At 57.9% G+C, this 57,671-nt stretch carries 46 protein-coding genes, 1 other RNA gene and 1 pseudogene; 35 read left to right on the top strand and 13 right to left on the bottom strand.

The features are described 5' to 3' along the window. Positions 1–121: 121 nt before the first annotated feature. Positions 122–703, bottom strand: coding sequence for a hypothetical protein (locus B9A24_RS05655; RefSeq protein ID WP_143434780.1), 582 nt, complete (start codon positions 701–703; stop codon positions 122–124). 404 nt (positions 704–1,107) lie between these two features. On the opposite strand from B9A24_RS05655, the gene B9A24_RS05650 reads away from it, so the two are divergent. After that, the gene (locus B9A24_RS05650; protein ID WP_084444204.1) at positions 1,108–1,287 is read left to right on the top strand and encodes a hypothetical protein; all 180 of its coding nucleotides are present in this window, start codon (positions 1,108–1,110) and stop codon (positions 1,285–1,287) included. Between the two features lie 76 nt (positions 1,288–1,363). On the opposite strand, the gene ssrA is transcribed toward B9A24_RS05650, so the two are convergent. After that, positions 1,364–1,734: a transfer-messenger RNA gene (gene ssrA, locus B9A24_RS05645) on the bottom strand. Positions 1,735–1,891: 157 nt separating this feature from the next. Here ssrA and B9A24_RS05640 point away from each other — a divergent pair. The 9 genes and pseudogenes from B9A24_RS05640 (at position 1,892) to B9A24_RS22240 (ending at position 14,829) form a co-directional block, all read left to right on the top strand. Beyond that, complete coding sequence (locus B9A24_RS05640) at positions 1,892–3,049, top strand: DNA polymerase III subunit gamma/tau (RefSeq protein WP_084444203.1); 1,158 nt, start codon at positions 1,892–1,894, stop codon at positions 3,047–3,049. Positions 3,050–3,087: 38 nt separating this feature from the next. Next, positions 3,088–3,987 (top strand): hypothetical protein, encoded by a 900-nt coding sequence (locus B9A24_RS05635; RefSeq protein ID WP_143434779.1) that lies wholly within the window; start codon positions 3,088–3,090, stop codon positions 3,985–3,987. A 208-nt stretch (positions 3,988–4,195) separates the two neighbouring features. Beyond that, complete coding sequence (locus B9A24_RS05630) at positions 4,196–5,836, top strand: hypothetical protein (protein WP_143434778.1); 1,641 nt, start codon at positions 4,196–4,198, stop codon at positions 5,834–5,836. Between the two features lie 16 nt (positions 5,837–5,852). Then, a complete protein-coding gene (locus tag B9A24_RS05625) occupies positions 5,853–7,493 on the top strand; it encodes a hypothetical protein (protein WP_084444200.1) in 1,641 nt (546 codons plus the stop codon). Between the two features lie 130 nt (positions 7,494–7,623). Continuing rightward, a complete protein-coding gene (locus B9A24_RS05620) occupies positions 7,624–9,270 on the top strand; it encodes a hypothetical protein (protein ID WP_143434777.1) in 1,647 nt (548 codons plus the stop codon). 275 nt (positions 9,271–9,545) lie between these two features. Further along, complete coding sequence (locus B9A24_RS05615) at positions 9,546–12,521, top strand: M16 family metallopeptidase (protein ID WP_234997013.1); 2,976 nt, start codon at positions 9,546–9,548, stop codon at positions 12,519–12,521. 74 nt (positions 12,522–12,595) lie between these two features. After that, positions 12,596–13,861 carry an NADP-dependent isocitrate dehydrogenase gene (gene icd / locus B9A24_RS05610; RefSeq protein WP_084444198.1) on the top strand — a complete coding sequence of 422 codons (1,266 nt, stop codon included), beginning with the start codon at positions 12,596–12,598 and terminating at the stop codon, positions 13,859–13,861. 185 nt (positions 13,862–14,046) lie between these two features. Further along, positions 14,047–14,229, top strand: a pseudogene (locus tag B9A24_RS23185) (GIY-YIG nuclease family protein); the annotation flags it as partial. Between the two features lie 141 nt (positions 14,230–14,370). Continuing rightward, positions 14,371–14,829, top strand: a complete 459-nt coding sequence (locus B9A24_RS22240) for a DUF4357 domain-containing protein (protein ID WP_200813871.1) — start codon at positions 14,371–14,373, stop codon at positions 14,827–14,829. Between the two features lie 63 nt (positions 14,830–14,892). Here B9A24_RS22240 and B9A24_RS05600 read toward each other — a convergent pair whose 3' ends face one another. Then, entirely contained in the window at positions 14,893–15,543 is a 651-nt protein-coding gene (locus tag B9A24_RS05600) for a porin family protein (protein WP_084444197.1), read from the bottom strand. Positions 15,544–15,683: 140 nt separating this feature from the next. Continuing rightward, positions 15,684–16,520, bottom strand: coding sequence for a phosphatase PAP2 family protein (locus B9A24_RS05595; RefSeq protein ID WP_084444196.1), 837 nt, complete (start codon positions 16,518–16,520; stop codon positions 15,684–15,686). Positions 16,521–16,755: 235 nt separating this feature from the next. Between B9A24_RS05595 and B9A24_RS05590 the strand changes: the two genes are divergently transcribed. Together B9A24_RS05590 and B9A24_RS05585 are read left to right on the top strand one after the other, a co-directional pair. Then, complete coding sequence (locus B9A24_RS05590; RefSeq protein ID WP_084444195.1) at positions 16,756–18,039, top strand: PQQ-dependent sugar dehydrogenase; 1,284 nt, start codon at positions 16,756–16,758, stop codon at positions 18,037–18,039. An 8-nt stretch (positions 18,040–18,047) separates the two neighbouring features. Then, positions 18,048–18,509: a c-type cytochrome gene (locus B9A24_RS05585; RefSeq protein ID WP_084444194.1), complete on the top strand. Its 462-nt coding sequence runs from the start codon at positions 18,048–18,050 to the stop codon at positions 18,507–18,509. Positions 18,510–18,795: 286 nt separating this feature from the next. Here B9A24_RS05585 and B9A24_RS05580 read toward each other — a convergent pair whose 3' ends face one another. Further along, a complete protein-coding gene (locus B9A24_RS05580; protein ID WP_084444193.1) occupies positions 18,796–19,872 on the bottom strand; it encodes a chemotaxis protein CheB in 1,077 nt (358 codons plus the stop codon). A gap of 499 nt (positions 19,873–20,371) precedes the next feature. Here B9A24_RS05580 and B9A24_RS05575 point away from each other — a divergent pair, with 499 nt between their 5' ends. Further along, a complete protein-coding gene (locus B9A24_RS05575; RefSeq protein ID WP_159451953.1) occupies positions 20,372–22,012 on the top strand; it encodes a sensor histidine kinase in 1,641 nt (546 codons plus the stop codon). Here the strand turns inward: B9A24_RS05575 and B9A24_RS05570 are convergent. Continuing rightward, complete coding sequence (locus tag B9A24_RS05570; RefSeq protein WP_084444191.1) at positions 22,006–22,527, bottom strand: DinB family protein; 522 nt, start codon at positions 22,525–22,527, stop codon at positions 22,006–22,008. The genes B9A24_RS05575 and B9A24_RS05570 overlap by 7 nt on opposite strands. A gap of 63 nt (positions 22,528–22,590) precedes the next feature. Between B9A24_RS05570 and B9A24_RS05565 the strand changes: the two genes are divergently transcribed. Both B9A24_RS05565 and B9A24_RS05560 read left to right on the top strand, forming a co-directional pair. Next, the gene (locus tag B9A24_RS05565) at positions 22,591–23,820 is read left to right on the top strand and encodes a pyridoxal phosphate-dependent aminotransferase (protein WP_084444190.1); all 1,230 of its coding nucleotides are present in this window, start codon (positions 22,591–22,593) and stop codon (positions 23,818–23,820) included. Between the two features lie 99 nt (positions 23,821–23,919). Further along, entirely contained in the window at positions 23,920–24,216 is a 297-nt protein-coding gene (locus B9A24_RS05560; RefSeq protein WP_084444189.1) for a DUF3817 domain-containing protein, read from the top strand. Between the two features lie 208 nt (positions 24,217–24,424). Here the strand turns inward: B9A24_RS05560 and B9A24_RS05555 are convergent, their stop codons facing one another. From B9A24_RS05555 to B9A24_RS05545, 3 genes are all read right to left on the bottom strand, one after another. Continuing rightward, entirely contained in the window at positions 24,425–25,468 is a 1,044-nt protein-coding gene (locus tag B9A24_RS05555; RefSeq protein ID WP_084444188.1) for an NAD(P)-dependent alcohol dehydrogenase, read from the bottom strand. A gap of 142 nt (positions 25,469–25,610) precedes the next feature. Further along, positions 25,611–26,267 carry a DUF1990 domain-containing protein gene (locus tag B9A24_RS05550; RefSeq protein WP_084444187.1) on the bottom strand — a complete coding sequence of 219 codons (657 nt, stop codon included), beginning with the start codon at positions 26,265–26,267 and terminating at the stop codon, positions 25,611–25,613. After that, positions 26,257–26,826: a DUF1990 family protein gene (locus tag B9A24_RS05545; RefSeq protein WP_084444186.1), complete on the bottom strand. Its 570-nt coding sequence runs from the start codon at positions 26,824–26,826 to the stop codon at positions 26,257–26,259. The genes B9A24_RS05550 and B9A24_RS05545 overlap by 11 nt, the downstream gene beginning before the upstream one ends. Positions 26,827–27,105: 279 nt before the next feature. Between B9A24_RS05545 and nfi the strand changes: the two genes are divergently transcribed. Continuing rightward, positions 27,106–27,780: a deoxyribonuclease V gene (nfi, locus tag B9A24_RS05540; protein WP_084444185.1), complete on the top strand. Its 675-nt coding sequence runs from the start codon at positions 27,106–27,108 to the stop codon at positions 27,778–27,780. A 91-nt stretch (positions 27,781–27,871) separates the two neighbouring features. Here the strand turns inward: nfi and B9A24_RS05535 are convergent, their stop codons facing one another. Next, positions 27,872–28,768: a glutamate--tRNA ligase family protein gene (locus tag B9A24_RS05535; protein WP_143434775.1), complete on the bottom strand. Its 897-nt coding sequence runs from the start codon at positions 28,766–28,768 to the stop codon at positions 27,872–27,874. A gap of 122 nt (positions 28,769–28,890) precedes the next feature. On the opposite strand from B9A24_RS05535, the gene B9A24_RS05530 reads away from it, so the two are divergent. From B9A24_RS05530 to B9A24_RS05515, 4 genes are all read left to right on the top strand, one after another. Further along, positions 28,891–29,940, top strand: coding sequence for an MBL fold metallo-hydrolase (locus B9A24_RS05530; protein WP_084444183.1), 1,050 nt, complete (start codon positions 28,891–28,893; stop codon positions 29,938–29,940). Positions 29,941–30,067: 127 nt separating this feature from the next. Continuing rightward, a complete protein-coding gene (locus B9A24_RS23060) occupies positions 30,068–31,573 on the top strand; it encodes an OmpA family protein (RefSeq protein WP_317044220.1) in 1,506 nt (501 codons plus the stop codon). Positions 31,574–31,951: 378 nt separating this feature from the next. After that, positions 31,952–33,199 carry an efflux RND transporter periplasmic adaptor subunit gene (locus tag B9A24_RS05520; protein ID WP_084444181.1) on the top strand — a complete coding sequence of 416 codons (1,248 nt, stop codon included), beginning with the start codon at positions 31,952–31,954 and terminating at the stop codon, positions 33,197–33,199. Between the two features lie 6 nt (positions 33,200–33,205). Continuing rightward, positions 33,206–34,801 (top strand): TolC family protein, encoded by a 1,596-nt coding sequence (locus B9A24_RS05515; RefSeq protein WP_234997011.1) that lies wholly within the window; start codon positions 33,206–33,208, stop codon positions 34,799–34,801. 127 nt (positions 34,802–34,928) lie between these two features. Here the strand turns inward: B9A24_RS05515 and B9A24_RS05510 are convergent, their stop codons facing one another. Next, complete coding sequence (locus B9A24_RS05510; RefSeq protein WP_394334633.1) at positions 34,929–35,282, bottom strand: YybH family protein; 354 nt, start codon at positions 35,280–35,282, stop codon at positions 34,929–34,931. A 465-nt stretch (positions 35,283–35,747) separates the two neighbouring features. On the opposite strand from B9A24_RS05510, the gene B9A24_RS05505 reads away from it, so the two are divergent. The 6 genes from B9A24_RS05505 to B9A24_RS05480 all read left to right on the top strand — a co-directional run bounded on the left by B9A24_RS05505 (position 35,748) and on the right by B9A24_RS05480 (position 42,688). Further along, positions 35,748–36,416 carry an ABC transporter ATP-binding protein gene (locus B9A24_RS05505; protein WP_084444180.1) on the top strand — a complete coding sequence of 223 codons (669 nt, stop codon included), beginning with the start codon at positions 35,748–35,750 and terminating at the stop codon, positions 36,414–36,416. 126 nt (positions 36,417–36,542) lie between these two features. Next, positions 36,543–37,790: an ABC transporter permease gene (locus B9A24_RS05500; protein WP_084444179.1), complete on the top strand. Its 1,248-nt coding sequence runs from the start codon at positions 36,543–36,545 to the stop codon at positions 37,788–37,790. Next, on the top strand, positions 37,790–38,977 hold the full coding sequence (locus B9A24_RS05495; RefSeq protein WP_084444178.1) for an ABC transporter permease: 1,188 nt from the start codon (positions 37,790–37,792) through the stop codon (positions 38,975–38,977). Before B9A24_RS05500 ends, B9A24_RS05495 begins: the two co-directional genes overlap by 1 nt. Before the next feature lie 173 nt (positions 38,978–39,150). Next, positions 39,151–40,533 (top strand): sigma-54-dependent transcriptional regulator, encoded by a 1,383-nt coding sequence (locus tag B9A24_RS05490; protein WP_084444177.1) that lies wholly within the window; start codon positions 39,151–39,153, stop codon positions 40,531–40,533. Positions 40,534–40,635: 102 nt separating this feature from the next. Continuing rightward, entirely contained in the window at positions 40,636–41,940 is a 1,305-nt protein-coding gene (locus B9A24_RS05485) for a sensor histidine kinase (protein WP_084444176.1), read from the top strand. Between the two features lie 64 nt (positions 41,941–42,004). Beyond that, positions 42,005–42,688, top strand: coding sequence for a DUF1345 domain-containing protein (locus B9A24_RS05480; RefSeq protein WP_234997010.1), 684 nt, complete (start codon positions 42,005–42,007; stop codon positions 42,686–42,688). A gap of 19 nt (positions 42,689–42,707) precedes the next feature. Here the strand turns inward: B9A24_RS05480 and B9A24_RS05475 are convergent, their stop codons facing one another. Continuing rightward, entirely contained in the window at positions 42,708–45,668 is a 2,961-nt protein-coding gene (locus tag B9A24_RS05475; RefSeq protein ID WP_084444175.1) for a glycosyltransferase family 117 protein, read from the bottom strand. A gap of 389 nt (positions 45,669–46,057) precedes the next feature. Between B9A24_RS05475 and B9A24_RS05470 the strand changes: the two genes are divergently transcribed. The 9 genes from B9A24_RS05470 (at position 46,058) to B9A24_RS05430 (ending at position 57,390) form a co-directional block, all read left to right on the top strand. Next, positions 46,058–48,502 carry an alpha/beta hydrolase family protein gene (locus tag B9A24_RS05470; RefSeq protein ID WP_084444174.1) on the top strand — a complete coding sequence of 815 codons (2,445 nt, stop codon included), beginning with the start codon at positions 46,058–46,060 and terminating at the stop codon, positions 48,500–48,502. A gap of 222 nt (positions 48,503–48,724) precedes the next feature. Next, positions 48,725–50,041, top strand: coding sequence for an LVIVD repeat-containing protein (locus B9A24_RS05465; protein WP_159451952.1), 1,317 nt, complete (start codon positions 48,725–48,727; stop codon positions 50,039–50,041). Next, positions 50,041–50,781: a hypothetical protein gene (locus tag B9A24_RS05460; RefSeq protein WP_084444172.1), complete on the top strand. Its 741-nt coding sequence runs from the start codon at positions 50,041–50,043 to the stop codon at positions 50,779–50,781. Before B9A24_RS05465 ends, B9A24_RS05460 begins: the two co-directional genes overlap by 1 nt. Positions 50,782–50,954: 173 nt before the next feature. Beyond that, complete coding sequence (locus B9A24_RS05455) at positions 50,955–51,731, top strand: PPK2 family polyphosphate kinase (RefSeq protein WP_084444171.1); 777 nt, start codon at positions 50,955–50,957, stop codon at positions 51,729–51,731. Between the two features lie 153 nt (positions 51,732–51,884). Next, positions 51,885–52,844, top strand: coding sequence for a 1-phosphofructokinase family hexose kinase (locus B9A24_RS05450; RefSeq protein WP_084444170.1), 960 nt, complete (start codon positions 51,885–51,887; stop codon positions 52,842–52,844). Continuing rightward, a complete protein-coding gene (locus B9A24_RS05445) occupies positions 52,844–53,272 on the top strand; it encodes an NUDIX hydrolase (protein ID WP_234997009.1) in 429 nt (142 codons plus the stop codon). The genes B9A24_RS05450 and B9A24_RS05445 overlap by 1 nt, the downstream gene beginning before the upstream one ends. 349 nt (positions 53,273–53,621) lie before the next feature. Continuing rightward, positions 53,622–55,748, top strand: a complete 2,127-nt coding sequence (locus B9A24_RS05440) for a prolyl oligopeptidase family serine peptidase (protein ID WP_084444169.1) — start codon at positions 53,622–53,624, stop codon at positions 55,746–55,748. Between the two features lie 154 nt (positions 55,749–55,902). Continuing rightward, positions 55,903–56,694, top strand: a complete 792-nt coding sequence (locus B9A24_RS05435) for an SDR family NAD(P)-dependent oxidoreductase (protein ID WP_084444168.1) — start codon at positions 55,903–55,905, stop codon at positions 56,692–56,694. 108 nt (positions 56,695–56,802) lie between these two features. Further along, positions 56,803–57,390: a hypothetical protein gene (locus tag B9A24_RS05430; protein ID WP_084444167.1), complete on the top strand. Its 588-nt coding sequence runs from the start codon at positions 56,803–56,805 to the stop codon at positions 57,388–57,390. A gap of 30 nt (positions 57,391–57,420) precedes the next feature. Here the strand turns inward: B9A24_RS05430 and B9A24_RS05425 are convergent. Continuing rightward, on the bottom strand, positions 57,421–57,671 hold a 251-nt coding region (locus B9A24_RS05425), incomplete at its 5' end, for a DUF72 domain-containing protein (RefSeq protein WP_143434773.1).

The following is a 57,671-nucleotide window of genomic DNA, read 5'->3' as shown; positions in this document are numbered from 1 at the left end:
CGCCATGAACACGGCAATTATCAGATTGTCTCGGGTATTTGTGTTGATGTTCTGCATGACCGGGAAAATTAAGGTGGGAGCAGGTAGCTAATGTGCATAAGCAACCGTGCGTACACGGACATCAGGGCCTGAGGCTTTTTGAGCGGACCGCAACTTGTGGGGGAGCCAGCACTGCCCTAATTTTTGTGCCTTCCGTAAGATTGCCACCGGCAAGGCTACGCAGCCGCAGGTCCACGACCAAAGTGCCGTCGGTGCTTAAATGGGAGCCCAGAACTACCCCACTTGCCGCGAACGATTTGTCTTCCCAACGGCTTAGTCGGGCTTCCCAACCGGGAGCAACAGGCTGGGTATAGGCGCTGGGGGGCATTAATTGCATCTGGAAAGGCTCCAGCTCCAGCAGCGAAGCCACGACGGTATTATAAGTCAGATACGTGCTGCCATCAATCAACTTCTCCGCAACAAAGCCATTGACGGGTGCTACCACATAGTTGTGGTTGTAGCCCTTCACCAAAATGTGGCCTTTGCGCACGTACTGCCCCGGCTCGAAGAATATGCGCTTGATGCGCCCCTTGGTATGCGCGAGCAGGGAGTGGTACCGGCTCATAGTAACCACGCCCGGCGACTCCGCCAATACCGGCGCGGGCACCAGCTCAGATGATAATTCCTCCTCGGCTGCCAGCGCTGGCGCAGCACCCGGCTTCATAGCCGGTATCAATTCTGTTGGGCCCTTCCAGCCACACCCCTCACAGCTAAGCATCATTATCAGTGCTGCAGCAACCAAGCTCACCTTAGAGGAAGGCAGAACGTATTTCTTGCCCATACACAAAAGCTTAGTGGATAAACTGTGCGCCAAGCCAGGTAGCCACAGTACCGTAGCCATAACCAGCGGCTTTGGTAGACACTGCTTCAGAAGTACTTATATGTTGCTCTGGGTAAGTATTATGCAGACTTTAAGACCTCGGCAAGCCACATAGTGAAGATAAGAAACCAAACTATCTTTTATTAAACTATTTTGATAAAAATTTATACCATTTTTGTCTGTCGTCAGCTGTAAACAGGTGCTTCATAAGTTGGCATAATTGATTACTCAGCAATGAATGGCTTTCCTTGAACAGCATCGAAGCCTATAACGGCTTCCGGAGCATAGACTTCCCAGCGGCCCTACCTAACTCTTCTGAGCCCCAACGCCTGCTCTATCCCGAAACCGAACGCACCACCGACAGCCCGGAAGTAACCCAGCCGGGTTCGTTGGATGACCTGCGGGATGGCGTTTGGTGGAATAAGTAGGTGCTAATAAGAGGTTGTTAGCTAATGCATAACAACTATAAACAAAAAAAGCCCCCCGAAACCGGGGGGCTTTTTCATGTGGAGCTGCAGGGATTCGAACCCTGGTCCAGACAAGGAAACCGACGAGCTTTCTACGTGTGTATCTATGCTTGAATTGTCGGGGAAATCCGGGCGCACATCAGGCCTTTGAATTTCCCTTAGATGCAGTTGTTTTCGCCTGAGCATCACACCTCTGCCCAAACTATCCCTTTACTTACGACGTCCCGTGCTCACCCGTGAAAAGGAAGACGGATGCGGAACGATGGCATTACTTAGTACCTAGACTAAGCAGCCATGGCGTAGCTATACTCGCCATTTACTGTTTGAATGACTTTTTAACAGGAGATCCATTCAACTCCTGACACGCTTACTCGCGACCTGCACAAGCTGTCAATTCCAGTCAGCCCCAAATTAGAAAGAACGATACCCGCGCCGAAGAGCGGGGTGCGAATGTACGCACATCACCGGGAAAACGTTGCCGGGGGGCAATTTTGTTCCGGTATAGGTAATCCCAAGCGCCGGCTTGGGGTTCCTTGCCTTTCGGGGTATCTTTGTAGGTAGAAGTATGGAAAATTTCGTCGTTTCGGCCCGTAAGTACCGGCCTGCCACCTTTCGGAGCGTGGTGGGGCAGCAGCACGTAACTACTACCCTGCAAAATGCCATTGTCAGTAACCATCTGGCACAGGCTTTCCTGTTTTGCGGTCCGCGGGGGGTGGGCAAAACCACCTGCGCCCGCATTCTGGCCAAGACCATTAACTGCCAGAACCTCTCGCCCGAAACCGAGGCCTGTGATCAATGCGACTCCTGCCGCTCGTTCAACCAGAACGCGTCGTTTAACGTGCACGAGCTGGATGCGGCCTCCAACAACTCGGTGGAGGATATCCGCAGTTTGGTGGAGCAGGTGCGCTATGCCCCGCAGACCGGCAAGTACAAGATCTACATTATTGACGAGGTGCACATGCTCTCCAACGCGGCCTTCAACGCCTTTTTGAAGACCCTGGAAGAGCCGCCGTCGTACGCTATTTTCATTCTGGCTACCACCGAGCGGCACAAAATCATCCCCACGATTTTGTCGCGCTGCCAGATATTCGACTTCAACCGGATTCGGGTCGATGATATCGTGGGCCATTTGGGCTATATCGCGCAGCAGGAGCAGATTACCGCTGAGCCCGATGCCCTGCACTTAGTGGCGCAGAAAGCCGACGGCGCTCTGCGCGATGCCCTCTCCATCTTCGACCAAATGGTCACGTTTTCGGGTAACTCGCTCCGCTATCAGGATGTGGTGCAGAACCTGCACATTCTGGACTATGAGTACTACTTCCGGCTGGTCGATTTTCTGGTGAATGAAAACCTCTCCGGCTCCTTGCTTTTGCTGGAGGAAATCATGCAGAACGGCTTCGACCTGCATAATTTCGTGGTGGGCGCGGCCGAGCATTTGCGTGGTTTGCTAGTGTGCAAAGACCCCGTGACGGTGCAGTTGCTGGAAGTGTCGGAGGGCATTCGGGCGCGCTACGTGCAGCAGGCGCAGACGGCTCCGCTGCCTTTTCTGCTCTCGGCCCTGAACCTGGTCAGCCAGTGCGACCGGGAGTTCAAGCAAGCCAAAAACCAGCGCCTGCATGTGGAGCTGACGCTGATGAAGCTCACGTACTTGAACGGTGCTGTGCAGTTTGCCCGCGAGCTGGGGGCTGGCTCCAACGGCGAGGCTAAAAAAAAAGTAGCGTAAGTGGTGCGACTCCGCAAAATGCCCCCCAGTCAAATGGAATGGCTACGAATGGCGCTTCGGTAGCCGCTGCTTCGCCCAATGGGACGGCAGCTAGTGCGCCGGCTGTGCGCCCGGCTGTTACGCCAAGCGCGGCATTGTCTACGCCTCCCGTTGCGAGCAATGGTGCAGCCAGAATGCCCCCCAGCGCGCCTTTTTCGGGCGCAGAGCTCGTTTCGGCCCCCGCTGAGCCCGAAGAAATAATTCCGGTGGAAAGCGGCGTGGAGGAATTGCACGACACGCCCAGCATAGAAGACGAAGAGGCTGACTTGCCGACGGCGCAGCATCAGGTGCTGGACTCGGTTCCGCACGTAGATACCGGCGCGCCTAGCATGGCTGGTCACGAGCCGGACCAACCGGCACCAGCGTCAAAAATGCCCCCCACTCCATCGTTAGCCACCTTGAAGCCGTTGAATGGGGGAAGTAAAATCCCCAGTCTGAAAGACCTGAAAGCCCAGGTAGCCCAGCAGGCCGCGGTGGTTAAAAATGCCCCCCAGGAGGTGGCGGAGCCGAGCGGCCCGACTCTTGGTCTGCCAACCATTGATGCGGAGCTGCTACAGCGCGTGTGGCAGGAATTGAAGGAGGAAAAACGGGCTCAGGACCGCATGAGCGAGTACATGGTTTTAAATCGGGACGTGACCGCCAATGAGCAGCATGTGATTGAGCTGGCAGTGGATAACCCAATTCAGATTGATCAGTTCAACGATTTCCGGATTGAGTTTCTGACCGAGCTGCGTCGTCGCACGGGCTACCCGCGCCTCTCGGTGCAGCCCGTCATGACGGAGCAGGCACCGACGGCGCGCAAGCTGTATACCTCGGCTGATAAGTTTGAGTATCTGGCCGACAAGTTTCCGTCGTTGCGCGAAATGAAGCAGCGCCTGGGCCTGGACACGGATTTTTAAGAAGCTGGTTGAGCTGGCCTAACGCTGTAGAGACGCATATTCGCGTCTCCTCGTTGCTGATGTTATTTAAACAGATGTATTCTGAATCGGTCGTTTAACAAAGAGACGCGAAATGTCGCGTCTCTACAATGTCTTGACTACCTGAACATCAGCCCTTCCACCTTTCCCTGAATTTAACAACAACCTCAGCTTGACTTTCTTTAGCCGCTTGATCAACAAGCTTTTGCCCGCTCGTCATCAACGTCTACTCACGGGCTTGCTCTTCGGACTGCTGCTGCTCACGGGCCTGCTGCTGCACCGCGACTACGGCGTATCCGCCGATGAGCGGATTGACCGGCTGAATGGGATGATCAACGTCAAGTACATCGCGGAGCTGGTGGCACCCGAACTGGCCCGCCAGCAAGCAAATTATCACCTTATTCCCCCGTTAAAAGGCTTTATCGATAACACTCACGGGGTAGCGTTTGAGGTGCCCATGGCCGTGATGAGCTTCCTGTTCATGCGGGGCGATTCGCAGGCCGCCTACTACTGGCGGCACTTCTGCATCTTCCTGATTTTCACGGCCGGCGTGTATGCCCTGTTTCGCCTCAGCAGCCTCTACCTGAAAAGCTGGCGCTGGGGCCTACTCACAGCGCTTTTGCTGGTGCTTTCGCCCCGGCTTTTTGCCGATGGCTTCTACAATCCCAAAGACATCGTCTTTATGGCGCTGTTCACTGTTGGCATTCATACTCTACTGCGCTTCCTACGACAGCCTTCTTACCGGCGGGCGTTGCTGCACGCCTTAGTCACTGCCCTGGCCGTGGATATTCGCAGCCTGGGAGTGCTGCTGGTTGCTTTTACCGTGGGCATGGTGAGCCTGGAGCTGCTGCTGCCAACCGAGAGACGAACGACTAACCGACAGCTGTTACTGGGCACGCTACTGTATACGGCCCTGACCCCGGTGCTTATAGTCATTGGCTGGCCGGCGCTGTGGGAAGCACCGTTCAGCAACTTATTGAACTCCTTCCGCAGTCTGAGTAAATACCCTTTCCGGGGCTCCTTGCTGTATTGGGGGACCATCATTCACGTACCGGCCAATCCGCTGCCCTGGCACTATATTCCGGGGTGGATTCTGGTCACCACGCCGCTGGCCTACACGCTGGCCGCCTTCGGAGGACTGCTGCTTACTCTGCGCCCCTTACTGCGGCGCTGGCATACTTGTTTGCGGGTGCCGGAGCACCGCCAGAACCTGCTGTTGCTGCTGTGGCTGTTTGGGCCGCCGTTGCTGGTTATAGGGCTGAACTCCATCATTTATAATGCCTGGCGGCATCTGTTTTTTATTTATCCGGCTCTGCTCATCCTGGCTGGTCGGGGCCTGCGACACTTGTATGCGCTGACGCGTCATGCTTCCCGAGCGCGGGTTTTCGCGGCTACTTTGCTACTGGTCGCGGCCGGGCTGGAAGGTGTTTATACCGTCGTACGCATGGTTCGGCTCCATCCGCATCAGTACGTGTACTTTAGCTTTTTGCCCCCCGCCACGGCCGAGCGGTTGTTTGAGCTGGATTATTGGGGCCTCTCGTACCGGGAGGGGTTGGAATGGGTATTGGCCCACGACTCCAGTCAGCAGATAACCATCAGCGGTAACCCGAGCTACCTAGACAATAACATGCTGATTTTGCCCCCCAGCCAGCGCGCGCGCCTGCGCTATATTCCCAGCCGGGCCGAAACGCCTACGGATGCCCGCTATTTTCTGACGGCTTACCACTACTATGGCGGCCGCCCCAAGACGTATCCAGATAGCTTAGGCAGAGAGGTTTACACCATTCGGGCCGATGGCCTGCGCATCTTTTCGGTATTCAAGCGCTGGTAAGCTTCATTTTTGCCTTATGCCATTCGTCAGTTCCTTTCTGAAGTCGCTGTTCACTCCTCGCCGAGTAGTTGGCTTGTTCTTCGGGCTGCTACTGCTCACGGGCCTGCTGCTGCACCGCGACTACGGTGTATCGGTGGATGAGCCGCGCCACAAGCTCAATGCGATGGTAAACATCAAGTACGTGGGCGACTTGCTGGCCCCGGAACTGGTGCGTCGGCAAGCGGGCACTGAGCTTATCCCGGCTCTCAAAGGCTATAGCGAAAATGACCACGGGGTAGCCTTCGAGGTTCCGATGGCTCTGCTGAACCTGGCGTTTACGCGCAATAATCCGCAGGCTGGTTACTGGCTGCGCCATCTGTGTATTTTCCTGGTTTTCGTGGCGGGGGTGTATGCTTTGTTTGGTCTGGCTACTTTCCGTTTTCAAAGCTGGCGCTGGGGGCTGCTGGCCGCTTTGCTGTTGGTGCTCTCGCCCCGCTTCTTTGCTGAGGCTTTCTACAACGCTCAGGATATTGTGTTCATGGCCCTGTTTACGCTAAGCGTTTACTCCCTGACCTGTTTCCTGCGGCGGCCTACTTACCCACGGATCATGTTACACGCCTTAGCTACGGCGCTGGCCATTGACGTGCGCATCCTGGGAATAATGAGTGTGGCGTTTACCCTCGGAATGGTAAGCTTAGAGGTAGTTCTGAGGCCCCAGGCTGAGCGGTCTATTAAGCAGCAGCTCTTCAAAGGCACGTTACTTTATCTGGCCGCATCGGCCGCTTTCGTGGTTGCGGGCTGGCCCGCGCTTTGGGAAGCGCCACTCGCCAACTTTGCGGCAGTTTTTCGCAGTATGAGTCACTTTGGCTGGCACTCCAAAGTATTTTACTTCGGACAGTATTTGCCCGGCCATCAGATTCCGTGGCACTACATTCCGGTCTGGATTGCGCTGACCACGCCCCTGCCCTACCTGGTAGCCGCGGGGCTGGGTTTGTTCACGGAACTGCGGTCCGGGCTGCGTGGGGGGCTTTTTTACGTCCGCTCGCTAGAATCTCGGTTCGCCCTGCTTTTCCTTGTCTGGCTGCTGGGCCCTATTCTACTCGTGATTGCTTTACACTCGGTGGTCTATAATGGCTGGCGGCATTTGTACTTTGTTTATCCAGCCCTACTGCTGTTCGCGGTGCAGGGCGTACGGACTTTGATTGCCTACAGCCGGCCGTCTTTGAGCCGCCAGCGCCTCGTCTATCCGATCTTACTACTGGGGGGCCTGGAAGTGGGCCACACGCTGGTGCGCATGGTGCGGATGCATCCGCACCAGCAGGTGTATTTCAGCTTTTTGCCCCCCGATGCGGTGGTGGGCCAGTTCGACCGTGACTACTGGGGCCTCTCCTACCGCCAGGGACTGGAGTGGGTGCTGGCCCACGACCCCAGCCCCACCATCACCTACAGTGGCGACCCATGGATGCTGTACTGCGGCACGTTGCTGCTGCCGGAAGACCAGAAAAACAGGTTACGCTACATCTGGGATGCCAACCGCCCGGAAGTCCGCTACTTCCTGACTACCTACCACCAGCACAACTACCCACACTCCTACCCTGATAGTGTGGGCCTGGGACGCGAGGTGCATACCATTCGGGCTGGAGCAATCCCGATTTTATCGGTGTACCGGCAACAGTAACTCTCTATCAACTCCCCGACCCTACAGGCCAGCTTTGCGGGTATGGTTTCGCTACTTACCACGTTTTACGATGGGTAACTGTAATGCTATCTAAATAGATTAGACAGATCAGTTTCGCTTTTTTTCCTATATGCCAAATAGTCGTTCCTTTTTACAGTCGTTGCTTACCGTTCGTTGGGTGGTTGGCCTGTTCTTCGGGCTGCTGCTGCTCACGGGCCTGCTGCTGCACCGCGACTATGGCGTATCCACCGACGAGCCCAACAATCACCTCAACGGCTTGGTAAGTGCAAAATATCTGGCCCAGCTGGTAGCGCCTGAGGTGGTTGCCCGGCAGCCAACCAGCCACTTGATACCCGATATTCGCGCCTTCCGCGACGCCGACCACGGGGTGGCTTTTGAGCTGCCGATGGTGGTACTCAGCTACCTTTTTACCCGCCACGATCCGCAGGCCTATTACTATCTGCGCCACCTGCTTATCTTCTTCATATTCGTGCTGGGCGTGTGGGCGTTGTACCGGCTGGGCACCCTACGGTTTGGCGACTGGCGCTGGGGACTGTTAGGGGCCGTTCTGCTCGTACTTTCCCCGCGTTTTTTTGCCGAAGCTTTTTACAACGGCAAAGACATCGTGTATATGGTGCTGTTCACGGTGGCTATGTACACGCTTACCCGGTTCCTGCTGCGCCCTACTTATGGGCGAGCTATAGTCCATGGCCTGGCTACGGCGGTGGCAGTCGATGTGCGGGTGCAGGGCTTGTTGCTAGTGGTGGTAACGCTGGTGATGCTGCTGGTGGAGGCAGCTAATCGGCCGGCGACTGAGCTGCCGCGTCGACGCATGATAGGTTTGGGGGCTCTTTACGTGGTCGCTGCCCTCCTATTTACTTTTATCGGCTGGCCCTATCTGTGGGCAACCCCTTTATCCGAACTGCTCGACGTATCCCAGCGCATCAGCCAGTACGCGCTCTGGCCAGGGCGCGTGGTATATTTTGGACAAGTATTGCCCGGCCATCAGATTCCGTGGCACTACATTCCGGTCTGGATTAGCCTCACCACGCCCCTGCCCTACTTAGGGGCCGCGGCCATCGGGCTGGGAGCGGAGGTATGTGCCTGGGCGCGCAAGCCCGTGGCTTCCCTGCACACGCTGCCAAGTCGCCTGGGCGCACTGGGTATCGTGTGGCTGGTGGGCCCAGTTTTGCTAGTTATCGTGCTGCACTCGGTGGTCTATAATGGCTGGCGGCATTTGTACTTTATTTATCCAGCCCTACTGCTGCTGGCCGTGCAGGGCGTACGAACTTTGGTTGCCTACAGCCAGCAGACCACGCCCCGCCGCTGGTTGGCCTATGGACTGTTGCTACTGGGCGGGCTGGAAGTGGCCCATACAGTAGTACGCATGGTGCGGATGCATCCGTATCAGCAGGTGTATTTCAGCTTTTTGCCCCCCAGCGCGGTGGTGGATCAGTTCGACCGTGACTACTGGGGCCTCTCCTACCGCCAGGGACTGGAGTGGGTGCTGGCCCACGACCCCAGCCCCACCATTACCTACAGTGGCGACGCTACTATGCTATATTGTGGGGGCTTTCTGCTGCCACCCGAGCAAAAGGCCCGACTACGCTATATCTGGAAAGACAAGCAACCCGAAGCCCGCTACTTTCTGACAAACCACCGTCCGCGCGCTTACTCGCTATCATACCCTGACAGCATGGATTTATGGCGCGAAGTGCACACCATTCGGGCCGAAGGCATTCCTATTCTCTCCGTGTATCAGCAACGGAGGCGCTAAAAAAGTCCCCCAACATGATATTGGGGGGCTTTTTTGGTCAATACATTAACTACTCTCGCTCACGAACAGGCAGAGGTCGTAGTGGGGTCTGGTGCTTCAGGTATCAAGGCTTTAGTGCCGGAGCCGCTCCGCTACAGACTGGGCTGTACATGGGGCGCCCTGCGGGTTGGATACAGCATAATCTTACCTAAATGCTGTAACGTTTTTAATTCCAGCCCCCACCAAGTATCTTTGATTTCTCATTGCTCTGCCCTGTTTTCTGCACCGGAAATTCTGTGAAAAAACCCTTTCTGCTTCTATTTCTGGCCATAGCCGCGCTTGGCCTGACTACCCAGTGCCAATCAACGAAAACGGCCTCTACTGGCAACGCCACCGCTGACGCTTCCACGCAAGCCAGTCCCTCTGCCGCCAAAGAATACAAATACGAGACGGTAGAAGGCGACCCGCTCAAAGCGCGCATCTACACTCTGGATAATGGCCTGACGGTGTATTTGTCGGATTACGACGATGCGCCGCGTATTCAGACCTATCTGGCGGTGCGAGCAGGGTCCAAGAACGACCCGAGTACTGCCACCGGCCTGGCGCACTACCTGGAGCACATGGTGTTTAAGGGTACTTCGCGCCTGGGCACCCAGAACTGGGGAGCTGAGAAAACCGAACTAGCTAAGATTGAGGCGCTTTACGAGCAGTACCGAGGCACCCGCGACGCCGGGCAGCGTAAGAATCTCTACCACCAGATCGACTCCGTATCGGGCGTAGCGGCCAAGTATGCTGTGGCCAACGAGTACGACAAGATCATGGGCACCATTGGCTCCAAGGGCTCTAATGCCTACACTTCGGTGGAGCAGACGGTGTATCAGGAAGATATCCCGAGCAACCAGCTGGAAAAGTGGGCTGCCATTCAGGCCGAGCGCCTGGGCGAGATGGTACCGCGCCTGTTTCACACGGAGCTGGAGGCTGTTTATGAAGAGAAAAACCGAACCCTTGATAACGATTTCAGCAAGGAGTTTCAGGCGCTGAATGCTAGTCTGTACAAGAAGCACCAGTACGGCACCCAGACGACCATCGGTACGATTGAGCACTTGCAGAACCCGTCGATTACGGAAATTAAGAGCTATTTCGACAAGTACTACGTTCCGAATAACGTAGCGCTGGCGCTGAGCGGCGACCTGGATTACGACCAGACCATCCGCCTCATCGACCAGTATTTCGGCAAGCTTCCCCGCAAGGCCGAGCCCACGTTTACCGTAGCTCAGGAAGCTCCGATTACGGTTCCCGTGGTCAAGCAAATCGTCGGGCCGGACGCGGAAAACGTCATGCTGGGCTTCCGCTTTCCCGGTACGACTACCCCGGACGCCGTAGTGCTGCGCATGATTGACAAGATTCTGACCAACGGGCAGGCCGGCCTGATCGACCTGAACCTGAACCAGCAACAGAAGGTGTTGCAGGCGGCCTCGTTTACGGACATCAACAACGACTACTCGTCCCATATTCTCTACGCGACGCCCCGCCAGGGCCAGAGCCTGGACCAGGTGCGCGACCTGCTGCTAGCCCAGCTGGATAAAGTAAAGAAGGGTGACTTCCCAGACTGGCTGATTCCGGCCATCATCAACAACGAAAAACTCCAGCGCACCAAGAGCTACGAGAGCAACGAATCGCGCGCCGGCGCTTTCGTGGCCGCTTTCGTGGCGCGCATGCCTTGGAAGGATTATCTGAAGCAGTACGACGAGTTTGGGGCCGTTACGAAAGCCGATGTGATGCGCGTGGCCAACCAGTATTACGGTCCAGGCTATGCTCTTATCTACAAGCGCACGGGCAAGGACACGAGCACGCCCAAAGTGGTGAAGCCCGCCATTACACCGGTGCCGGTGAATCGGGAGGTGGCGTCGGCTTTCTACAAGGAAGTGGTAGACAAGCCGACGCCGGAGTTGCAGCCGGTGTTCGTTGATTACAAGAAGGATATTCAGGAGCTGAAGCTGACTTCGGGCATTCCGGTGTTTTACACCCGGAACACCGAGAATGAGCTATTTAACCTGTATTACATCCTCGACCTCGGCACCAACAACGACCCCAAATTGGGTCTGGCCGCCGACTACCTGCAATACCTGGGCACTGATAAATATTCAGCGGCGCAGCTGCAGCAGGAGTTTTATAAGCTCGGCTGCTCATTCAGCGTAAGCAGCGGTGCCGACCGCGTGTACGTAAGCCTGGCTGGCCTGGACAGCAACTTCGAGCCGGCCTTGCAGCTGTTTGAAAGCCTGCTGGCCAACCCCAAGCCCGACGCTAAGGCCCTGAGCGACATGGTGGCCGGCGTGCTCAAAGCCCGCAAGGATGCCAAGCTGAATAAGCAGGTGATTCTGAGCCAGGCAATGGTGAACTACGCCAAGTACGGCTCTAAGAACCCATTCACGACCCAACTCTCTGAGAAGGAGCTAAAGGCGCTCAAGCCTCAGGATCTGACGGCTCTCACGAAGAAGCTGACTTCCTACCAGCACCGTGCGCTGTATTATGGCCCCCGGCCTGCCGATGGCTTGGTAGCGGTATTGAATACGGCCCACAAAACGCCCCCCACGCTCACACCCGTGCCCGCCAGCAAAGATTTTGCGGAGCAGCCCATGAAGGACCGCAAGGTGTATTGGGTGGACTACAACATGGTGCAGGCCGAAATCCTGTTCCTGACCAAGGGCGACGTGTACGACAAGAACATCGTGCCCACGGTGAGCTTGTACAACGAATACTTTGGTGGCGGCATGGGCAGCATCGTGTTTCAGGAGCTGCGCGAATCGAAGGCGCTAGCTTATTCTGCTTCTTCGCGCTACTCCAATGCCGACAAGCAGGGCCGCTCCAACTACGTGATGAGCTACATCGGCACCCAAAGCGACAAGCTGCCGGAGGCGATGACTGGTATGGCCACTTTGCTCAACGATATGCCCGTGGCCGAGGCCAACCTGCAAATCGCCAAGAACTCCATCCGCAACAGCATTGCCACGGAACGCATCACCAAGTCGGATATCCTGTTCAGCTACGAGCGCGCCAAGCGCCTGGGCCTCGACTACGACCTGCGCCGCGACGTGTATGAGAAAACGGTCGACATGAGCTTCGACGACCTGAAGAAATTTCAGGAAGCAAAGGTGAAAAATCAAGCCCAGACGATTTTGGTCATTGGCTCGAAAGACCGCCTCAATTTCAAGGAGCTCGCCAAGTATGGCAAAGTAGAACAGCTCACGCTGAAAGAGATATTCGGGTATTAAAAATACCCCTCAGCAACTAAACAAATCCAACCTCCTACCAATAACTGTCAACTAACCACTGACAACTCTTAACAATGGCAGAACAGAAGATCACCATCAAAAACAGCAAGCTGAATGTACCTGATAAGCCTACTATTCCCTTCATTGAGGGTGATGGTACGGGACCAGACATTTGGGCTGCCTCCCGGAGAGTGTTTGACGCGGCCGTGGAGAAAGCCTATGGCGGTAAGCGCCAGCTGATGTGGAAAGAGGTGATGGCCGGCGAAAAGTCGTTTAAGCAAACCGGCAACTGGCTCCCCAATGAAACGCTCGATGCCTTCCGCGAGTATTTGGTGGGCATAAAAGGCCCCCTGACGACGCCCGTGGGCGGTGGCATTCGTTCGCTGAACGTAGCCCTGCGCCAGGAGCTGGACCTCTACGCCTGTGTGCGGCCCGTACGCTGGTTTGAAGGTGTGCCCTCGCCCGTGAAGCAGCCCGAGCTGACCGACATGGTCATCTTCCGCGAAAACACCGAGGACATCTACGCCGGCATCGAGTACATGAATGGCACGCCCCAGGCCCAAAAAATGCTGGAATTCCTGCAGGATGAGATGGGCGTGAAGAAAATCCGCTTCCCCGAGTCGTCGTCGTTTGGCATCAAGCCCGTCTCGAAAGAGGGCACCGAGCGTCTCGTGCGCGCGGCCATCAAGTACGCCATCGACAACAAGAAGTCTTCCGTGACCATCGTCCACAAGGGCAACATCATGAAGTTCACCGAGGGCGCGTTCAAAACCTGGGGCTACGAGCTGGCCGAGCGCGAGTTTGGCGACAAAGTGTACACCTGGGCCCAGTACGACCGCGTGGCGGCCAAGCAGGGCCAGGACGTAGCCAACGCCCAGCAGAAAGCAGCTCTCGACGGCGGTAAAATCCTGATCAAGGACAGCATCGCCGACGCTTTCCTCCAGCAGATTCTGCTCCGCCCCGCCGACTACTCGGTGGTAGCTACCCTGAACCTGAACGGCGACTATATCTCCGACGCCCTAGCGGCCATCGTGGGCGGTATTGGCATCGCGCCGGGGGCCAATATCAACTACCTCACCGGCCACGCCATCTTCGAAGCTACCCACGGCACGGCTCCCAAGTACGCCGGCCAAGACAAAGTAAATCCCGGCTCGGTGATTCTCTCCGGTGCCCTGATGCTGGAGCACCTGGGCTGGCAGGAAGCCGCCGACCTCATCTACAAAGGCCTCGAAACCGCCATCGCCTCCAAGCGCGTTACCTACGACTTCGAGCGTTTGATGGAAGGTGCTACACTACTGAAATGCAGCGAGTTTGGCGACGAGATTATTAAGGATATGTAGTAGCTTGGCTTTCACCAATCACCTTAACGGAAACCCCGTGTTGGCTTTGGCTAGCGCGGGGTTTTGAATTTTATAATCAAAAAAATAGAAACATTAAAATGGGCAAAAAAATAACACTGTTTCTTCTTGATGGAAATGACAGCGGACCTAGAACGATTGAAATAGGTAATTAGTCAGGCAAAGCAATACATACGCCAAGAGCAACATTACATAAGCTATTATCTAGAGAAGAATATAACAAGCCAGGTGTATATCTGCTTAAATCTGACCCAATTAATGATTTATTCTCAGAAAGAATTTACATTGGAGAATCCGAAAATTTAAGAGATAGGTTAAAACAGCATTTAAACAATCCAAACAAGGATTTCAAAGAAGCTATAATTTTTATCAGCAAAGATGAATTATTAACGAAATTACATATCAAATACCTGGAATCAAGGATCGTAAGATTAGCACATGAAGCCAAGAATTCAGAAATAGATAACGCGAACCTACCTACACAATCAAGTTTGTCAGAAGCAGATATTTCTGATATGGAATACTTTTTAGACCAGATAAAATTAGTGTTACCAACTGTTGGAATTAGCTTCTTGATATCAACTATACAGATTAATAAAAATTTACCTAAAGAATCAATACAAGATGAAAAAATATACAAGCTCAAGGGAGATAGGTTTAACGCAAAAATGACTGAAACTAATAAAGGTTTTATTGTAAAAAAATATTCAGAAGCTAATTCTATAGTTCATCCTTCGATTTCAAAAGGCTGGATTAAACAACGTGATAAGCTTAAGGCGATTAATATTCTTATTTTGAAGAATGGCAAATATATTTTTAATGAGGACACCGTTTTCTCAAGTTCTAGCGCAGCTTCCTCTGTTATTCTGGGGCGTAATTCTCCTGGGCCATCTGTATGGATTGATGAAACAGGACGCTCTTTAAAAGAGAATGAGTTGAAAAGCAATTGAGATGCTCCTAACAGTCACGAGTTACACTGCGCTACATGCGCGCCAGTGGGGCAGGTAGTGCTATTAAAAAACAGCGGCAACTGATACTTGGACTGATTGAAACTTAAATTCCTGCAGACCCAAGCTTGCCTTGAGATTAATATGATTCAGACCATGTGTATATCGGGCGTTCAGGCTTAGATTGTCCAATAGTCTCACTCCTATGCCGGCCGTGGCACCAATACTTCGCTCCTCCGTATCGTGTGTAGTATTGACTGCTTGGCTATTCACACGCTCTTTGGCCTGAATCAATAAATCAAACTGTGGCCCTGCCAGAAGGCTGACGCGTGGGAAAACAGTGTATTGCAGCATAACCGGCAGGGAGAGATAATCGAAGACGTAGTCCGTTTCGCTACTCGTTTCCTTGCTCTGCATGCGTGACCACAGGTACTCCTGCTGAAGAGCGATTTTTTCATTCAGCATAATTCCAAGGAGCAGTCCAGCGGTAAAGCCCGCCTTCCAATTATTTTCAACGGGAGAAGGCGGCCTAGGATAGCCTTTATTGAAATTCATGGTGGACAAATTGCCCCCCACGCTAGCCCCAAAGTAGACAGCCTTGTTTCTAAACTGCATTTGCTGCATAGCAATCGTTGGTTGTAGCAAATCGGTATTATTCTGCGCTTTAATTTGCGAGCAAAGACACATAACCAGGCTTAGCGTTAGGGCATACTTCATCTCCGAAATATATATAGTATACTATGTATTATGCATCTCCTGACCGCACGCTTGATGGCATATTTTCGTAAGCGCTCGGCGTAATCAAGTAAAGATGCCAACAGGAAGCTGAGGGGGGCTTTTTTATTCAAGCCGCAGGATTACAGCTGCTTCGTGATCAGCAAGCCGCCGTACGAGTACCCGTTTACATTTAAGCCCTGAATCGGGATAAAAGAAAGACCGCGGCGGCCGGCGGTTTTGTGCAGCTGCGGAACCACAATACCGGCCGTGGCACCCACGGCGTAGCCCACGATGTTGTCGGAGAGGAAGTGTTTGCCGGCTTCCATGCGGGAGTAGGCTACGGCGGCCGACACCAGAGCCGCCGCGCCCCACACGAAGGGCTCGGCGGGCGAATCGGGGTTGAAATCGTGGAATACTTTGGCCGCGAAGAAGGCAGCGGTGGCCGTGTGGGCGGTGTGGCCGGCGAAGAAGGAATTGGTGGAAATCTTGCTGTTGCGGTCGCCGCCGCCTTCCGTGCCGTACAGGAACGGGCGGTAGCGGGTGACGGTGCCCACGGTCATGGTGAAGGCGGCGGCCGTGGTGGCCATGGTCTGGAGGTAGAGGCCGAGGATCTGGCCGTAGTGGCCGCGCGCGTTCTCATTGAGGGCCAGCATGCCGGGGGCCACTACCAGAGAGCCGTAGGTGAGGAAATCGCCCACGGTCTGGGCCCGGTCGCTGTAGTTGCCGGCCACGAAGCGGTCGAACTTCGGGACGTCGTTTTTGCTGAGAGCGGCCAGCCCGGCGTCGCTCAGGCCATTTTTTTGCTGCACTAGGTAGAGGCCCAGGCCGCCCACGGCTCCCAGCCCCAGCGTGATGGGCGCATCGACGGCGAAGCGGGTACGGTAGGGCGAGGAAGACGCCTGCTGGGCCATGGCGGCGGGCACCGGAGCCAGCATGATGGTACCGGCAATCAGGAGAGAGGAGAAATATTTTATCATAGGAAGGAGAAATGGGTTGAGGCTGAAACGGCTAACTCAACTATAGGGTTGGTGCCGGTGCCGTGACTTGCGGGGGGCAAATTTCCGTTGTGGCGCTTCGGTTTCGGGCGCGGCGGGGCGCAGCCAATGCGCCGGGCGGCCAGCGTGTTGCCGGGCTCTGTTACCTTCTGGCCCACAAATGGTTTATTTACTACTTCATCCCGTATACACCGCTCCAAAGAACCATTTCCAGCCTATGAAAAACCATGTGTTCCGCTACCTGCTGCTCCCGACGGCCCTGGTCGGAAGCTTGTCCTTGTTGGCCCTGAAAACCGAGAACAAAGTAGTGGCCGACCCCGACAACGCGGGCCTGAAGCTGCCGGCCGGCTTCGGGGCCCTGAAAGTGGCCGAAACCGGGGCCCGCACCCGCCATATCACCGTGACACCCCAGGGCACGCTGTACGTCAAGCTGAACCGGCCCAATAAGGAGGGGAAAGGCATTCTGGTGCTGCGCGAGACAACCGGCGGCAAGGCGGAGGTAATAAACGGCTTCGGCAGCTACGGCGGCACGGGCATCTACAGCGTACCGGGCTTTTTGTACGCCTCCTCCGATGAGGATGTGTTTCGCTACAAGCTCAACGCCAAGGGCGAGGTGACCAACCCCACCCAGCCCGAAAAGATCATCACCGGCCTGATTAATCGGCGTCAGCACGAGGGCAAGTCCATTGCGCAGGATAAAGCGGGAAATATCTACGTCAACATTGGGGCGTATTCCAACTCCTGCCAGGTAAAAGACCGGCAAAAAGGCTCGCTGGGCAAGCCCAATTGCCCGGTGCTGGACTCGGCGGGGGGCATTTGGCAGTTCCAGGCCGATAAGCTCAACCAGACGTACGGCGACGGCACGCGCTATGCTACCGGCCTGCGCAACGTGGTGGGCCTCGATTGGAATGCGCAAGCCAACCAACTCTTCGTAATGCAGCACGGCCGCGACCAGCTCCACGACAATTTCCCGGAGCTATACGACACGAAGCAGTCGGCGGAGTTGCCAGCCGAGTGCATGTACGCCCTCAAGAAAGGCGACAACGCCGGCTGGCCCTACGTATACTACGACAACATCCGGCACAAAAAAATGATGGCCCCCGAGTACGGCGGCGACGGCAAGAAGGAAGCCACCGGCAACTTCCTGGAGCCCGCCGCGGCCTACCCCGCCCACACGGCGCCGAACGCGCTGCTGTTCTATACTGGCACCATGTTTCCCGAGAAATACCGCAATGGGGCCTTCATCGCTTTTCACGGCTCCTGGAACCGTGCACCTGAGCCGCAGAAAGGGTATTACGTCGCTTTTCAGCCCTTTAAAGACGGTAAGCCTTCGGGTGAGTGGGAAGTGTTTGCCGATAACTTCGCGGGCTCGCCCGAAAAAGCTACTGCCGGCCGCCCCGACCACAAGCCCTGCGGTCTGGCTCAGGGGCCCGACGGCTCGCTCTACGTCACCGACGACAAGCAAGGCACGATTTACCGTATTGTTTACGCTAAAAAATAAGCTCGTTGATGAAACAGATCTTGTTCGTTGTGTACGCGCTGGCTTGGTTTAGCCAGTTGGCCGCTGCCCAACAAAAAACGCCCCCCAAAGTCAAGCCAACTACTAAAACAGCCGCTAAACTTGTCGCCGTTTCGGCCGCTACGCTTACGGCTGGCAAAGCGGTATACACCCAGAACTGCCTAACCTGCCACATGGCCGATGGCGGCGGTGTAGAAAGAATGAATCCGCCCCTAAACGGCACCACCTGGGTACTGGGCGACAAAACCCGACTGGTGAAAGTGGTGCTCAACGGGTTAGAAGGCGAAGACATCGACGGCGAGTCGTACGCCAGCGTGATGCCCGCCTTCGACGCTCTGACTGACAAGCAGATTGCCGACGTGCTGACCTACGTGCGCAATAGCTTCGGCAACAAAGCCACCGCCGTGGCACCCGCTGAGGTGAAGGCTATTCGGGCCGCGAATAAGAAGTAAACGGTTGCCGGCAAGCTAACCGGCCGTTGCAGCTCATGGGCGGCGGCCGGTTTTTTTTGTTGTAGAATGGATTTGCAGACAGAAAAAGCCCCCCAGCACGCGGTATTATAGCGGTTTCACGAACATTGTAGAGACGCATACTTGCGTCTCGTCGTTGAACGACCAGCTCTGCAACGACTAAACAAACAACGACCGCGACGAGTAGACGCGAATACGCGTCTCTACAACGTTCGTAAACCTGCTGTAAAGTACTAGCCGAAGTATATTCCCTTTCACATTCTACTACTTAGGCTTCCTTTACTTTGGCCTTTATTTTTTGAAACTGCAAGTCGCCGCTGATGGCTTCGTGCCTTAGGATGGAATCGTGGACTATGAGGGCCTGCTTGCCAGTTTGCTCGGCTTTTTGGAGAAATAGTGCCGCTACATCGGGTTGGTCGTCTTTACTAAAATGCTCCCCCAGGCTTTGCAGCAGCATTTTGGTTTCTTCCAGCCCGCGCATCGACTGGTAAAGCAAGCTCTCCACCGATTGGGTTACTTCGCCCAGCAGCGCGCTCAGGGTGTAAGCGTGTCCCGTGTGGCAACGGTAGCGAATCAGCTTGCCTTCAATAAGTTGGGTGAGGGCCCCGTGGCAATCCGGGCAGGTAAAGGGGGTCAGGAGGCCTTTTTCGATGATGCCCAGCTCGAACCCTCCGCCCTGCTTGGCAATGGTGAGCTCGATTTTGAGCAGGTCTAGCTGAGCGGCGGGCAGGCGGGGCTTGCCAGGGGCAAGCTCTGTGGTCAGGCGGACCAGCAACGACCCCAGCTCGGCCAGCGGCACGATATGATCGGCCGTTACAAACTCCAGGGCGTTGGTGGGCATGGCGGGCTGCTGGGCATCCAGCGGATCCTGCACTACGGCCAGGCCGCCCATGCGCTGCACCGACCACAGGCCGGAGGTGCCATCGTCCAGGTAGCCCGTCAGCACCACCCCGATTACGCGGGGGCCATAAGTGTACGCCGCCGAGCGAAACAGCGCGTCAATAGAGGGCCGAAATCGGTTTTCCTTCGGGCCCCGCGTTACCAGCACTTTATCGTCCTCGACGAGCAAATGATGATTGGGCGGAGCTACGTAGATAACTCCCGGCTCGATGCTTTCCCCATTCTCCGGATGCCGGGCCGTGAGCGCCGAAAATGAGCTTAACAGCTGCGGCAGAATACTGGGCGAATCGGCGGCCACATGCTGCACCACAAAAATCGGGGCCGGAAAATCGGCCGGCAAGGTTTTCACCAGTTCCAGCAACGCTGTTACGCCTCCTGCCGAGGCTCCAATGACCACAATGTCCCGGTGATGCCTTCGGTGCGCACTTTTGATTCGCGGTGTCATTGTATAAATCCAATTTGTGTGAAGAAGGAAAATTAAGCCACAGGGAATACGCAAAAATGCCCTAGGGGGGCGAGAAGGCTGCTGGGGAAATAACGAAAGTAGCGGAAATGCACGCGGGAACGGCACTTGCAATGGCGGCTGTCAAGAGACCAGGCCGAACCTTGACTGGAATAGCAGCAAGATTTACAAAGAAAAAAGCCCCCCGGACAAATAATTTGCTTGCCGACAGAACATAAATTTTCCGCGTAAGCGAAAGCATTGCTGGGGGATATAGATGCCATGTAAGCACCCAGTGTCCCTTTTGGTAGCGGCGCGGGCTGAAGGAAGAGTGCAATCGGTAGCGTCACGGTGACGTAACACTCAGTTTTTCAGGCAGTTTTACACAGTTACGACCGTAGAAGGGGTACCTTTAAGGATGCTGTTCTCCCAGACACCCAAATCTTCTGCTCTTCAGCCAGCAGCCTCCGAAGTATCCGGAAAAGCGGCTGATCAGGCGTGCTTGGCACTATTCTTTGAGCAAGCTCCCGCGCCGATTTGCGTATTGGCCGGCCCGGACTTTGTGTACGAGCTGATTAATCCCGCTTACCAGCAGCTGTTTCCAAACCGACTCCTGCTGGGCCTGCCGTTGCTGGAGGCGCTGCCTGAGCTAGTGGGCCAGGCGCTGCCGTTGCAGCTACGCGACGTGTACACGACGGGCCTTTCCTTTGAGGAGTGCGAGATACGGTTGCCGCTGACGCGCTTGCCCGGTGGCGTGTCAGAAGATGGCTACTTCAACTTCATCTATCAGGCCCGCTACAGCAGTGCCGGCTTGATAGATGGCATTCTGGTAATCGGCTCCGAGGTAACCGAGCAAGTGCTGATCCGTCAGCGGGCCAACGCCTTACAGGCCGAAATGCTGGTCGCGGCCCAGCAGCTGGCGGCTCAGCGCGAGAGTTTCTATCAGGTATTTGAGCAAACTCCTGCTCTGATCTGCATTCTCAGCGGGCCGGAGTATCGGATGGACTATCACAATCCGGCTTTCGGGCAGCTTTATGCCGGCCGGGAGCTGCTGGGCCGCACCGTAGCCGAAACGCAGCCCGAAGCCGTAGCCCAGGGATTTGTAGCCCTGCTCGACCAGATTTATAACACGGGCGAGACTTACCAGGCAGCCGAAGTGCTCGGGATGGTGCAAAGCCCGGCGGGTGGCCCGCTGCAGGAGCGCTACTTCGACTTCACGTATCAACCCTTTCAGCGGAACGGCCAAACTATCGGTATTTCCGTGTTTGCCTTTGAGGTGACGGAGCAGGTGCTGGCCCGAAAGGAGGCAGAGCAGAGTCAGACACAACTGAACATCTCTGCCCTCGATCTGGGTGTTGCCAACGTAGAATTAGTCGCTATCAACCAGGAATTGCTGGCGGCCAATGGGGAAGTACGGACCGTCAACCGGGAGCTGGATGACACCAACCACCAGCTTGCGCGCACCAATGCCGAGCTGGACACCTTTGTGTATACCGCCTCGCATGACCTGAGAGCACCAATCAGCAACATTGAGGGTCTGCTGAGCGCTGTTGGCGATGCGCTACCGGCCGACCACCCCATTACGGCGGCCGTAGAGCCCCTGCTGGCCATGATGCAAAGCGCGGTAACACGCTTTCAGCGCACCCTCGGCCACCTGACGGACATTGCCCACCTGGAGCAGAATATGGCTCAGCCCCCCGAGGCAGTAGACATGACCGCGGTTATCGCCGATGTGCAGCTGGACCTGGCTCCTTTGGTAAAGGCTGCCGGCGCGCAGCTAACGGTGAACGTCAGCGATTGTCCCACCCACTCCTTCTCACCCAAAAACCTGCGCAGCATCATTTACAATCTGCTCAGCAATGCCATCAAGTACCGGGATCCGGCGCGCGTGTTATCCGTGCTGATTCAGTGCCAGTCGGTGGGCACCAATACGATGCTTAGCGTAACCGACAATGGCCTGGGACTCAGCTCCGAGCAGATACCGCAGCTGTTCGGCCTGTTTCGCCGCCTGCACGACCACGTTGAGGGTTCGGGCGTGGGCCTGTACATGATCAAGAAAATCGTAGAGAATGCCGGCGGCACAATTCAGGTGCAGAGCGAGGCGGGCATCGGTTCCACCTTCACGGTGCTGCTGCCTCAGTAAAGTCTGTGGCGCAGCACGCGCACCGTCACTGAAAGCTGCCCGACGTGGCGCATGGTGTGCTCGGCAGCGTGCACAAGCAGGCCCAGCACCGTGGACGGCAATTGGGCCCGCCCGACGCCGCGCGGCTCCAGTAGCGTGGCCTCATCGGTGATACGTAGCTGAGCAAGAGCCTGTTCTACCTGTTGATGAAAAGCCTGAACCAGGTCTGGCACGGTGCAGCCCGCTGGGGGGCTTTTTCCTTCTATGGCCAGCGCCGTGAGCTGCTCGGCGGTAAGCTGCTGGCCGCGAGCGTAGGTAAAGGTGCGGTCCAGAACACCGGTAAGGTGCTGAAGGTGAAAGCCGACGGAGGCCACGCCCATCGGCTTCTCCCAGAGTTGGGTCTCGGGGAAGCCGTGCAGCAGGTCAGCTACTTCTTCACGAGCTTGTAATAGGGCATGCGCCACGGGTTGCAGCAAGGGCGGCACATCGGGCAGCGGGCCGCGCAGCCAGACTTCGTGGGTGTCGGTGGGGGGCATTTTTGGTTGGGAAGAAGTGGGGGAACAACTGGGGCAATTCTACTTACGGCCGTATCTTTGGGCATGTTGGAAGTATCGAAGCGAGGCCACGCCATGCCGGTGTCGCCTTTTAGGAAGTTGTTGCCCCACGCCGAAGCGGCCCGGAAACGCGGCCTCCAGGTGCATTACTTAAATATTGGCCAGCCCGATATAGAAACGCCCCCTGCCGTGCTTGCGGCGGTGCAGAAAGCCAATATCCGGGTGCTGGAGTACAGCGCTAGTGCCGGCCACGAGAGCTACCGTCAGAAGCTGGCCGCGTATTACCAACGCGCCGGCATCGACGTAACGGCCGACGAAATTATAGTAACGGCGGGCGGCTCGGAGGCTATTCTGTTTGCCATGCTGAGCTGCCTGAACCCCGGCGACGAGGTCATTATGTCTGAGCCTTTTTATGGCGCTTACACGGCCTTCACCGTTGCCGCCGGCGTACATATCGTGCCTGTACTGGCTCACCTGGAAGATGGCTTTGCCCTGCCCCCCATCAATGAATTCGAACGGGTTATTACCCCGCGCACCAAGGCTATCCTTATCTGCAACCCAAATAATCCGACGGGCCATGTATATCGGCGCGAGGAGTTGGAGCAGCTGCGCGACATCTGCCTGCGCCACCATCTGTATTTGTTTTCCGACGAAGCCTACCGCGAGTTCTGCTACGATTCGCCCTACGTGAGTGCCCTGCACCTATCTGGCGTAGACGAGCACGTGGTATTGCTGGACACCATTTCGAAGCGCTACAGTGCCTGCGGAGCCCGGTTGGGCGCTTTTGTTACCAAAAAAAAAGAGCTGTATGCCGTTGCCCTGAAGTTTGCCCAGATGCGGATAAGCCCACCCGGCTTAGCGCAGCTGCTAGGCGAGGCCGCCACCGATTTGCCCCCCACCTACTTCGACGCCACCAAAAAGGAGTACCTGGCCCGCCGCGACCTGATGGTGAGCCGCTTACGAGCGATGCCCGGTGTTGAGTGCCCGATGCCGGGCGGCGCGTTTTACGTCATGGCCCGTTTGCCCGTCGATGACTGCGAAACCTTCGGGCAATGGCTGTTGGAGTCGTTTTCGTATGAGAATCAAACGGTGATGCTAACGCCCGCCGCTGGCTTTTATGCTACTCCAGGCCGTGGCCGCGACGAAGTGCGCCTGGCCTACGTGCTCAACCTCGATACGCTAAATGCCGCGCTGACCTGCCTGGAAAAAGCTTTGATAGCATATCCGGGAAGAACTCAACCGCAAGCGCCTGCCTTGGAAGCTGTTGCAGGATAGCGCGCATTTTTCGCAGCCGCGCACCAAGCTGTAGCTTAGCTGCGCTGTCCTTCAGTTGACTTTACACCGTATTTTTGCCCCCCAGACACTTCATTTTTTATGGTTGCTTTACTTAGTTCAACCCTCGGCCGCCTGCGCATCGTTGGCTTTTTGGAAGGGCTTTCGTTTCTCGTGCTTCTAGGCATTGCGATGCCGCTAAAATATCTGGCTGGTTTGCCCGAGGCTGTACGTATGGTTGGCATGGCCCACGGGCTGCTGTTCGTGCTGTATGTGCTGCTGGTGATTATGGCGACTATCGAACTGGGCTGGTCTTTCAAGAAAGCGGTGTTGGCTTTTCTGGCTTCGCTTGTGCCATTCGGGACTTTTTACGCCGATAAGAAGCTGTTTCGGGAGTAGGCCGCTCACTTAATTATGTGGTCGATGTAGAGACGCATATTCGCGTCTCAATCGTTGCTGGCGTTGTTTGGTTGGCGCGGTTTCAGTGTTTAGTAAGCGCAGAGCCGATCGTTCAACGATTAGACGCGAATACGCGTCTCTACACCACATCATTCCCTAACAAAAAGGCCGTCATTGCTGACGGCCTTTTTTTTATAAAGCTGAGATTTTACAGCGTTGCCATATCAATTACGAAGCGATACTTCACGTCGCTTTTTACCATGCGGTCGTAGGCTTCGTTGATGTTATCTATCGGAATCATCTCTATGTCCGACATGATGTTGTGCTCGGCGCAGAAATCCAGCATTTCCTGGGTTTCCTGAATGCCACCGATGAGCGAGCCGGCCAGGCGGCGGCGCTTGCTGATGAGGTTAAAGGCGTGAACCTGCGGCGCTTCCGGCGGCACACCGAGCAGCACCATCGTGCCATCGAGGCGTAACGTGGCCAGGTACAAGTTCAGGTCGAGAGGCGCGGAAACCGTGTTGATGATGATGTCGAAATAGTTCTGGATGCTTTTCATGGCGTCCTTGTCCTTGGTTATCACGAATTTGTGGGCGCCCAAGGCTTTGGCATCGGCTTCCTTATCAGGTGAGGTACTGAGCACGGTTACTTCGGCGCCCATGGCGGCGGCCAGCTTCACGGCCATGTGGCCCAAGCCCCCGAGGCCCATCACAGCTACCCGGTCGCCTTCCTTCACCTTCCACTGGCGCAGAGGCGAATACGTGGTAATACCAGCGCACAGCAGAGGGGCTACCCGCGCTAGATCCAGCTTATCCGATACCCGCAGCACGAAGTTTTCATCTACTACTACCTGATTGGAGTAGCCGCCGTAGGTAGGCTCCTGGGTTTTGTACTCGCGGCCGTTGTAGGTGCCGACAAAGCCCACTTCGCAGTATTGCTCCAGCTGCTGCTCACAGCTGGAGCAGGTGCTGCACGAATCGACCATACAGCCCACGCCAGTCAGGTCGCCTTCTTTAAAATTCTTGACTTGGTCGCCGACCTGCGTTACGCGGCCCACGATTTCGTGGCCGGGCACCATCGGGAAAATGGAGCCGCCCCACTCGTCGCGCACCTGATGTACGTCGGAGTGACACACGCCACAGAACAGAATCTCAATTTGGACGTCGTGGGGGCCAACTTCGCGGCGCTCAAAGTTGAAGGGAGTCAGGGGCGCGTTGGCCGTTTCGGCTGCGTAGCCTTTTACTTGGGTCATGGTGTTGGTTTTGGAGAGTAGTAAGAAGAGCGAAATTGAATAACTCACTGCCGAGCGGGAAGTTTACCAGCTCGACTGCCCACTTTGGATTGAACAGCATTTTGCGTTAGTTATCAACAAGTTATAAACATTATGTGGAAAGCTATGCAAGCGCTGATGTAGTCAGCGCTGCCTCCACCTGCTCACGCATCCGCCGCAGCGACTCCCGAGCAAAGCGCCGTTGCAGCATGCGCCCAAATAGCTTAAAGCCCAGCCAGTAGAACGGATTGCGAATACGTCCCAGCTGCGAGTACGCGTGGATACGAAACTCCACCCGGCCGGATTGCAAATGCTTGTGTACGGTGAAATTGATTTCACCACGCTCGAAATGGCCTTCCAGCGTCCGGTAGTTGTAGCCCCACACCTGCTCGGAGCCGGTATCAGTAGTGCGGGTTTCATCAAAAACGCTCCCCACACGCACCCCGAACCAGAAGCTGAAGCCCAGAAACTGCCCGCGCAGCAGCAGCGTACGCTTTTCCAGCGGCTCATCGGGCACGAAGATGCCGGTAATCAGATCAGGGGGCGGGAAGGTGTAATTTAGCAGTACTTGGCGGGCAGCGGCCCAGGATCCGTGCTCGGCCGGTGCGCCGGACGCTTCGGGGGGCAAATCGGTGGCGTAATCATCGACGTTCCAGCCGGTAGCGGTGGTATACTCGTGGGCGCGCTCGGGGTCGAAGTTGTAGCGGGCTTCATCAAAAGCAGAGAGGCGGGCGTGGTAACGCTCCCAGAGCGGCGGCGCGGTCGTGGACTCAGGCCTCATGTCGGACTTCAGTCTTGGTGTCGTCCTGCTTTATCGTCTCCACCGCAACCGGCCCCAATGGCAAGCCGCCGCAATAATCGGCAACTCGCTCGCAGAAGGTCCGCCAGGTTTGCTCTTGCACTTTCTTACCCAGGCCAAGCGTGTCGTAGGCAAAGGCTACCAGCCCGTCGCGGGAGCGGGCCCAGGAGTGAATCTCAAATTGCAAAGTATCGGGCAGGTGGGGGTGCGGCCGCAGGCAAAACCGGATTTGACCCGCCTCGGGGTGGTTTTCGAGAGTAATCAGCTCGAAATAATCGGCTCCCATCTCCGTTACGCGCACGCTGCCGTTCCAGGGGCCCAGGATGCGAATCTTGAATTCGTCGCCCACGGCCAGGCAGTGGCCAGCGCCTTTGGTTTTCTCAAAATTAGCCAGCAAGTCGGGCGAGAAGCGCTCTACTTCACAGGTAATCGTGTGGAACAGCTCGGCGGCCGACTGATTGGAGTGCTGAAAGGAAACCTGGTAGCAGCGCTCAAAAAAGGGCCCGGAGCCCGTGCTGGCTGGTTGTGCGGGTTTGCTCATGGGGATCGGGGCTAAAGCATCCGTGGGGTTTGTTTAACGCAGAGGGTTCGGTGGAGTTGAGTTTATTAAAAGGCGGTCGTCGGGTAGTACTACGACTCGAAAGTCGTAGTACCACTATCGTTGAACGACCCGCGTAGGTGCAGGCATCCACAACAATAGTGGTACTACGACTTTGGAGTCGTAGTACCGCGCTGATCTGGCGCATTGCCTCAATCTTCTTCGGCTTTTTTACAAACCGACCGTAGAAGGAAATTTGCCCCCCGGACCCTCTCCCACCCCATGTACCGCCCCTACCACCCGCCCGCCGACCCTATGGTGGTCCGCGACCTGACCCAGCAGCAAGAAGAGATGCGCACCCACGTTCGCCTGGTGCCGCTGGCCGCCGAGCCCACGCTCATTGCCGGCTGCGACTCCTCGTTTCCGACGCCCGAAACCATTCTGTCAGTGTTCGTGCTGCTGCGCTATCCGTCGCTGGAGCTGGTGGAGAAAGTCTATCATGTCGGGCCCGTGACCATTCCGTACGTGCCCGGCTTTCTGGCTTTCCGCGAAGCGCCCAATCTGCTGAAAGCCTACGAGAAGCTTCAGCAGAAGCCCGACGTGATTATGGTAGACGGCCACGGCATCGCCCACAAGCGCCGCATGGGCATTGCCGCCCACCTCGGCGTACTGCTCGATATGCCTACTTTTGGCGTCGCCAAAAGCCTGCTCACCGGCCGCTACGAGGAGCCCGCTCCCACGGCCGGCAGCCGCTCGCCCCTGCTTGATAAAGGCGAGCTGATCGGGGAAGTACTGCGCACAAAGGACAAGATTTTACCCGTGTTCGTCAGCCCTGGCCACCGCTGCGACCAGGCTACCGCCACCCGCCTGGCCGTGGCCTGCACCCGCGGCTATAAATTGCCCGAGCCCACGCGCCTGGCCGATCATTGGGCCGAGCAGTTTAAAAAGGAGCTGTAGGAGCGCGTGGCACGCGCCCGTCGTTGCTTAGTTGTTTGTCAGGGTCATTCGCCCAAACACCTAAACAACGACGGGCACTTGCTAAGTACCCCTACAGCGCCCGTTGCAGCGCACTTAGTGACTCTGCCGCCGCTTCAGGCAGCTTCAGCAGCTGCGCTACGGCAGCATACACCAGACGTGGTGAGCTGACCGCGCCCATAATGCCCCGGTCCGGCGGTTGCTGTTGGGATTTAGATAATTTTTGCCCCCCAGCGCTTAAAATTAAGGCGTGGTGGACAAACTCAGTTTGGGCAAAACCAGCGGTAGTGAGCAGCTGGGCCGCCAAAAAAAGCTGAGCCGCCGTACTGGGCAGAAGATCGTCGCCGCGCACGATACACGTAGTACCCAGGCGCAGGTCGTCGGCCAGGGAAGCCAGCTGGTAAGCGGGCAGTCCATCTTTTTTACGCACTACGAAGTCGCCCATAGTAGCGGCCAGATCAACCGGCACGGGGCCACGCCAGGCATCGGAAACCAAGATTGGCGTAGTGGGTACGCGCACGCGCCACGCGGCCCCGGCCGTGGAAAATGTAGCCCGACAGCCGTGGCAGCCGCTTTCAGTAGCAGCTAGTGAGCTGGGGGGCAAATTGGTGGTGCGCGAGCAGGTGCACGCATACAGCAAGCCCGCCTGCTGGCGCAGCTCATCTAGCAAAGCCTGGTACTCGCCTACATGACGTAACTGGGAATACCGCTTCTCAAACTCGGCTGGGTCGCGGGGGCCGGTGTCGTAGTCGAGGCCCAGCCAGCGGATTGTTTGGAAGATGCTGTCCAGATAAGCCGGGCGCAGGCGGGCACGGTCCAGATCGTCGATGCGCAGGTGCAGGGTGCCGCCGGCCCGGCGTACAAGCAGCCAGGTCAGCACGAAGTTCACGGCGTTGCCCAGGTGTAGATAGCCGCTGGGCGTAGGAGCCAGACGCCCGCGAATTGGGCCTATAGAAACTGAAGTAGCCATGGTGGGGGGCAAATTAAGTACTCTCCGCTTTCCTATTAGTACGGATGGAAGCTCAAGCCCCGACCTGCTGCCAACCATTTGGCCGATAAGCCGGTAAACAAGCCATCGCTTTTTTCTCTTGTATGCGTCGCTACCTCTTCTGGGCTTTAAGCCTGCTTGTGCTACTGGCCGCGGGCGGCCTTATCGTGGGTTGCTCCATCTCCGCCCCCAAGTATCGCGGCCCCGTCTCCGACCATTTTGATGGTGAGACATTCCAGAATGCCGGTGGCGTGCGGGCCCAGGAAGGCGTGGGGCCCCTGCTGAAATGGATGCTCCACCGCGACAAAGGCGCGTGGCCGGAGCAGCCCGATTTGCTCCCCGGCCCCCGGCCGCCCACCCGCGTGGGGCGCGGGCAGGTACGCGTCACGTTTGTGAACCACGGCACGTTTCTGCTCCAGTTTGACAGCTTGAACGTGCTGACCGACCCCATCTGGAGTGAGCGCACCAGCCCTTACCAGTGGATGGGCCCCAAGCGCCTGCGCCCACCGGGCCTGCGCTTCGACGATTTGCCCCCCATCGACGCCGTCGTCATCAGCCACAACCACTACGATCACCTCGACCTGAATACCCTGCGCCGCCTCGCCACCCGCGACCAGCCCCGCATCTTCGTGGGGCTGGGCATCAAGCAGTTTCTGGACGAAGAAAACATCCCCAACGCCACCGAGCTGGACTGGTGGCAGGTCCTGCCCCTGAGCCCGACGGTGCAGCTTACGGCCGTGCCTGCCCAGCACTTTTCCGGTCGCGGCCTGCGCGACCGCGACGCCACGCTGTGGGCCGGCTGGGTATTAGGCACCGCGCGGGGCAATGTCTATTATGCCGGTGACACCGGCTACGGCGCGTTTTTCAAGCAGATAGGTCAGCGGCTGGGTCCTATTGAGTTGGCCATTCTGCCCATCGGAGCCTACTGGCCCGCGTGGTTTATGGCCCCAATCCATATTTCGCCCGCCCAGGCCGTGCAGGCTCACCAGGACTTAGGTACCCGCCGCAGCATCGCTACCCATTTCGGCACCTTCCAGCTCGCCGATGATGGCCTCACCGAGCCCGTCACTGATTTACGCAAAGCCTTGCGCGCCAAAAATCTGGCAGACAGCGTTTTTCTGGTATTACCCGAGGGAGCCGGCTGGACGATGTAATCACAAGCTGGAGCCTGAGCTTAGTAATAGATGGCAAGCTCAACAATACCAAAAACCTAGAAACCCTATTTCACTATTCTTAGTATATAGGTCGAATCCAATAATTTTCTCTGATTTTCCCCATTCTGTGAAACTACTCTCTACTTTATCCAAATCCTGCCTACTGGGATTAGCGCTGCTGGCAGCGGCCCCCGAGGGTCACGCGCAAAGCGCGGACCGCAAGACCGGCATTAGCCTTTACGGCAGCACCCTGCAATACCACGGCGACCTGGGCTCGGAGTGGTTCAAGTCCAACAAGATCGAGTACGGCGGGGGCATCACCCTCTCCCGCTACCTCACCCCGGGCCTGGATGTGGGTATCGCCGCGAACTACGGGGACATGAAGTTCTCGACCAAGGTGCTGCAAGGCACGCCCCCGGCCATCCGCCGCTTCGACGCGAACGTGACCACGATTGGGGTGCCCGTCAAGTTCAAGCTCAACAACGGCTGGGCCCTGAAAGAGGACGCCATCTTCGCCCCGTACCTGAGCTTAGCGCCAGGTTTGATGATTGCTTCCTCCGATAAGTACTCCAACGTGGGAGCCGGCGAAGTGCTGCTGGGCAACAAAGACCATTATGCCGCCTACCTACAAGGAGCGGCCGGTATTGCCCTGAATTTCTCGCCCTCGTTCGGCATCTTCGTGCAGACGAGCCAGATTTATGCCACCACCAACACGATTGACAACGTGGACGCGGGTGATCTGAATGACCGCTACCTACAGCACTCGGCCGGCATCACCGTTAATGTTGGCAGGGCGAAAGACGAAGATGGCGACGGCGTAGCTGACCGCAAGGACAAATGCCCCGCCACGCCCGCCGGCGTAGCCGTGGATGCAACTGGTTGCCCCTTGGACGGCGACGGCGACGGGGTGCCGGACTATCAGGATAAATGTCCGGCTGAAAAAGGCCTGGCCACGCTGGAAGGCTGCCCCGACCGTGACGGTGACGGCATCCGCGACGGCGACGATAAATGCCCCGACACGCCCGGTAAAGCCGAGCTGCAAGGCTGCCCTGATGCCGACAACGACGGCGTAACCGATGCCGATGACAAGTGCCCCGACACGCCCGCCGGCGTGAAAGTAGACGCCACCGGCTGCCCCATTGATACCGACGGCGACGGCGTGCCCGACTTCCAGGACCGCTGCCCCAACTCGGCTGGACCGGCCTCGAACCGAGGCTGCCCCGAGATTAAGGCGGAAACCAAAAAGCGCCTCGATGCCGCGACCAAGTTCATTCAGTTCGAGCTGAATAAAGCTGTGCTCAAGCCCAGCTCCTACCCCACGCTCGAAGATTTGGTGAAGGTGCTTAACGAGTATCCCGACTACATTCTGAGCATTGCCGGCCACACCGACAGCCAGGGCAGCGACGCCTACAACCTGAAGCTTTCCGACGACCGCGCCGCCGCCGCCCGCACCTATATGCTGACTAAAGGCATTCCCGCCGACCGGATCGAGTCGCGCGGCTACGGTGAAAGCAAGCCCATCACCACCAACGCCACCGCCGCCGGCCGGGCCCTCAACCGCCGCGTCGAGTTCGACCTCGTGCTGCCCGAAGAAGCTACCGATGCGCCCAAGCCCGAAGGCGAGCAGAAATAGCCCCCCAGACAGTAGTTTTTGCTAAAAAAGCGGCAAGCCACATGGCTTGCGCTTTTTTGTTGTCAGAACGGCCAAGTCCCCTCCTCAGATGATTCTGCGCATTAAGCAGAGAGGGACGCCGGGCCGAAGGCGCGGCTGGGGTGGTTGGCCGTCGTTGCTGATGTTGTTTAGTTGCTAAACAGCACATCAGCCGCCGCGCTGCGGCTGAGAAACCAATTCATTCCCATTTTCACTACCGAACACTCTGTCCGGGAATGGACACTTTTTGCGGAGCAGTCAAACCTAATTTAGCTTATAATATCTTCATTACTAACTACTTATTCAATTGGCACACGGCTTGGCTATCCAGGGTAGAACCCAACTACTTTCTACCCAAAAATGGACAGAGCTATTTCGCCCGCCACGCGGCTTCAGCGCCGCCGCCGTACCTGGCTGCTGGCCGGCCTGGGGCTGCTGGGGGGCATTCTGGTGCTGGTCGCCTTACGGGGCGTGATCCAGCCCAGCCTGAAGCGCCAGGACATCCTGACCGCCCCCACCGAAGTTGGCGACGTGGAGGCTTCGCTCACGGCCACGGGCTTCGTGATTCCGGGCCGCGAAGCCGTCATTACCAGCCCCATCCAATCGACGGTGCGGCGGGTGGCCGTGGCGGTGGGCAGCGCCGTGCGACCAGGCCAGACCATTCTGGAGCTGGACAAGGAGTTGACCAGCAGCGAGCTGGCCCGGCTCCAGGACGCGCAGCTGCAAAACCGCAACAAAAGCACCCAGCTTCACCTCACCCTAGAGCGCGCCCTGAACGATTTGCGAAGCCAGGAGCAGGTGCAGGAGGTGAAGATTCGCAGCCTAGAGTCGACGCTGCGCGATGAGGAATCGTTGCTCAACATCGGCAGCGGCACGGCCGAAAGCGTGCGCCAGGCCGAGTTGACCCTGCGCCTGGCGCGCCTGGAGCAGCAGCGCCTGCGGGGCCAGATCAGGAACCAGCGCCGGGCCAATGCCGCCGACGCCCGCGAGCTGGGCTTCACCGTGCAGATTCAGGCCCGCAGCATTGCTGAGCTGGCCCGCAAGCTGGGCCAGGCCGACATCAGCGCCCGGCAGCCCGGCGTGCTGACCTGGGTAAACGAGGACCTGGGGGCTACCGTGCAGCCCGGCGACGTGCTGGTCCGCGTGGCCGACCTGAGCAGCTTCCGGGTGCGGGCCACTATCTCCGACGCCTACGCCGACGCCCTGCATGTGGGCGACGCGGTGGTTATTCGGGCGAATACCACGGACTTGCGCGGCACCATCAGCACCGTGAGCCCGGCCGTGGAGAAGGGCGTAGTCACGTTTTACGCCAGGCTCTCGGAGGACCATCACCCCGCCCTGCGCTCCAACCTGCGCGTGGATGTGTTCGTGGTAACCAAGGCGCATAAACAGGTGCTGCGGGTCAAAAACGGCCCTTTCTACCAGGGTGGCCAGGAGCAGGCAGTATTCGTGGTGCAAGGCGACCAGGCCACGCGCCGCACCGTGCGCTTCGGCGACAGCAACTTCGACTTCGTGCAGATAGTCAGCGGCTTGCGGGCGGGCGAGGAGGTCATTCTCAGCGACACGAAAGCTTACGCGGATACGCCCGAGCTGACTATCAAGCCTTAACGCGCCATGCTACGTTTCTTTAGTTTTCCGATACTAACCAATCGACAGGCTCTCATTTTCCCCGAAGTAATGCGACTGAAGCATTTGTGGGGGCCGGAGGGCGAGGTCAATCGTGGCAAAATGCCCCCCAGCGGCTTGTGCAACAATACGCGAACTAAAAGTTCGCGCTACATGCTGGTGCTTGCCTTGCTCTTTACTTTCCCCGCCCAGGCCCAGCAGGCGCTGAGTCTGGTGGAGGTAATTGAGCTGGCGCTCAGCCAGTCGGCCGTGGCCCAGCAGGCCCAGACCAGCCGCGAGACTAGCTACTGGCGCTGGCGCACCTACCGGGCCGCCTACCTTCCCCAGCTTGGCCTACAAGGCATTATCCCGGAGTTCAGCCGCAACATTGCCCCGGTTATTCAGCCCGACGGCACCACCGAGTTTCGGGCCGTGCGCATCAACAACTCCAACCTGGCCGTGACCATGAGTCAGAACATCGGGCTCACCGGGGGGCAAATCTTCGTCAGCTCCGACGTGCAGCGCTTCGATGACTTCGACCGCGGGCAGCGCCGCTACAACACGACGCCGGTTATCGTCGGCCTCAGCCAGCCCATTGGCGGCTACAACGTGCTTTACTGGGCCCGCCGCATTGAGCCGCTTCGCTACGAGGAGGCCCGGCGGCAGTTCGTGGTCCAGCGCGAAAACATTGCCCAGCGCGTCACGGAGCTGTATTTCGATGTGTTGCAGCAGCAGGTAAACGCCGAAGTAGCGGGCCAGAACGTGCAGGCCAACGAGGAAATGCTGCGCACCAGCCGGGAGCGGTATCAGCTGGGCCGGCTTTCCCAAAACGACTTGTTGCAGCTGGAAGGCAACGTGCTCACGGCCCGCCGCAACCGGGGACGAGCCGTACTGGACGCGCAAAACGCGGCTTTGGAGTTGCAAAACTATACCAGCGTAGGCGGCGCGACCGTGGCCCTGCTGGTACCACCGCCTCCAGCCCAACTGGTGGTAGCACCTGAGCAAGCCCTAAACCTGGCCCGCCAAAACCGCAGCGAAATGCTCACCTATCAGCGCCAGCTGTTGCAGGCCGACAGCAGCATGGCCGGGGCCAAAGGCACCACCGGCCTGCGGGCCAGCCTGACCGCCAACCTGGGCTACGTGAACCGCTCCGACCGCTTCGTGGAGAGCTACCAGGACCCGCAGAACCAGCAGCAGGTGCGCCTGGCTTTTTCCATGCCTTTGGTGGATTGGGGCCGGCAAAAGTCCATCATCAAAACCGCCGAGCTGACGCGCCAACAGCTTCAGCGCAACGTGCAGCAAAACCAAGCCACGTTTGAGCAAACGGTACTGGCCCAGGCCGCCCAACTGAGCACCCTCAGCGACCAGCTAGCCTTGGCCGCCCGCGCCGACACGCTGGCTCAGCGGCGCTACGCCATTGCCCGCGCCACCTACCAGGTCGGCCGCTATAGCCTAACCGATTTGAACATTGCGTTAGCCGAGAAAGACCAAGCTAGACGCGCCTACATTCTGGCCCTGCGCGACGGCTGGGTTGCCTACTACCGCTTGCGTGCACTCACTTTGTATGACTTTGAGCGGCAGCGCCCCTTAATGGCCACCCGCTAACTCATATTTGCGGATTACGCCCCGCTTAAAGTAAAGCCCGTACCGGGTTGAAGTAGCCGGAGAAACCCTAGCTTTCCCGCTACTTCAACCCGGTACGGGCTTAGTAGCTGACCAATAGAAGGCTACACTACTGAGCAGGCGCTGGTAAGCTAGTGTTCCAGATATCTTGGTGAAGTCTCCATTGGCCGTTCTGCTCTTTCCAGACTACGAGGTATTTTCCCTGATCTATTTGTTGGCCATCCGAACCCAACAGCGTGTAAGTGCCAAGTTCGATGGCGGTGTCTTGCAGCTCTTCCACTTCCCGGCTTTTCAACTTTAACTGCTTAATTCCCATATCTATAGCTCCTTGCCAAAAGGCCTGAACACCAGCTGCGCCTTGAATCGGCTCCATACCTGTTGGAAGCAGGCTACCATCAGGAGTGTAGGCAGCAATGGCGACGGCATCGCCCCGCCCAAAACTAGCTTCAAACATGTCGTTCACACGCCGGATTTCGGTAGTGATACTGGTAGCAGTGGCAGAAAGTAGGCATAGGAAATTGGATTGAGGTGGAGATTAAATTAGAAGTAATATATAAATATATCTCAATTAAAAACAATGGATAATAGAGCATAACCATCTACTGATTACCAGTGATTACTTGCTCCCTGCTAAAAGCGCACAGGTACCAATTCATATCCGAACACCTTGTCCATTTTTGGACACTATTTACAAGGGCATGAAGCTCGTTTTACAAATCAATTGTTTGATTTACAGTAATATACCCTGTTGGCACGACGCTTGGCTAATAAGGTAGAAGCCGGACCGACTGTGATTCACAACCGGACAGTACGCCTGCGATTCTATACCATCTCCTCGCCAACTAACTGCCTCCTCCCAATGAATACGATAACTGCACACAGCAACGCTGCTTCTAAATCTCAGATAGCTTCAGCCTCAACGCCTCCCATGCTCCAACTCACCGACATCGAGAAAGTCTACCAGACCAAAACCATCGAAACCGTGGCCCTGAACCGCGTGAACCTGACCATCAACAAGGGAGAGTTCGTGTCGGTGATGGGACCGTCGGGCTGCGGCAAATCTACGCTGCTCAGCATCATGGGCCTGCTGGATGAGCCGTCGGGGGGCATTTTGGAGCTGGATGGCCGGCCGGTGAAGTCGTACTCCGATAAGGAGCTGGCCCACCTGCGCAACCAGAAAATTGGTTTCGTCTTTCAGAGCTATCATCTGATCAACGACCTCTCGGTGCTCGACAACGTGGAGCTGCCTTTGCTCTACCGGGCCGGCGTGGGGGGCAAAGAGCGCCGCCAGCGCGCCCACGCGGCCCTCGATAAAGTGGGCCTCAGCGCCCGCACCACCCACTTTCCCTCGCAGCTTTCGGGCGGGCAGCGCCAGCGCGTGGCCATTGCCCGCGCCCTGGCCGGCCGGCCCGAAATCATCCTGGCCGACGAGCCCACCGGCAACCTCGACTCGGTGATGGGCGAGGAAATCATGGATCTGCTGCTGGGCCTGCACCGCCACGACGGCACCACCATCGTGATGGTGACCCACGACGAGCAGCAAGCCCAGAAAACCGAGCGCCTGATCCGGTTTTTTGATGGCAGCCAGGTCGCTTGAACGTCATGCAGAGCGAAGCGAAGCATTGCGCCCGCTTCGTTGGATCACTAATCAGCCGTCAGCGGGCGAGATGCTTCGCTTCGCTCTGCATGACGTTTTAATAAAGTCTGAAACCCCCAAATATTCATGCTTCTTAGCTATCTAAAAATTGCCTGGAAAGTGCTCTTGCGGCGCAAGTTCTTCACCTTCATCAGCCTGTTTGGCATCAGCTTCACGCTGATGGTGCTGCTGGTGGTGTATGCCATGTACGACCATACGATGGGACCGCACACGCCGGAAAAGCGGGTAGATCGGCTGCTGTTCATCACCAAGCTGGAGCTGTGGTCGGACCATAGTCAGAGCAATTCCGGGGCTAGTTACTCTTTTCTAGACCGCTACGTGCGACCGCTGCGTACGCCCGAAAAAGTGTCTATCGCCACGGATGGCGGCTCATTGGTAGCCTATGTGGGCAATCAGAAGCTGAAGCTGGACACCAAATCGACGGATGGCGAATTCTGGCAGGTGCTGGACTTTGACTTCCTTGCCGGCCGGCCTTATACCGTGCGCGAGGTACGGGAGGGCGCTTACGTAGCCGTTATCAATGAGAGCACCAGCCGGCGCTACTTTGGCACGACGCAAGGCGTAATAGGCCGCTTCCTCGAAGCCGATGCCCTGCGCTTTCGGGTAGTGGGCATCGTGCGCGACGTGCCGGCTTCCCGGATGCTTACCACCGCTGACCTCTGGAAGCCGATTACGGTGAGTACGGTTGACCTGCGCGACCCCAGCTACCTAGGGCCGTGCATGGCCATTCTGCTGGCCCGCGATGCGGCCGATATTCCCACCATTCAGCAGGAGTTTCGCCAGGTAGTAAGCCGGGTGCCCGTACCCGATCCGAAGGCCTATACGGAAGTGCGCGTGTACGCCGAACCGATACTGGGCAACCTCCTGACGCGAGAGCTTTTCAGGACAACGGGCCCGGACAATGGCACGGGCCGGTTCATGGCCCTGGCATTCGGACTTAGCTTATTATTCATGCTGCTGCCGGCCCTGAACCTGGTTAATCTAAACGTGAGCCGGATGCTGGAGCGCAGCTCCGAAATCGGCGTCCGCAAGGCTTTTGGGGCTACCAGTGGGGTACTGGTGGGGCAATTTTTAGTCGAAAACATCTTTCTAACCCTGCTAGGCGGCGTGCTCGGGCTCGGACTGGCCGCCGGGGTGCTGCATCTGCTCAACGGCAGCGGCCTTATTCCCTACGCCCATTTCACGCTCAGCGGGCGGGTGTTTGGGGCGGCGCTGGGGGTGGCCGTATTTTTTGGAATGCTGTCGGGCGTGTATCCGGCTTATAAGATGTCGAAACTACAAGCCGTGCAGGCCCTGAAAGGAGGGACCAACTAATGCTACGCCATTTATTTACGCTGATCTGGAACCGCAAGCGGGCCAACTTTCTGCTAATCACCGAAATCTTTCTGGCCTTCGTAATTCTGTTCGTGGTGGGCAGCACCCTGGTCTATAGCCAGCAGAACTACCGTACGCCGCTGGGCTTCGATTACGAACAGGTGTGGCAGGTTGACCTAGACCCCGGAATGCAGCCCAGAGCCCAGCGGGCCGCCACGCAACGGCAGGTTATTCAGCGTCTGAAGTCGCTGCCCGGGGTGCGTTTCGTGGCGCGCAGCAGCTCGAACACGCCCTTTTCGGGCAATAGCAACCGGAGCGATTTGCGCCGCACCAAAGAAAGCGGCGGCGCTTACGTGAACGGCAATTTTTACTACGTGGAAGATGCTATGCGCGACGTACTGGCTCCGCATCTTATCGAAGGCCGCTGGTTTGATAAGCGCGACGACGCCTCGACGCGGCAGCCTGTTATTATCACCCAAGAAACCAGAGAGAAACTATTTCCGGGGGAATCACCCTTAGGCAAAATCATTCCTAATGGCGACCAGGAAATGCAGGTAGTGGGCGTGGCAGGCACCTATCGCGCCAGCGGCGACTTAAGCGAGCCGCGAGCGGCTGCTTTTCTGCGCGTCAGTCCTCAGGATACATCTTTTGAGCACTTGGAAACCCTGCTTGTGCGAGTACAGCCGGGAGCCGGAGCCGCGCTGGAAAAGCGCATGACCACCGAGATTTTGGCCATTGGTAAGGGCTGGTCCAGCAATATTACGCCACTGGCGGAGCAGCGGGCCGCCCAGCTGAAGCTAATAGTAACGCCGCTGGTGGCGCTGGTGGTGGTGTGCGTGTTTCTTATTATCAACGTAGCCCTGGGCCTGTTCGGTGTGCTATGGCAAACCATCAACCAGCGCCGCACCGAAATCGGGCTACGCCGGGCGTTGGGGGCCAGCGCGCGGGCCATCAGCGCGCAGATCGTGGGCGAGATTCTGGTTGTCAGCACCTTTGGGCTAGCTCTTGGCCTGCTGGTGGCGGCGCAGTTTCCTCTGCTGGGCGTGCTGGGCGTAAAGACCAGCGTGTACCTGACTGCCATGCTGCTGGCCACGGCACTTATCTATACCCTCACGGCCGTGTGCGCCCTGTATCCGAGCTGGCTGGCGGCGGGCATTCATCCGGCCGTGGCCCTGCGCGAGGAGTAACTGCCTCAACCCCTAGCCCCTTCTCCGGGGGGAGAAGGGGAACTAGCTTTAACACTAGAAGGCTAGTCAATGCTAATTTTCTAGAAAAGCAGAAGCTAATCCCCCTTCTCCTCCCGGAGAAGGGGCTAGGGGTTGAGGCCCTCATTGCAAAACCCCTCCCTTACCTTCACCCCATGATTCTCATTGCCGACGACGACCTGGCCATTCGTACCTCGCTCAGCCTCTTGCTCAAGCAGGCCGGCTACGCCACGCAGGCTGCCGCCACGCCCGCCGAGGCCCTGCGAATCGTGCGCGAAGCCGCGCCCGCCCTGGTGCTCATGGACATGAATTTCTCGCTCGATACCAGCGGGCAGGATGGGCTGCGGCTGCTCAGTCAGGTAAAGGAAATTGCCTCCCAGACGCCCGTTATCCTCATTACCGGCTGGGGCAGCATCGCCCTGGCCGTGGAGGGCATCAAGGCCGGAGCGACCGAGTTCGTGACGAAGCCCTGGAACAATGACGCCCTGCTCCAGACCATTCGCACGATTCTGAGCTTGCCGGAGGCGGTGGTTAAAGAGGATACGCTGAGCCGCCGCGAGTTGGATAAGCAGTTTGATTTTGGCAACATCGTGGGCTCGGACGCGCAACTGCTGCAGCTGCTGCGCGGCGTGGGCCAGGTGGCGGCCACCGATGCGTCGGTGCTGATTGAGGGTGAAAGCGGCACGGGCAAGGAGTTGATTGCCGAGGCCGTTCACCAGAACAGCCACCGCCGCCGCCAACCCTTCGTGAAAGTGAACCTGGGGGGCATTTCGGCCTCGCTGTTTGAGAGTGAGATGTTCGGGCACCGCCGGGGGGCTTTTACCGATGCCAAAGCCGACCGCGCAGGCCGCTTCGAGCTGGCCAACAAGGGCACGATATTCCTGGACGAAATCGGAGAGCTGGATCTGAGCAGCCAGGTAAAGCTGCTACGCGTGCTGCAAGACCGCACCTACGAGGTCCTGGGCGACTCGCGCCCCCGCACCCTGGATATTCGCGTGATCTGTGCCACCAACCGCCACCTGGCCGGGCTGGTGCGCGAAGGGCGCTTCCGCGAAGACTTATTCTACCGCATCAACCTCATCACCGTGCGCCTGCCCGCCCTGCGCGAGCGCCCCGATGATATTCCGCTGCTAGTCAATTTCTTTGTGCAGAACCTGCGCGCCACCTACCACCGGCCTACGCTCAAAGTGAGTACGACGGCCCTGCACTGGCTGCGCGGGCTGCCTTTAGCCGGCAACATCCGGGAGTTGAAAAACCTGGTGGAGCGGGCCGTGCTGGTCAGCGGCAAAGACGAGCTGGAGCCCGAAGATTTCCAGGCTCATTTCCAAAAAATGCCCCCCAACAGCGCGGCCGCTCCCGATTTGCCCCCCGTGGGCACCATGACCCTTGAAGAGTTGGAAGCCCAGATGATTCGCAAGTCGATGGCGCACTATGGCGGCAACGTGAGCCGTGTGGCGAAGGCCCTGGGCCTGAGCCGGGGCGCGCTGTACCGGCGGCTGGAGAAATTCGGAATACCGTATGACGCGGCAGAAAAATAGAGAACGAGAAGCCAGAACGACGCTTCCCTCCTCATCTGAGGAGGGAAGCGTCGTTCCAACTACCTATTATCTCTAGCTTGGCTTCGATTTTTCATTCCTTCTATGACCCTGCGCGTCAAATTCCTGCTTTTTGTCGTCATCATTCACGGGGTCCTGATTGTGCTGGCCGCGCAGCTCGTGCGCACCAATACCGTGCTGTTCTTGGTAACGGAGGCGCTGCTGGTTGTTTCTATTATCCTTACCACGCAGCTGTATCGGGGCTTCGTGCGGCCGTTTCAGCTGATTGCGGCCGGCACGGCGGCCATTCGGGCCAAAGACTTCTCCCTGAAATTCGTGCCCGTGGGCCAGCGCGAGATGGACCAGCTCATCGACGTGTATAATCACATGATCGACGAGCTGCGCCGGGAGCGCGTGGCCCAGCACGAGAAAAGCTTGCTGCTTGAGCGCCTCATTCAGGCTTCGCCAGCGGGCATTCTTATCTTGGATTTTGATGGCAAGACAGAAGCCACCAACCCGGCCGCCGAGCGCTTTCTGGGGCTGACATCTCAGCATTTGATCGGTCAGCCCCCCGCCGCCCTGCCGGGCGACTGGGGGGCTTTTTTAAGCCAATTGAAACCCAATGAGCCGCAGATAGTCCAGCTGTCGGGCATGCAGACATACCGCGCCTCCAGGGGCCATTTTCTGGACCGGGGCTTTACGCGCTATTTTATCCTGCTGGAAGAGCTGACCGAGGCCCTGATTCGCCAGGAGAAACAGGCCTACGAGAAGCTGATCCGCATGATGAGCCACGAAATTAATAACTCCATCGGGGCCATCAACTCCATTCTGCAAAGCTTCCACCACTACGCCCCCCAGCTCACTTCCCCCGACCAGTCTGACTTCCGCGAAGCCCTCGACGTATCCATTGCCCGCAACACGCACCTGGCCAACTTTATAGCTGGCTTCGCCAACCTAGTGCGCCTGCCCGCCCCCACCCGCCGCTCCTGCGACGTACACGCGCTGCTGCGCGCCACGCACCGCCTTATGCAGGTGCCCAGCGAGCGGCGGCAGGTGGCCTGGCACTGGGATCTGGCCCCCGAGCCGCTGCGCGCCGACCTGGATGCCCAGCAGCTGGAGCAAGTGCTGATCAACATCACCAAAAACGCTCTCGAATCTATTGGCGACAACGGCAAAATTATCATTCGCACCCGCCTTCACCCGCCTTTACTACAAGTTGAAGACGACGGCCCCGGCATCGCGCCGGAGGCGCAGCGGCGCTTGTTTACGCCCTTTTTCAGTACCAAGCGCGACGGTCAGGGCATCGGCCTGACCCTGATTCGGGATATTCTCTTGCAGCACGGGCTGCGCTTCAGCCTGGAGACGGTGGAGGGGCGGCGGACGGTGTTCAGTGTGTGGCTGGGGGAGTAGTGGCGCAGCTAACTATCAGCGCGAAAAGCTAGCTTACGTACCTTCCTCATCCTTCTACCTACCAATGGCTTCTGCTTCTGCCTGGCATTTGGTGCTGCGACGCTTCGAAATGGTGCCCGCCTGGGTGCGGCTGAGCATCTCGCTGGTGCTGGCAGGCGTTGCGTACCGGCTGGTGCCGCCGCAGTGGCACGCAGCTTCCCGCGTTACTGCTGCCTGGGATGCTTTTGCGCTCTCAACGCTGGTTCTTACCTGGGCAATTATTCCGGCAGCCGACGTGGTCCACATCCGCCGGGTGGCCAACCGCGAAGACCCCGGCCGCCGGCTTACGTTCGTGTTTCTGCTGGTAGCCGCGGTAGCCAGTCTGCTGGCTGTCGTGCTGCTGCTTGGCTCCATAAAAGAAGTAAATTCCTCCTCCAGGATAATCCATATCGTACTGGCCGTAGTGGCCGTGCTTACCGCCTGGCTGCTGGTACATACGGTATTTACGCTGCGCTACGCGCATCTGTACTACGATGAGGGGCCAGGGGGCCAGGCCGGCGGACTGGAGTTTCCGGGCGGCGAAAAGGAGCCCGACTACCTCGATTTTGCCTACTATGCCTTCGTCATCGGCATGACGGCCCAAACGGCGGATATCAGCATCAGCGGCCGGGCCATGCGACGCCTGACACTGCTGCATGGGCTGCTGGCTTTCGCGTTTAATACGGCTATCGTGGCCTTGAGTATTAATGGGTTGGCGGGGCTGCTGTAAGGGCCTCAACGACTGGCCTCTACCGCCCGTACTGCTCGGCCAGCGCCACCACCCGCGCGGCGCGCACCTGGTCGCCGGTGTCGGTGGCGGCCTGGTAGAGGCGTTGGAGGGTCATTAGGTTGGTGGCTACTTCCTGCTCGAATAAGGCCCGGTCGTCGTGGGTGCGGTAGTAGGCCAACGACTGCTGGGTGCGGCTGGTAAGCGTGTCCATGATTTCGTTGGCACGGGGCTTTTCGCCGCCTGCCGCCAGGGGCGCTACCAGCTCGGGCGTGTAGAGGTCGTAGGGAATAGCGGCGTCGGGCATTACCTGGAGGCAGCGCAGAGCCACTTCTTTCGCTTTCAACGGCTCGCCGGCGTGCAGGTAGGCCTGGGCCAGCTGACCGAATTTGTCGCGGTACTGAGCCAGCGTGCGGCGGTTAATTTCGTCGTAATAAACCTTGGGGTTGTTCAGGTTACGGTACGCGAATTTGTTCATCAGCGAATCATAGGTGAGCTGGCGGGCCACGTAGCCGACGCGCTGAGGCTGAGGATCGGGGTTGCGGCAGGGCAAAATGCGGTAGGCCATGCCTTCCAGCTGCAGGTAAGGCTCCAGGCCCATCCCCTCCTGCTGGGCCACGGCATTGGCAAAATACACCGGCCGCCGCCAGTCGTTGGAGGCCAGAATATCCAGGATAACCAGCTTGCTTTTATCCAGATACTGTTTGCCCATGCTCCACTCCATGCGGTCAACCAAGTGGCTTTCCCGCTCTTGGGGAATGATGCCCAGGCGCTTGACTTTCTCCTTATCAATGGGCAGATAAAACTTATCCGATGGGTACGACAGCATTGTCTGGCCGCTTTGCGTTTGGACTTGCAGCAGGGGGCTATTTTCCCGCACCAGCTGCATAAATTCCTGCACATTCACGGCCGGCACCGCGGGGTTAGCTACATAGGGTAAGTAGTCGTTGGTGCCCGATTGGTAGCTGGAGGTCGGCAGCGTCAAGGCCACGGGAGCCGACTCGTAGCTGCGGCGGCGCAGCTGCTCGATGTGCCAATCGGTGGGCAGGTACTGGAGCACGGCAATTCGTACGTCGCGGCGGATGCCTTCTACCTCCTGGGCGTACCAAAGCGGGAAGGTGTCGTTGTCGGCGTAGGTGATGAGAATGGCGTTCGGGGCGCAGGAGTTGAGCAGGTTGTAGGCCGAATCAGCGGCGCTGTAGCGGCCAGAGCGGTCATGGTCGTTCCAGCCTTCCACGGCCAGTATGCCCGGCACGAGCAAGCCCAGCACCATAGCAGTTGCCACCCGCAAGTTGGGCGTACGCAGCAGATACCGCAGCACCTCGTGCAGACCCAGCACCCCCAATCCCATCCAGATGGCAAAGGCGTAAAACGAGCCCACAGACGTATAATCCCGCTCCCGCGGCTCGATGGGCGGCTGATTCAGATACAGCACAATTGCCACGCCCGTAAGACCAAACAGCAAGCCCAGTACCAACGTCTTGCGGCCGTCGCGGCGCGCCTGGTACACCAGGCCCAGACCGCCCAGCAGCAAGGGCAGCAGCAGGAAATTATTGCGGGCTTTATTGTCGGCCAATAGCTGGGGCAGGCCGTTTTTGGTAGCTCCGGGCAACAAACTACCCGCCTGCTGCACGTCGCTTTCGCGGCCCACGAAGTTCCAGAGGAAATAGCGCCAGTACATATGACCCAGCTGGTAGCGCCACAGGAAAGCCAGGTTCTGGCCCATCGTGGGCTTCACATCTTCGCGCACGTCCACCCACTTCTGGTACTCGCTGATATGGCCGGGACGGTTGCTGTAGAGGCGGGGCAGCAGGGTGTTATCCGCGGTGGCGTACTCGTTTTCCAGGCGGTGGTCGCTGATGACGTACTTGTTGCCCTGGCGGATGTAGCGCGGCGCTCCTTGCGTTTGGGCGATGGGCTGGGCGTTAAACTGGGGGCCGTAGAGCAGGGGCCGGTCACCGTACTGCTCGCGCTTCAGATAGCTCACGAAGGAGAGCACCTCGTCGGGCTTATTCTCGTCGATGGTGGGGTTGAAACCCGAGCGAATCGGTACAATCAGGTAAGACGAGTAGCCAATTAGAATAAACACAAAGGCCAGTAAGCCGGTGTTCAAAAGTTGATTTTGGGTGCGATTCGCGTAGCGAAAACCGAACACAATCGTCCCTAGAAACAGCGCCAAAAACACCAGCACCCCGGAGTTGAACGGCAGGCCCATGGAGTTCACGAAAAACACCTCAAAAGACCCAGCCAGCGTCGGCAGGCCGGGAATGACCCCTACTAAAATACCCCCCAGAATAGCTCCACTCACCACCAGCGTTAAAATGCCCCCCAGCCAAGTAGGCCGGGCGCTACGGCGGAAATAATAGATAAAGCCCAGCGCTGGCAGCGCCAGCAAATTGAGCAGATGCACGCCAATGGATAAGCCCACAGCATAGGCAATCAGAATCAGCCACCGGTCCGAGCCGGGCTCGTGGGCGCGGTTTTCCCACTTCAGCATCGTCCACACCACGAAGGCCGTGCAGAGCGTGGACAGGGCGTACACCTCCGCCTCCACGGCGTTGAACCAAAACGTATCGGAGAAGGCAAAGGCGGAGGCGCCCACTGCGCCCGCACCCAGAATCAGCGCCGTTTCGGGGAGCGAAGGCTCAGTCGTTGACGCATGGCCCTGCACCAGCTTGCGGGCCAGCATGGTGATGGTCCAGAACAGAAATAGCACCGTAAAGGCGCTGCTCACGGCTGAAACGCCATTAATAAGGCCCGCGACCAGGCTGGCATCACCAAAGGAAAACAGCGAAAAAACCCGGCCCAGCAGCAAAAACAGCGGCGCGCCCGGCGGGTGCGGCACCAGCAGATGATGCGACGTAGCGATGAACTCGGCGCAGTCCCAGAAGCTGGCCGTGGGCTCCAGGGTGAGGAGGTACACGGTGAGGGCACCGGCAAAAAGCAGCCAGCCAAGCAGGTTATTCGTCCGTTGGTAATTCATGGGCCATGGGGGGCTTTTGTGAGTGAAGGTGGGGGAAAGATGCGGCAGAGTGGTGTACGGTTGCCTGGGCCTCACCCCAACGATTGGCCTCACCCCCCGGCCCCCTCTCCTAGGGGAGAGGGGGAGCCTAACGACTCGTTCGGCGAAGCACCAGCTTAGGCTGGCACTTCTACCGTTTATACAGGAGAAGCTTGCGCACCACAGGTAACGCGGTAGCAGTATCTGAGGCGAAAGCCGAAGGTGCTGCGTAGGCCGAGCGTGTGGCTCCCCCTCTCCCCTAGGAGAGGGGGCCGGGGGGTGAGGCAAACCGTTAGGAGAGTAAGGCCCACATAAGGCCACTCGTTGAACGAACTTCCCTATCTTCCCCCTACCAACCTTACCCTCGCCCCATGAAAAAACTCTTCCTCCTCGGTAGCCTGCTCGCCATCCACTGGACGGTCCCCGCCCAGGACCTCACCTACCAGATGCCCCCCAAGGCTATTGTCGACCTGGTAGACGCGCCCGTGACGCCCCGCGTGAGCATCGCGGCCGATGGCAAATGGCTGCTGCTGCTCGACGTGCAGGATTTGCCCAGCATCGCCGACCTCTCCCAGCCCGAGCTGCGCATGGCCGGCCTGCGCCTGAACCCGCGCACCAACGGTCCCAGCCGCGTGAGCTACTCCACGAGTCTGAAGCTCAAGCGCCTGGCGGGCGGAGCCGAAATCCCGGTGAAAGGCCTGCCCACGCCGGCTAAGATCAGCGAGGTCAGCTGGTCGCCGGACGACAGCAAGGTTGCCTTCGCGCTTACCACCGAGGCTACAGCCGCGGCTGGGGGGCAAATTCAGCTGTGGGTGCTGGACGTAGCCACCGCCACGGCCCGCCAGATTCCGGGTGTGCGCCTGAACAGCGTGTTCGGCACCGCCTACCGCTGGCTGCCCGACAACCAGACGCTGATTGCCCGCACCGTGCCCACCAACCGGGGTCCGGTGCCCGATGCTACCGCCGCGCCTACGGGCCCTATCGTGCAGGAAAACGTGGGCCGCACGGCCGCCGCCCGCACCTACCAGGATTTGCTGAAAAACCCCGGCGACGAAAAGCTATTCGACTACTACGCCACCACCCAGCTCATGAAAGTGAGCCTGGATGGCAAAACGCAGCCGCTGGGCCAGCCGGGCGTGATTCAGCAGGCCACGCCTTCGCCCGATGGCAAGTATATTCTGGTGGAAACCCGCCACCGGCCTTACTCCTATCAACTCACCGTGGGCAGCTTCCCGGTGAAAGTAGATGTGCTGGATCTGGCCGGCAATCTGGTCAAATCCATTGCTGATCTGCCGCTGGCCGATAACGTGCCGACCAGCTTCGACGCCGTGCCCACCGGCCCGCGCAGCCACGACTGGCGCGACGACGCTCCGGCTACTATTTATTGGGTAGAAGCCCAGGACGGCGGCGACCCCAAAAAAATTGCCGCCGTGCGCGACAAAGTGCTGACGCTGGCTGCCCCCTTTGCCGCCGCGCCCCAGGAATTGGTCGATCTGCCTCTGCGCTTCCGGGGCATTACCTGGGGCAACAACACGACGGCTCTGGTGAATGGCTACCGCTGGGCCGACCGCAAAGTGATGACCTGGGTGGTGAACCCGACCACCAAAATGCCCCCCACGGTCCTCTTCGACCGCTCCTCCCAGGATACCTACAACGACCCCGGTACGCCCTACCAAAAGCCCAACGCCGCCGGCCGCGACGTGCTGGCCCTCGGCGGCCCCGACCAGCAGACTATCTACCTGCTCGGCGACGGTGCCTCGCCCGAAGGCAACCGCCCTTTCGTGGACCAATTAAACCTGAAAACCCGCAAGACGGAGCGCTGGTGGCGCTCCGAGGCGCCGTACTACGAGGTGCCCGTGGCTATTCTGGACACGGATAAGCGCCTGCTTGTGACGCGCCGCGAGTCGGTAGAGCAGGCTCCGAACTACTTTTTGCGTGATGCGAAGAAGAAAAATAAGCTGACCGCGCTGACCAGCTTCCCCAACCCCTACCCGGCCCTGGGCGCGCTCAAAAAGCAGGTACTCCAGTACAAGCGCGCCGATGGCCTGCCGCTCACGGCCAACCTGTATTTGCCCCCCAACTACAAAAAAACCGATGGGCCGCTGCCTACCTTGCTCGAAGCCTACCCCGCCGAGTACAAGGATAAAAGCACCGCCGGCCAGGTAAAAGGCTCACCCTATACCTTCACCCGCCTGACCTGGGGCTCGCCTATTTTCTGGGTAACGCAGGGCTACGCCGTGCTCCAGAACACCTCCATTCCCATCGTGGGCGAAGGCACCGCCGAGCCCAACGATACCTACCTGGAGCAGTTGGTGGCCGGGGCCAAAGCCGCCATCGAAGAAGGCCAGCGCCTGGGCGTCGTGGACCCTAAGCGCGTGGGCGTGATGGGTCACTCCTACGGAGCCTTTATGACGGCTAACTTATTAGCGCATAGTAATTTGTTTAAGGCTGGTATTGCCCGCAGCGGCGCTTACAACCGCACGCTCACGCCTTTCGGCTTCCAGGCTGAGGAGCGCACGTATTGGGAGGCCCCGCAGGTGTACGATAAGATGTCGCCCTTTACGGCGGCCAACAAAATCAAGACGCCGATTCTGCTCATTCACGGCGAGGCCGACAACAACTCCGGCACTTTCCCTATCCAAAGCGAGCGGTTTTATAACGCCCTGAAAGGCCACGGGGCCACGGCCCGCTACGTGGTGCTGCCCTTCGAGTCGCACGGCTACGCGGCCCGCGAGTCCATCATGCACATGCTCTGGGAGATGGATTCGTGGCTGAATAAGTATGTGAAGGAAACGCCCCCCGCGCCGGTGAATTAGCAAAAACCTTTCTGCCTTCTAACTTACAGAACCGCGCCGATGGCGCGGTTCTTTTTTTGGCCACTGTCTGAGAATGTCATGCTGTGCTGTGCATGACATTTTTTTTGCCAAAGGCCGTGCAACCATTTCGCCTGCTATGTGGCTCCCAGAAAGGAAGTCACAGCAATGTCGTTGCTGCTTCGCGCCGAGCTTTTTTCCTTTCACTCAAGCTACCTTATTGCTATGGTCAGATTTTACAAATACCTGCTCAGCTGCGTCGTGCTGCTGGGCATGGGTGCCTGCTCCGATGAATCTGACGAAACTCCACAGCCGGGCGACGTCGCAGGCTTCCGCTGGTCCGGCACGGGCAGTTATGTACAGACCGCCTATTGCCCCCTGCTGATGACGCGCCCGGCGCTGGAAGGATCGGTGGCCGCGCGACCGGCCCAGGCCATGCACAACACCGGCAAGATCTATCTGCACGGCCGCTACGTGTTCGTGAATGAGCGCTACGAAGGCGTGCATGTAATTGATAACCAGGATCCAAAAAATCCGCGTATCGTCAGCTTCCTGCGCATTCCGGGCAACGTGGATATTGCGATAAAAGGCAATCTGCTCTACGCCGACAACGGCCCCGATCTGGTCACCATTGACATCAGTAATCCGCTGGCGGTAAAGGTGGTCAGTCGCGTGCGCGAGGCCTTCCGCGAGCTGCCAATGCCCGAAAGGCTGGGCGTGCATTCCGACTGCCTGCCCGCCAGCTGGCCCGCGAATACGGTGGTAGTGGGGTGGCAGAAACGAACAAGCACCATGGCCTACAATCCGGCCCTGGATTGGGGTGCGCGAACGGCATTTAACAGCTCCCCCACCGCTAATTCGGCCCCCGGCGCGGCTGGTACGGGCAAGGCCGGCTCCCTGGCCCGATTTGCGGTGCTCGACGACATGCTTTATACCGTGGATGAGAGCAGCCTGCGCCTCTTCGATCTTGCTTTGCCCGCCGCGCCCGCGCCCGGCCCCAAATTGCCTCTGATGTTTGGCGTCGAAACCATCTTTCCCTACGACCATTACCTGTTTCTGGGCACCCAGCGCGGCATGTACATTTATGACGTCGCCACGCCTAAGTCGCCGCGCCAGGTATCTTACTTTCAGCACGTCATGAGCTGCGACCCAGTGGTGGTCGACGGCCGCTTCGCCTACGTGACCCTGCGCACCGGCCCCATGTTCTGCCGGGGCGGCGGTATGCAAGTCAATGAGCTGCAAGTGATTGATCTCACGAACCTTAGCAACCCCAAACTAGCGCGCACCTACCCGATGACGGGCCCGCAAGGCCTGGGAGTAGACAAGAACCAGCTCTTCGTATGCGACTCCGATGGTCTGAAAACTTTCGATACCAGTCAGGCCCCTTTGCTGACGCAGAAGCAGCACTACAAGGTGGCCGTCACCGACGTGATTCCTAATGACGGTACGCTGCTGGCCATCGGCTCCAATGGCTTGTACCAATACAGTTACGCCGGTGCCCAATTGCAGCAGCTAAGCTTTCTACCAATTACGGCTAAGTAATGGCTGCTCCCCTGCAAATTTGCCCCCCAGCACCGCGCTGGGGTGGCCTGTGGCTGGCGCTGGCCTTGCTGAGCTTTAGTTTGAGGGCTGGGGGGCAAAATCTGCCTGTGCTGAACGCTTCATCCCTCAAATTTGCCCCCCAGCATGTGGTGATGAGTGGGTATTGGCTGGAAGTAGAGCATCAACGAGCCCGCCATCCGCAGCAGAGCCTCACGCTTACCCCGCAGTTGTATTACGGCCCCACTGGTCGGCCCGATGGGGCTCGAAGTGCCAACCCACTGAACGAGGATGAGTCGGTGCGCGGCTTTGGTGTGCAAGGCCAGCACCGCTTCTATGTCGTGCCCGCCAGGGCGGCCTTCCCCGCGGGCTTGTACGTAAGCTACGGTCCGCATTTTCAGCACTTCCTGATGACTTTTCATCGGAGCAGCTGGCGCGAAATCCAAGGCCCCGGCAACCTGCCCTACTACGAATACGGCCCCGTGCGCTTCACCGAAAAAATCATCCGCTACGGCGGCTCCATGCAGGTAGGCTACCAGGCTCCACTACCGCCCGGTCCCGTTTTTATCGACCTGTTCATGGGCCTGGGCTGGCGCCAAAGTCACTCCAATTCAGCTATTGAAGGCAGACAATACCGCTCCGGTTCCTCCAATTATGGGCACCAGGGCTTCTACTTCCCGGCGGGCGTCAAGATTGGCGTAGCCCTCAGCGCCCTGCGTCCACGCCCATCGGCTACCATGTAGCAATGGCCGAGCCGCCGAGGCGGTTTTCATTCGGGGGGCTTTTTCAGCTTTCTTCGCTACCCTAGCGACCAATCCAAACCTACGTTGAGTGAAAAGCCGGAGTTGTTAGGGCTCAGCTTAACCTCCTGGCCTGCTTCGCGTACCTGAGTAAGCAATTACTCAACCCTGAACCGATGAAAACTCCTGCTGCCTACAACCTGCTCAAGGCTCCCTCCCGGGCACCGGGGGGCGTTGAGAAAGAAGACACCGAGAGTGAGCTGGAGCGCATCAGAGAGGATTTGGGGGAATTGCAGTACCGGCTCTACGCCGAAAATCGCCGGAGCGTGCTAGTAGTATTGCAAGGCATGGACGCCAGCGGCAAAGACGGCCTGATTCGGCGGGTCTTCAGCGGCATCAACCCACAGGGCGTGCAGGTACATGCGTTTAAGGAACCCACCGAAGAGGAGCTGGCCCACGATTTTCTGTGGCGCGTGCATCATCATACCCCGCGCACCGGCATGATTCACGTCTTCAACCGCTCCCACTACGAAGATGTGCTCATCACGCGCGTGCTGGGCCTCATCGATGAGAAGGAAGCCAAACACCGCTTCGAGGCCATCAATGCTTTCGAAAACCTGCTCCAGCAGGCCGGTACGACGGTGCTGAAATTCTACCTGCACGTCTCGGAAAAGGAGCAGCGCGAACGCCTGACCGAGCGCGTGCACGACCCGACCAAACAGTGGAAATATGAGGCCGGCGACGAAGACAAAGCCAAACAGTGGCCCGAATACCGCGACGTGTACGAAGACGTTTTCCGCCATTGCAGCCCCAAGTCGTGCCCCTGGACGATCGTGCCCTCCGATCAGAACTGGTACAAGGCCTACGTGGTGGCCAAAACGCTGTGCCAAACCTTACAGGACATGGACCCGCGGTTTCCGCCCACCAAGGCCGAAAAGCACAAGCCGGAATAGCGCGGCTATAAGTCGCGTCTCTACCTGATTTAAATATGTTTGCTCCAGCTTCTGAACAGGCACAGCGCAACCCCGAGCCCCGAGGCCAGTAAACGGGTAGTGACCATTGGCTGAAGCATTTTTGGGCAAGCAACTGGCACTGATTCTTACCTCATGAAATCCATCGTTACGCTTACCCTGAACCCGACGGTAGACAAGAGCACTTCCGTTGATAAAATTGTGCCTGAGCATAAGCTGCGCTGTGCCACGCCCAAATTTGAGCCCGGTGGTGGCGGCATCAACGTGTCGCGGGCACTACGGCGGCTGGGCAGCGATACGTTGGCGGTGTTTCCGGCGGGTGGCCCCATTGGCTCGCTGCTTCAGCATCTGCTCACGGAAGAAGGCATCGCGCAACACCCCATAGAAACGGCTGGCTGGACCCGCGAAAACTTTATCGTGGTTGATACTTCCTCCAACCAGCAATACCGCTTCGGCATGCCAGGCCGCGAGCTATCGGCGGCGGAGCAGCTGCGCATACTGGATGCGCTGCGGTCCATTGCGCCGCGCCCCGAGTTTCTGATTATCAGCGGCAGCTTGCCCCCCGGCGTTGAGCCCGATTTCCTGGTGGCCATCGTACAGGCAGCCAACCAGGCGGGGGTGAAGGTGGTGGTTGATACCTCCGGACCAGCGCTCCAGCGCTTAGTGGAAGCGGGTGGCGTATACCTGATCAAGCCCAACCTGGGGGAGCTGAGCCGGTTGGTAGGCGCGAGTGAGCTGGACAGCGCCTGCGTAGCCGAAGCCGCCAGAGAATTAATCGGCGACAACAAATGCACGCTGGTGGCCGCCTCTATGGGTCCGCAAGGCGCTTGCCTTATCTCGCAAGACCTAGTTGACCACGTACCGGCTCCCGCCGTCAAAAAACGCAGTACTGTGGGCGCAGGCGACAGCATGGTGGCTGGTATGGTCCATGCCCTGTCTGCCGGGCTTCCGCTGCGCGAAGTAATACGGCTGGGTGTGGCCTGCGGCACAGCCGCCACTATGAATCCGGGCACTGAGCTATTCCACAAAAAAGACGTGGACAAGCTCTATCAGTGGCTGCTCCAAACCATGCCGCGGGAAAAAGCATTCAGCTGATGCCGGAAAACAAAATGCCCCCCAGTCAGAAACTGATTGACAAAATAGCCTGGCTGCACCTGCACGAAGGCAAACTATTGAGCACGCGCAGCCGCGGCAAAGACCGCTACTACATTCCGGGCGGCAAGCGCGAGACCGGCGAAACCGACGAGCAGACGCTGCTGCGCGAAATCAGGGAGGAGCTGACGGTGGAGCTGTTAGTAGAAAGCATTGTGTACCGGGGCACCTTCGAGGCACCCGCCCACGGCCACGCGCCGGATGTGCAGGTGCGGATGACCTGCTACGGTGCCCGCTACACGGGCACCATTCAGCCCGCCGCCGAAATTGAAGAGGTAATATGGCTAACCTACCGTCATCGCCCCCAGGTATCGGCCGTCGACCAGCTGATTTTCGACTGGCTCAAGTACCAGCAACTACTGGCTGAGTAGCCCGATTTTTCAACTTTATTATGCTGCAAAATTCCAAAGGCCCCGAGCTTCCCGCGTGGGTATTTCTCCTGATTCGCTTCGGCTCGCTGGCATTGGTCGCAGTAGTGGCTTACTTTGTATTCAGGTGCGATAGCTAAGCAAGCTATACCAAGGGCTGCAAGAACGAGGTAGAGACATATAGTTGTGTCTCGTCGTTGAACGACTGATTCCGTGCCGTTCACCTACACAACGCCCGCGACGATTGAAACGCCAATACGCGTCTTCACGACGGGAATGAAAAGAGTAGCAGGCAAAACTGATTTACTTCCGGTATTTTACCGGAAGTTATTGCTCACCAAGCCTACACACAATGAAACTCCTTCTTCCCGCGCTGGCGGCGGTGCTGTTCGGCGCTCAGGCGTACGCCCAAACCAACCTGAAAACGCTGCCTTACCCGCAAACCAAAAAGGTGGACACCGTCACCACTTACTTCAGCACCAAGGTAGCCGACCCTTACCGCTGGCTGGAAAACGACCAGGCTCCCGAAACTAAAGCCTGGGTGCAGGAGCAGAACAAAGTAACCCAGAATTATCTGGCGCAAATCCCCTACCGCGACGCCATCCGCAAGCGCATCGAAACGCTGTGGAATTATGAGAAATACAACGCTCCTTTCAAGGAAGGCAAATACACTTATTTCTCCAAAAACACTGGCCTGCAAAGCCAGTTCGTACTCTACCGCCAGCTCGGCGACGCGGCCCCGGAAGTCTTCCTCGATCCGAACAAGTTTTCCAAAGACGGCACCACCTCGCTGGGGGGCATTTCTTTCTCCAAAGACGGCAGCCTGGCCGCCTACCAAATCTCGGAAGGCGGCTCCGACTGGCGCAAAGTCATCGTGCTCAAAACCACTGATAAATCCATCGTCGGCGACACGCTGCGCGACGTGAAGTTTTCGGGCTTGGCCTGGCGCAGCAACGACGGCTTTTATTACAGCAGCTACGACAAGCCCAAAGCCGGCAGTCAGCTGGCCGGCCTCACGCAATATCATAAGCTGTTTTACCACAAGCTCGGCACCCCGCAATCCTCAGACAAACTCATATTCGGCGGCGACAAAACCCCGCGCCGCTACATCGGCGCCGGCCTCACCGAGGACGAGCGTTTCCTGGTCATTACGGCCGCCAATACCACCACCGGCAACGAGCTGTACGTGCAGGATTTGAGCAAGGCCAATAGCGCTATTGCGCAGGTAGTCAGCGACGAGAAAAACGAGCACAATGTGGTGGACAATGTGGGGGGCAAATTGTATATCCACACCAACCTGAACGCGCCTAATTTTCGGGTCGTCACGGTGGATGCGGCCAATCCCAAAACCGCTAATTGGCAAGACCTGATTGCGGAGAATAAAAACGTACTCAGCGTCTCGACGGGCGGCGGCAAAATCTTTGCTAACTACCTCAAAGACGCCACTTCCCTGATTGAGCAGTACGATATGAGCGGCAAAAAGGAGCGTTCTATCGAGTTGCCTGCCGTGGGCTCGGCCGGTGGCTTTGGCACCAAGAAGGAAGAGAAAGAAACCTACTACACCTTCACTTCCTACGTCTATCCGCCCACCATTTTCAAGTACGATATTGCCACCGGCAAATCTACCGTGTATAAGAAAGCCGGCGTGCAGTTTGACCCCACCAAATACGAGTCGAAGCAGGTGTTTTACACCTCTAAAGACGGCACCAAAGTACCCATGCTGATTACCCACAAAAAAGGCCTGGTACTAAACGGTAAAAACCCTACGCTACTCTACGCTTACGGCGGCTTTGGCGTGAACATTACGCCTGGTTTTAGCACCTCTAATATTGTGCTGCTGGAGAATGGCGGCATCTATGCCGTGCCCAACCTGCGCGGCGGCGGCGAGTACGGCGAAACCTGGCATCAGGCCGGCACCAAGCTCAAAAAGCAGAACGTATTCGACGACTTTATTGCCGCCGCCGAGTATCTGGTCAAAAACAACTACACCTCCAAAGACTACCTCGCTATTTCGGGCGGCTCCAACGGCGGTCTGCTGGTGGGCGCCACTATGGCCCAGCGCCCGGACCTGTGCAAAGTCGCTTTTCCGGCCGTGGGCGTGATGGATATGCTACGCTACAACCAGTTTACCGCCGGCGCTGGCTGGGCCTACGATTACGGCACCGCCCAGGACTCCCAGGAGATGTTTGACTACCTCTACAAATACTCGCCCTACCACGCCCTGAAGCCTGCCGCTTACCCCGCTACCATGGTCACCACCGCCGACCACGACGACCGGGTAGTGCCCGCGCACTCCTTCAAGTTTGCCACACGCCTACAGGAAATGCAGAAAGGCCCGGCCCCGGTGCTCATCCGTATCGAAACTAAGGCCGGCCACGGGGCCGGCCGCTCCACCGCCCAGGTCATCAGCGAGCAGACCGACAAGTGGGCCTTCATGTTCCAGAACATGGGTGTGCCTTATTCGGCTGCTTCCAATTAGCAAGGCTTAGTTTCAGACGCGAAAGCGGGTCGGCCCATGTTGGGCCGACCCGCTTTTTTTGTCCGCTCCTGCTCAGGCCGCCTTTTTTTCAAATTACTTTCCCTGTTTATCAGTAACTTATATAGCGAATCATTCACCCTAAACCCTTTCTGCTATGAACAACGAAACCGCCTTGATCACCGGTGCCTCCAGCGGCATTGGTCTGGAGCTGGCCCGCTGCTTCGCCCGCGACGATTACCGCGTCGTGCTCGTGGCCCGCCATCTCGATGAGTTGAAGGAAGCCGCCCGCCTGCTCCATCAGGAATTTGAGGGCGTCGACATCGTGCTGCTGCCCTTCGACCTGAGCCGCCCCGAAACGCCTGAGCAGATCTACGCCGAAACCACCCAGCGCGGGCTCCAGATTGACGCCCTGGTGAACGATGCCGGCTTTGGCGAAACCGGCTATTTCACGGATACCGACATCGCTACCGAGCTGAACATGATTCAGGTAAACACGGCCTCGCTCGTGCACCTGACCAAGCTGTATCTGCGCGATATGGTGGCGCGCAACTCAGGCAAGATTTTGCAGCTAGGTTCCATTGCCTCGTTTTCGCCCAGCCCCTGCCAGGCCGTGTACGCCGCCACCAAGGCCTTCGTGCTCAGCTTCACCGAGGCAATACAGCACGAGCTGAAGCAGCAGAAATCGGCCGTCACGATGACCATTCTGTGCCCACCGCCCACCGATACTAACTTCTTCCATGTGGCCCACGCCGAGCATACCCGCGCCGCCAGCCACCCGGCGTCGGCCCGCGCGGTGGCCGAGGGCGGCTACGACGATATGATGGAAGGCGCGGCCCGCTCACTGCCCACCGTCAGCGCCAAATTCAACTTTTTCTCCAGCCTAGTTCTCCCCGATTCCATGCTGGCCACCCTGATGAACACGCAATTGCAAAGTGCCAGACGCTAAACCAACCCTCCGCTGAGAACGCCTCCCAACCAATTTGGCCGGGGGGCGTTTTTATTTGTACCAAAGGCTCCCGCGAGCCGACCACCTAACTTTCTACTCTTCAAAATCATGGATACCCCCCGCGTTTTTTCCGCCGATACGGAGGATGCTCTATGGCAGCAGGTGACTGCCGATATCAACCAGCAAAGCGAATTATTTGAATACGATGCAGAGCTGGTGCAGGCAGGCTACCACATCCGCATGGCCATTGATATTGACTTGGGGGGCGGTTTTGAGGGCGGTTTCGAAACCACGGCCTTTACCGCTTTGGTCCCCAACCAAACGCCCCTGCGCTTCGCCATGCACGAGCAGGACTGGGTGCATGAGATTGGCAAGCTGCTCGGCCTCACCGATATAGAGCTGGGCGACCCGGAGCTGGATGCTACCTTTATCATCACCACCAACAGCGCCGATACGCTCCGCGCCCTGCTGCTTGCCGACCCCCACCTGCGCCAAACCCTGCTGCGCCACCCAAATGCGCGCCTGAGCCTAGCTCCTACGTCTGAAAGGCCCGCTGCGGAAGTCTACCTGATGTTCACCGAGGACGCTGCTATCATCGATCCGGCCGAGTTACGCGAAGTATATCATCTCATGATCAGCCTGTTGCAAAAGATAACGTCGTTGCCTATTCCCGCCTCCGACTCACCGGCTGCCTAAGCCTCACCTGTGCTGCTACGGTCCCGCCTACTAGCTTGTAAGCGCCCCGCTGGTTGCCGGCTCCGCGTTCAGTAGCTTCTGTAGCTGCCGTGCGTTCAGTACACCGGCTCCGCCGATGCCGTTGTTGAAGTAGATATAGGCTTCTTTCACCGTGGGCTCTGCCTGAATTTCCTGGGCCACGCGCTGCAAAAACGCCTCATCGTAAGGCGATGTGTACAGCACCGGCACGCCGTGAAAGCGGTAGTACACCTGCGGCGTATTTACGATCACCGCATCGGGTA

Source organism: Hymenobacter roseosalivarius DSM 11622, assembly GCF_900176135.1.
GTDB classification, from domain to species: domain Bacteria; phylum Bacteroidota; class Bacteroidia; order Cytophagales; family Hymenobacteraceae; genus Hymenobacter; species Hymenobacter roseosalivarius.
This window is presented reverse-complemented; position numbering and strand designations above follow the sequence as displayed.

Excerpts from the sequence above, each read along its gene's own strand:
- B9A24_RS05655 (WP_143434780.1), bottom strand. The coding sequence starts at position 703 with ATGAAGCCGGGTGCTGCGCCAGCGCTGGCAGCCGAGGAGGAATTATCA.
- B9A24_RS05640 (WP_084444203.1), top strand. The coding sequence starts at position 1,892 with ATGGAAAATTTCGTCGTTTCGGCCCGTAAGTACCGGCCTGCCACCTTT.
- B9A24_RS05635 (WP_143434779.1), top strand. The coding sequence starts at position 3,088 with ATGGCTACGAATGGCGCTTCGGTAGCCGCTGCTTCGCCCAATGGGACG.
- B9A24_RS05625 (WP_084444200.1), top strand. The coding sequence starts at position 5,853 with ATGCCATTCGTCAGTTCCTTTCTGAAGTCGCTGTTCACTCCTCGCCGA.
- B9A24_RS05620 (WP_143434777.1), top strand. The coding sequence starts at position 7,624 with ATGCCAAATAGTCGTTCCTTTTTACAGTCGTTGCTTACCGTTCGTTGG.
- icd (WP_084444198.1), top strand. The coding sequence starts at position 12,596 with ATGGCAGAACAGAAGATCACCATCAAAAACAGCAAGCTGAATGTACCT.
- B9A24_RS05600 (WP_084444197.1), bottom strand. The coding sequence starts at position 15,543 with ATGAAGTATGCCCTAACGCTAAGCCTGGTTATGTGTCTTTGCTCGCAA.
- B9A24_RS05595 (WP_084444196.1), bottom strand. The coding sequence starts at position 16,520 with ATGATAAAATATTTCTCCTCTCTCCTGATTGCCGGTACCATCATGCTG.
- B9A24_RS05590 (WP_084444195.1), top strand. The coding sequence starts at position 16,756 with ATGAAAAACCATGTGTTCCGCTACCTGCTGCTCCCGACGGCCCTGGTC.
- B9A24_RS05585 (WP_084444194.1), top strand. The coding sequence starts at position 18,048 with ATGAAACAGATCTTGTTCGTTGTGTACGCGCTGGCTTGGTTTAGCCAG.
- B9A24_RS05580 (WP_084444193.1), bottom strand. The coding sequence starts at position 19,872 with ATGACACCGCGAATCAAAAGTGCGCACCGAAGGCATCACCGGGACATT.
- B9A24_RS05570 (WP_084444191.1), bottom strand. The coding sequence starts at position 22,527 with ATGCCCCCCACCGACACCCACGAAGTCTGGCTGCGCGGCCCGCTGCCC.
- B9A24_RS05565 (WP_084444190.1), top strand. The coding sequence starts at position 22,591 with ATGTTGGAAGTATCGAAGCGAGGCCACGCCATGCCGGTGTCGCCTTTT.
- B9A24_RS05560 (WP_084444189.1), top strand. The coding sequence starts at position 23,920 with ATGGTTGCTTTACTTAGTTCAACCCTCGGCCGCCTGCGCATCGTTGGC.
- B9A24_RS05555 (WP_084444188.1), bottom strand. The coding sequence starts at position 25,468 with ATGACCCAAGTAAAAGGCTACGCAGCCGAAACGGCCAACGCGCCCCTG.
- B9A24_RS05550 (WP_084444187.1), bottom strand. The coding sequence starts at position 26,267 with ATGAGGCCTGAGTCCACGACCGCGCCGCCGCTCTGGGAGCGTTACCAC.
- B9A24_RS05545 (WP_084444186.1), bottom strand. The coding sequence starts at position 26,826 with ATGAGCAAACCCGCACAACCAGCCAGCACGGGCTCCGGGCCCTTTTTT.
- nfi (WP_084444185.1), top strand. The coding sequence starts at position 27,106 with ATGTACCGCCCCTACCACCCGCCCGCCGACCCTATGGTGGTCCGCGAC.
- B9A24_RS05535 (WP_143434775.1), bottom strand. The coding sequence starts at position 28,768 with ATGGCTACTTCAGTTTCTATAGGCCCAATTCGCGGGCGTCTGGCTCCT.
- B9A24_RS05530 (WP_084444183.1), top strand. The coding sequence starts at position 28,891 with ATGCGTCGCTACCTCTTCTGGGCTTTAAGCCTGCTTGTGCTACTGGCC.
- B9A24_RS05520 (WP_084444181.1), top strand. The coding sequence starts at position 31,952 with ATGGACAGAGCTATTTCGCCCGCCACGCGGCTTCAGCGCCGCCGCCGT.
- B9A24_RS05515 (WP_234997011.1), top strand. The coding sequence starts at position 33,206 with ATGCTACGTTTCTTTAGTTTTCCGATACTAACCAATCGACAGGCTCTC.
- B9A24_RS05505 (WP_084444180.1), top strand. The coding sequence starts at position 35,748 with ATGCTCCAACTCACCGACATCGAGAAAGTCTACCAGACCAAAACCATC.
- B9A24_RS05500 (WP_084444179.1), top strand. The coding sequence starts at position 36,543 with ATGCTTCTTAGCTATCTAAAAATTGCCTGGAAAGTGCTCTTGCGGCGC.
- B9A24_RS05495 (WP_084444178.1), top strand. The coding sequence starts at position 37,790 with ATGCTACGCCATTTATTTACGCTGATCTGGAACCGCAAGCGGGCCAAC.
- B9A24_RS05490 (WP_084444177.1), top strand. The coding sequence starts at position 39,151 with ATGATTCTCATTGCCGACGACGACCTGGCCATTCGTACCTCGCTCAGC.
- B9A24_RS05485 (WP_084444176.1), top strand. The coding sequence starts at position 40,636 with ATGACCCTGCGCGTCAAATTCCTGCTTTTTGTCGTCATCATTCACGGG.
- B9A24_RS05480 (WP_234997010.1), top strand. The coding sequence starts at position 42,005 with ATGGCTTCTGCTTCTGCCTGGCATTTGGTGCTGCGACGCTTCGAAATG.
- B9A24_RS05475 (WP_084444175.1), bottom strand. The coding sequence starts at position 45,668 with ATGAATTACCAACGGACGAATAACCTGCTTGGCTGGCTGCTTTTTGCC.
- B9A24_RS05470 (WP_084444174.1), top strand. The coding sequence starts at position 46,058 with ATGAAAAAACTCTTCCTCCTCGGTAGCCTGCTCGCCATCCACTGGACG.
- B9A24_RS05465 (WP_159451952.1), top strand. The coding sequence starts at position 48,725 with ATGGTCAGATTTTACAAATACCTGCTCAGCTGCGTCGTGCTGCTGGGC.
- B9A24_RS05460 (WP_084444172.1), top strand. The coding sequence starts at position 50,041 with ATGGCTGCTCCCCTGCAAATTTGCCCCCCAGCACCGCGCTGGGGTGGC.
- B9A24_RS05455 (WP_084444171.1), top strand. The coding sequence starts at position 50,955 with ATGAAAACTCCTGCTGCCTACAACCTGCTCAAGGCTCCCTCCCGGGCA.
- B9A24_RS05450 (WP_084444170.1), top strand. The coding sequence starts at position 51,885 with ATGAAATCCATCGTTACGCTTACCCTGAACCCGACGGTAGACAAGAGC.
- B9A24_RS05445 (WP_234997009.1), top strand. The coding sequence starts at position 52,844 with ATGCCGGAAAACAAAATGCCCCCCAGTCAGAAACTGATTGACAAAATA.
- B9A24_RS05440 (WP_084444169.1), top strand. The coding sequence starts at position 53,622 with ATGAAACTCCTTCTTCCCGCGCTGGCGGCGGTGCTGTTCGGCGCTCAG.
- B9A24_RS05435 (WP_084444168.1), top strand. The coding sequence starts at position 55,903 with ATGAACAACGAAACCGCCTTGATCACCGGTGCCTCCAGCGGCATTGGT.
- B9A24_RS05430 (WP_084444167.1), top strand. The coding sequence starts at position 56,803 with ATGGATACCCCCCGCGTTTTTTCCGCCGATACGGAGGATGCTCTATGG.